This is a genomic window from Aeromonas sp. JL9, from assembly GCF_024436075.1.
Lineage (GTDB): Bacteria > Pseudomonadota > Gammaproteobacteria > Enterobacterales > Aeromonadaceae > Aeromonas > Aeromonas veronii.
This window is the reverse complement of the sequence record NZ_JANFNV010000022.1, coordinates 1-57,671: the sequence shown is the minus strand read 5'-3', so window position 1 is coordinate 57,671 and position 57,671 is coordinate 1. Positions and strand designations below refer to the sequence as shown.

The 57,671-nt window shown below is 60.1% G+C and carries 48 protein-coding genes, 2 tRNA genes and 1 pseudogene; 25 read left to right on the top strand and 26 right to left on the bottom strand.

All coding sequences use genetic code 11. The annotated features are described in order from the left end of the window. Positions 1 to 209: 209 nt before the first annotated feature. The 3 genes from NOM06_RS15275 (at position 210) to ompA (NOM06_RS15265) (ending at position 3,437) form a co-directional block, all read left to right on the top strand. Positions 210 to 806, top strand: a complete 597-nt coding sequence (locus NOM06_RS15275; protein ID WP_255912194.1) for a hypothetical protein — start codon at positions 210 to 212, stop codon at positions 804 to 806. 309 nt (positions 807 to 1,115) lie between these two features. Beyond that, positions 1,116 to 2,138, top strand: coding sequence for a porin OmpA (gene ompA / locus NOM06_RS15270; protein WP_255912193.1), 1,023 nt, complete (start codon positions 1,116 to 1,118; stop codon positions 2,136 to 2,138). 300 nt (positions 2,139 to 2,438) lie between these two features. Beyond that, complete coding sequence (gene ompA, locus NOM06_RS15265) at positions 2,439 to 3,437, top strand: porin OmpA (RefSeq protein ID WP_255912192.1); 999 nt, start codon at positions 2,439 to 2,441, stop codon at positions 3,435 to 3,437. Between the two features lie 99 nt (positions 3,438 to 3,536). On the opposite strand, the pseudogene NOM06_RS15260 reads toward ompA (NOM06_RS15265), so the two are convergent. Beyond that, positions 3,537 to 4,364, bottom strand: a pseudogene (locus NOM06_RS15260) (hypothetical protein). A gap of 125 nt (positions 4,365 to 4,489) precedes the next feature. Beyond that, positions 4,490 to 6,205 carry an NAD-dependent malic enzyme gene (locus tag NOM06_RS15255; protein ID WP_255912191.1) on the bottom strand — a complete coding sequence of 572 codons (1,716 nt, stop codon included), beginning with the start codon at positions 6,203 to 6,205 and terminating at the stop codon, positions 4,490 to 4,492. 274 nt (positions 6,206 to 6,479) lie between these two features. Between NOM06_RS15255 and NOM06_RS15250 the strand changes: the two genes are divergently transcribed. Continuing rightward, the gene (locus tag NOM06_RS15250; RefSeq protein ID WP_255912190.1) at positions 6,480 to 7,244 is read left to right on the top strand and encodes an ABC transporter substrate-binding protein; all 765 of its coding nucleotides are present in this window, start codon (positions 6,480 to 6,482) and stop codon (positions 7,242 to 7,244) included. A gap of 87 nt (positions 7,245 to 7,331) precedes the next feature. Here the strand turns inward: NOM06_RS15250 and NOM06_RS15245 are convergent, their stop codons facing one another. From NOM06_RS15245 to NOM06_RS15200, 10 genes are all read right to left on the bottom strand, one after another. Beyond that, the gene (locus NOM06_RS15245; protein ID WP_235655426.1) at positions 7,332 to 7,742 is read right to left on the bottom strand and encodes a DNA breaking-rejoining protein; all 411 of its coding nucleotides are present in this window, start codon (positions 7,740 to 7,742) and stop codon (positions 7,332 to 7,334) included. A 159-nt stretch (positions 7,743 to 7,901) separates the two neighbouring features. Further along, positions 7,902 to 8,870 (bottom strand): formate dehydrogenase subunit gamma, encoded by a 969-nt coding sequence (locus tag NOM06_RS15240; protein WP_255912188.1) that lies wholly within the window; start codon positions 8,868 to 8,870, stop codon positions 7,902 to 7,904. Next, a complete protein-coding gene (gene fdh3B / locus NOM06_RS15235; protein WP_005353752.1) occupies positions 8,867 to 9,526 on the bottom strand; it encodes a formate dehydrogenase FDH3 subunit beta in 660 nt (219 codons plus the stop codon). Before fdh3B ends, NOM06_RS15240 begins: the two co-directional genes overlap by 4 nt. Before the next feature lie 4 nt (positions 9,527 to 9,530). Continuing rightward, positions 9,531 to 12,407, bottom strand: coding sequence for a formate dehydrogenase subunit alpha (locus NOM06_RS15230; protein WP_255912186.1), 2,877 nt, complete (start codon positions 12,405 to 12,407; stop codon positions 9,531 to 9,533). A 23-nt stretch (positions 12,408 to 12,430) separates the two neighbouring features. Continuing rightward, the gene (locus NOM06_RS15225; RefSeq protein ID WP_021229865.1) at positions 12,431 to 12,634 is read right to left on the bottom strand and encodes a transcriptional initiation protein Tat; all 204 of its coding nucleotides are present in this window, start codon (positions 12,632 to 12,634) and stop codon (positions 12,431 to 12,433) included. A gap of 101 nt (positions 12,635 to 12,735) precedes the next feature. Continuing rightward, a complete protein-coding gene (locus NOM06_RS15220) occupies positions 12,736 to 13,353 on the bottom strand; it encodes a molecular chaperone (RefSeq protein WP_255912184.1) in 618 nt (205 codons plus the stop codon). A 10-nt stretch (positions 13,354 to 13,363) separates the two neighbouring features. Next, a complete protein-coding gene (locus NOM06_RS15215) occupies positions 13,364 to 15,109 on the bottom strand; it encodes a 4Fe-4S dicluster domain-containing protein (protein ID WP_255912183.1) in 1,746 nt (581 codons plus the stop codon). Positions 15,110 to 15,212: 103 nt separating this feature from the next. Continuing rightward, the gene (locus NOM06_RS15210; RefSeq protein ID WP_255912182.1) at positions 15,213 to 15,812 is read right to left on the bottom strand and encodes a DUF3306 domain-containing protein; all 600 of its coding nucleotides are present in this window, start codon (positions 15,810 to 15,812) and stop codon (positions 15,213 to 15,215) included. Then, entirely contained in the window at positions 15,805 to 16,371 is a 567-nt protein-coding gene (locus tag NOM06_RS15205; protein WP_255912181.1) for a DUF3305 domain-containing protein, read from the bottom strand. The genes NOM06_RS15210 and NOM06_RS15205 overlap by 8 nt, the downstream gene beginning before the upstream one ends. Positions 16,372 to 16,739: 368 nt before the next feature. Beyond that, positions 16,740 to 17,993 (bottom strand): DUF3644 domain-containing protein, encoded by a 1,254-nt coding sequence (locus tag NOM06_RS15200; RefSeq protein ID WP_241871979.1) that lies wholly within the window; start codon positions 17,991 to 17,993, stop codon positions 16,740 to 16,742. Positions 17,994 to 18,253: 260 nt separating this feature from the next. On the opposite strand from NOM06_RS15200, the gene NOM06_RS15195 reads away from it, so the two are divergent. Together NOM06_RS15195 and NOM06_RS15190 are read left to right on the top strand one after the other, a co-directional pair. Then, complete coding sequence (locus NOM06_RS15195) at positions 18,254 to 19,111, top strand: formate dehydrogenase accessory sulfurtransferase FdhD (protein WP_255912180.1); 858 nt, start codon at positions 18,254 to 18,256, stop codon at positions 19,109 to 19,111. Between the two features lie 15 nt (positions 19,112 to 19,126). After that, positions 19,127 to 19,993, top strand: coding sequence for a helix-turn-helix transcriptional regulator (locus tag NOM06_RS15190; protein ID WP_005312265.1), 867 nt, complete (start codon positions 19,127 to 19,129; stop codon positions 19,991 to 19,993). An 80-nt stretch (positions 19,994 to 20,073) separates the two neighbouring features. Here the strand turns inward: NOM06_RS15190 and NOM06_RS15185 are convergent, their stop codons facing one another. Beyond that, positions 20,074 to 22,176: a HAMP domain-containing sensor histidine kinase gene (locus NOM06_RS15185; protein WP_162516085.1), complete on the bottom strand. Its 2,103-nt coding sequence runs from the start codon at positions 22,174 to 22,176 to the stop codon at positions 20,074 to 20,076. A gap of 25 nt (positions 22,177 to 22,201) precedes the next feature. After that, the gene (locus NOM06_RS15180) at positions 22,202 to 23,557 is read right to left on the bottom strand and encodes a sigma-54 dependent transcriptional regulator (protein WP_255912179.1); all 1,356 of its coding nucleotides are present in this window, start codon (positions 23,555 to 23,557) and stop codon (positions 22,202 to 22,204) included. Between the two features lie 255 nt (positions 23,558 to 23,812). Between NOM06_RS15180 and NOM06_RS15175 the strand changes: the two genes are divergently transcribed. The 6 genes from NOM06_RS15175 to NOM06_RS15150 all read left to right on the top strand — a co-directional run bounded on the left by NOM06_RS15175 (position 23,813) and on the right by NOM06_RS15150 (position 29,648). Continuing rightward, positions 23,813 to 24,655 carry a substrate-binding domain-containing protein gene (locus tag NOM06_RS15175; protein WP_255912178.1) on the top strand — a complete coding sequence of 281 codons (843 nt, stop codon included), beginning with the start codon at positions 23,813 to 23,815 and terminating at the stop codon, positions 24,653 to 24,655. Between the two features lie 64 nt (positions 24,656 to 24,719). Further along, positions 24,720 to 25,421 (top strand): ABC transporter permease, encoded by a 702-nt coding sequence (locus NOM06_RS15170; RefSeq protein WP_150999110.1) that lies wholly within the window; start codon positions 24,720 to 24,722, stop codon positions 25,419 to 25,421. Positions 25,422 to 25,455: 34 nt separating this feature from the next. Beyond that, positions 25,456 to 26,151 carry an energy-coupling factor ABC transporter ATP-binding protein gene (locus tag NOM06_RS15165; RefSeq protein ID WP_255912177.1) on the top strand — a complete coding sequence of 232 codons (696 nt, stop codon included), beginning with the start codon at positions 25,456 to 25,458 and terminating at the stop codon, positions 26,149 to 26,151. Continuing rightward, positions 26,123 to 26,767, top strand: a complete 645-nt coding sequence (gene mobA, locus NOM06_RS15160; RefSeq protein WP_255912176.1) for a molybdenum cofactor guanylyltransferase MobA — start codon at positions 26,123 to 26,125, stop codon at positions 26,765 to 26,767. The genes NOM06_RS15165 and mobA overlap by 29 nt, the downstream gene beginning before the upstream one ends. Continuing rightward, entirely contained in the window at positions 26,764 to 28,527 is a 1,764-nt protein-coding gene (locus tag NOM06_RS15155; protein WP_255912174.1) for a bifunctional molybdopterin-guanine dinucleotide biosynthesis adaptor protein MobB/molybdopterin molybdotransferase MoeA, read from the top strand. The genes mobA and NOM06_RS15155 overlap by 4 nt, the downstream gene beginning before the upstream one ends. A 62-nt stretch (positions 28,528 to 28,589) precedes the next feature. Then, positions 28,590 to 29,648 (top strand): FUSC family protein, encoded by a 1,059-nt coding sequence (locus tag NOM06_RS15150; protein WP_255912172.1) that lies wholly within the window; start codon positions 28,590 to 28,592, stop codon positions 29,646 to 29,648. Between the two features lie 58 nt (positions 29,649 to 29,706). On the opposite strand, the gene NOM06_RS15145 is transcribed toward NOM06_RS15150, so the two are convergent. From NOM06_RS15145 to NOM06_RS15105, 8 genes are all read right to left on the bottom strand, one after another. Continuing rightward, positions 29,707 to 30,261 (bottom strand): DUF3332 domain-containing protein, encoded by a 555-nt coding sequence (locus NOM06_RS15145; protein ID WP_255912171.1) that lies wholly within the window; start codon positions 30,259 to 30,261, stop codon positions 29,707 to 29,709. 180 nt (positions 30,262 to 30,441) lie between these two features. Further along, positions 30,442 to 31,743 (bottom strand): PAS domain-containing methyl-accepting chemotaxis protein, encoded by a 1,302-nt coding sequence (locus tag NOM06_RS20895; RefSeq protein WP_305120802.1) that lies wholly within the window; start codon positions 31,741 to 31,743, stop codon positions 30,442 to 30,444. An 89-nt stretch (positions 31,744 to 31,832) separates the two neighbouring features. Continuing rightward, positions 31,833 to 32,312, bottom strand: a complete 480-nt coding sequence (locus NOM06_RS15130) for a GNAT family N-acetyltransferase (RefSeq protein WP_255912170.1) — start codon at positions 32,310 to 32,312, stop codon at positions 31,833 to 31,835. Positions 32,313 to 32,409: 97 nt separating this feature from the next. Continuing rightward, a complete protein-coding gene (locus NOM06_RS15125; protein ID WP_255912169.1) occupies positions 32,410 to 32,853 on the bottom strand; it encodes a DoxX family protein in 444 nt (147 codons plus the stop codon). Next, a complete protein-coding gene (locus tag NOM06_RS15120) occupies positions 32,850 to 33,602 on the bottom strand; it encodes a DNA-binding domain-containing protein (protein ID WP_255912168.1) in 753 nt (250 codons plus the stop codon). The genes NOM06_RS15125 and NOM06_RS15120 overlap by 4 nt, the downstream gene beginning before the upstream one ends. Further along, complete coding sequence (locus NOM06_RS15115) at positions 33,595 to 34,443, bottom strand: DUF692 domain-containing protein (protein ID WP_255912167.1); 849 nt, start codon at positions 34,441 to 34,443, stop codon at positions 33,595 to 33,597. Before NOM06_RS15115 ends, NOM06_RS15120 begins: the two co-directional genes overlap by 8 nt. Positions 34,444 to 34,515: 72 nt before the next feature. Continuing rightward, positions 34,516 to 34,779 carry a DUF2282 domain-containing protein gene (locus NOM06_RS15110; RefSeq protein WP_206901369.1) on the bottom strand — a complete coding sequence of 88 codons (264 nt, stop codon included), beginning with the start codon at positions 34,777 to 34,779 and terminating at the stop codon, positions 34,516 to 34,518. A 437-nt stretch (positions 34,780 to 35,216) separates the two neighbouring features. Further along, entirely contained in the window at positions 35,217 to 35,417 is a 201-nt protein-coding gene (locus tag NOM06_RS15105) for a YbfA family protein (RefSeq protein WP_005334863.1), read from the bottom strand. 212 nt (positions 35,418 to 35,629) lie between these two features. On the opposite strand from NOM06_RS15105, the gene NOM06_RS15100 reads away from it, so the two are divergent. Continuing rightward, positions 35,630 to 35,923 carry a hypothetical protein gene (locus NOM06_RS15100; RefSeq protein ID WP_005347702.1) on the top strand — a complete coding sequence of 98 codons (294 nt, stop codon included), beginning with the start codon at positions 35,630 to 35,632 and terminating at the stop codon, positions 35,921 to 35,923. A gap of 48 nt (positions 35,924 to 35,971) precedes the next feature. On the opposite strand, the gene NOM06_RS15095 is transcribed toward NOM06_RS15100, so the two are convergent. Together NOM06_RS15095 and NOM06_RS15090 are read right to left on the bottom strand one after the other, a co-directional pair. Beyond that, positions 35,972 to 36,045 (bottom strand) — tRNA-Cys (locus tag NOM06_RS15095). Between the two features lie 57 nt (positions 36,046 to 36,102). Beyond that, positions 36,103 to 36,178: transfer RNA gene (locus NOM06_RS15090), tRNA-Gly, on the bottom strand. A 249-nt stretch (positions 36,179 to 36,427) separates the two neighbouring features. On the opposite strand from NOM06_RS15090, the gene NOM06_RS15085 reads away from it, so the two are divergent. From NOM06_RS15085 to NOM06_RS15035, 11 genes are all read left to right on the top strand, one after another. Continuing rightward, positions 36,428 to 39,865: an ATP-binding protein gene (locus tag NOM06_RS15085; protein WP_255912166.1), complete on the top strand. Its 3,438-nt coding sequence runs from the start codon at positions 36,428 to 36,430 to the stop codon at positions 39,863 to 39,865. A 415-nt stretch (positions 39,866 to 40,280) separates the two neighbouring features. Further along, positions 40,281 to 41,966 (top strand): ABC transporter substrate-binding protein, encoded by a 1,686-nt coding sequence (locus tag NOM06_RS15080; RefSeq protein ID WP_255912165.1) that lies wholly within the window; start codon positions 40,281 to 40,283, stop codon positions 41,964 to 41,966. 118 nt (positions 41,967 to 42,084) lie between these two features. Next, positions 42,085 to 43,068, top strand: coding sequence for an ABC transporter permease (locus NOM06_RS15075; protein WP_005353818.1), 984 nt, complete (start codon positions 42,085 to 42,087; stop codon positions 43,066 to 43,068). Between the two features lies 1 nt (position 43,069). Continuing rightward, positions 43,070 to 43,990, top strand: a complete 921-nt coding sequence (locus NOM06_RS15070; RefSeq protein ID WP_005353820.1) for an ABC transporter permease — start codon at positions 43,070 to 43,072, stop codon at positions 43,988 to 43,990. Continuing rightward, positions 43,987 to 45,006 (top strand): ABC transporter ATP-binding protein, encoded by a 1,020-nt coding sequence (locus NOM06_RS15065; protein ID WP_019446723.1) that lies wholly within the window; start codon positions 43,987 to 43,989, stop codon positions 45,004 to 45,006. The genes NOM06_RS15070 and NOM06_RS15065 overlap by 4 nt, the downstream gene beginning before the upstream one ends. An 11-nt stretch (positions 45,007 to 45,017) precedes the next feature. Then, complete coding sequence (locus NOM06_RS15060) at positions 45,018 to 46,010, top strand: ABC transporter ATP-binding protein (RefSeq protein ID WP_005353824.1); 993 nt, start codon at positions 45,018 to 45,020, stop codon at positions 46,008 to 46,010. Positions 46,011 to 46,124: 114 nt separating this feature from the next. Continuing rightward, positions 46,125 to 47,846: a glycoside hydrolase family 9 protein gene (locus NOM06_RS15055; RefSeq protein ID WP_255912164.1), complete on the top strand. Its 1,722-nt coding sequence runs from the start codon at positions 46,125 to 46,127 to the stop codon at positions 47,844 to 47,846. Then, positions 47,839 to 48,711, top strand: a complete 873-nt coding sequence (locus tag NOM06_RS15050) for a BadF/BadG/BcrA/BcrD ATPase family protein (protein WP_255912163.1) — start codon at positions 47,839 to 47,841, stop codon at positions 48,709 to 48,711. Before NOM06_RS15055 ends, NOM06_RS15050 begins: the two co-directional genes overlap by 8 nt. Continuing rightward, a complete protein-coding gene (locus NOM06_RS15045) occupies positions 48,696 to 50,561 on the top strand; it encodes a beta-N-acetylhexosaminidase (protein ID WP_255912161.1) in 1,866 nt (621 codons plus the stop codon). The genes NOM06_RS15050 and NOM06_RS15045 overlap by 16 nt, the downstream gene beginning before the upstream one ends. Positions 50,562 to 50,773: 212 nt before the next feature. Next, the gene (locus NOM06_RS15040) at positions 50,774 to 52,327 is read left to right on the top strand and encodes a PAS domain-containing methyl-accepting chemotaxis protein (RefSeq protein WP_255912159.1); all 1,554 of its coding nucleotides are present in this window, start codon (positions 50,774 to 50,776) and stop codon (positions 52,325 to 52,327) included. A 66-nt stretch (positions 52,328 to 52,393) separates the two neighbouring features. Then, positions 52,394 to 52,750 carry an MGMT family protein gene (locus NOM06_RS15035; RefSeq protein WP_255912157.1) on the top strand — a complete coding sequence of 119 codons (357 nt, stop codon included), beginning with the start codon at positions 52,394 to 52,396 and terminating at the stop codon, positions 52,748 to 52,750. 16 nt (positions 52,751 to 52,766) lie between these two features. Here the strand turns inward: NOM06_RS15035 and NOM06_RS15030 are convergent, their stop codons facing one another. Both NOM06_RS15030 and topA read right to left on the bottom strand, forming a co-directional pair. Further along, the gene (locus NOM06_RS15030) at positions 52,767 to 52,931 is read right to left on the bottom strand and encodes a hypothetical protein (protein ID WP_005334891.1); all 165 of its coding nucleotides are present in this window, start codon (positions 52,929 to 52,931) and stop codon (positions 52,767 to 52,769) included. 108 nt (positions 52,932 to 53,039) lie between these two features. Then, positions 53,040 to 55,661, bottom strand: a complete 2,622-nt coding sequence (topA, locus tag NOM06_RS15025; protein WP_255912155.1) for a type I DNA topoisomerase — start codon at positions 55,659 to 55,661, stop codon at positions 53,040 to 53,042. Between the two features lie 355 nt (positions 55,662 to 56,016). Here topA and astB point away from each other — a divergent pair, with 355 nt between their 5' ends. Then, the gene (astB, locus tag NOM06_RS15020) at positions 56,017 to 57,354 is read left to right on the top strand and encodes an N-succinylarginine dihydrolase (RefSeq protein ID WP_255912154.1); all 1,338 of its coding nucleotides are present in this window, start codon (positions 56,017 to 56,019) and stop codon (positions 57,352 to 57,354) included. The last annotated feature ends 317 nt before the right edge of the window (positions 57,355 to 57,671 follow it).

Genomic DNA, 57,671 nt, shown 5'->3' with positions numbered 1-57,671 from the left:
GACGACTCGTAGTCAAGTGTATCAGTTTTGTTCGGACTCGTTATGGTCGAGCCTCTATCTTATGAGCGCCTTTCGGCGACAACCCTTGCCTTCAAGGGGGGATGGTAATCGCTCAGCCGCCTCAGGTAAACAGTCTCGAAAAGAAACCTTTATTGTGGCCCCCCCAATAACTCGTATAATCCGCCTGATACCCATTAAGAGGAATAAGTATGGCGTTTCCCGGCATTATCTCTCGCCTGCACCCCGTATCCAGCACAGAAGAACTGGCACAACAGCGCCTGCAAGGTGAACAATATCGTGCCGAAGCATTCTGGCTTCCGGCCTTGATGTCCAGCCACGCCAGCGAGCTGCTGGCCGCCCTGCAGGAGAGCTGCAGCCTGTTTCTTGAACAGGCATGCCCGGACCTGGCCCTGCGCAGCCACGATGGCACCCTGCATAACAATGAGCAGCTCGTCACGGTAAATGGTCAGGCGATTGCTCTGGCAACCACTCAAGGTGATGGTGGTCTGGTGCCCGAATCGGGCATGTGCGAGATGGCCGACTGGCTGGAGGCGGGACACCGTCATTTCATCTGTTCAGCTGCGGTTCAGCCTGTGGCGCGCGCCATCCTCAACATCTGGCCCCTTGACCCCTATCTGGCCCGACATTTCTTGATGACATTTACCCCCCTGCTGCAGAGCGCAACCCAGGCTGATTACCTCTCGGTCTTTGCCGCCAGAGCGAATCCTGCCAGCCCGCATAGCGACTGGGTTCAGGCTTATATGAAGCTGGAGAAGAAACTGCACAGGGCCTATCTGGATCACTAACTTAATCAAAATAAACAGCCAGTTAAGAGCACGACACAATTTGCCACAAGGCTCATTTGTGAGCTTGATCATGTTTTAAAATCGGCATAGAGTGCGCCTCGTCATCGGAATGACATCAGTTGCCTGGCAGTGGTTTCTCACGCATTGCGTGCCATGCCAGCGCACTCGACACACCAGGAGAGTGTGCAACCCGGTTATACCGGGTCATCTGCCAGACTCGACGCCAGCCGTACGGCGGAGCCTGCAGCTTACATAAATTACAAAGTGTGAAGCACGTGAATAACGTGCGATCTCAACGAGGATTTTTTTATGATGAAAATGGCTCCTTCCATGATCGCCATCGCCATGGCTGCTCTGGGTGCTACCGCTGCTCACGCTGCTGACGACATCTACTTCGGTGCCGGTGTCGGTGCTACTCACTTCAACGGCCTGAACAAGGTCGAAGGCGTTAAAGATGGTGAAGAAAATGCAACTGCCACAAATGCTTTCGTTGGTTATAACTTCACAGAAACCTTGGGCACCGAACTGGGCTACCAGTATGCAGGTCGTGGCAACACCGATGGTAACCGTTACGAAAATCAAGGCGTGACTCTCTCCGGTATCGCTCGTTTTCCTCTGAACAACCAAGTTTCACTGTTCACTGAAGGCGGCGCTTACTGGGCTCACACCGACGGGCTGGGTGTAAGCGACACTAAAGTTTCCCCACTGGCAGGTGCCGGTGTAACTTACAAGGTGAACGACGCGCTGGATCTGCAAGCTCGCTACCGCTATATGTGGTATGTTTCTAACCTGCATACCGATAACAATGTTCAATATCGTTCCAACCAGAGCGTTGCTACCCTGGAAGCGGTGTACCACCCGTTCCGTACTTCCTACGTAGCTCCGGTAGCTGCTCCGGTTGTTGAAGAAGCACCGGCTCCTGCTCCGCAAGTGGTAGAGAAGAACTTCGCTCTGAACTCAGACGTGCTGTTTGCCTTCGGCAAAGACACCCTGAAGCCGGAAGGCGTTGCAGCCCTGAACGCTCTGTATCAGCAAATCGTTGAGTTCCAGCCGAAAGATGGCAACGCTGTTGTTGTTGGTTACACCGACCGTATCGGTTCCGACGCTTACAACCAGAAGCTGTCTGAAGCCCGTGCCCGTACCGTTGCCAACTTCCTGGTGAGCAAAGGTATGGCTGCCAGCAAAGTTGCCATCGAAGGTCGTGGCGAAGCCAACCCGGTTACCGGCACCAAGTGCAACGGCGTGAAAGCTAAAGCTCAACTGATCTCCTGCCTGGCTCCGGATCGTCGCGTAGAAGTTCGCGTATCTGGCGTACAAGAAGTTCAGCAATAATCTGACCTCGTTCAGATAGTGCGAAAAAAAGGGATGCTGCGGCATCCCTTTTTGTTTGTCTAGTTCTCGCTTGCATCCCTCACTCCCTGCCCTTGCCTGCCCCGTCTCGAAAGCATAAAGTAGTTGCGCCTGTAAGGTATTGGATAAGCACTAAAAAGCGCTTCTTGTCCGGTCTGTTGTCCATGACGCCACTGCATCATGAGAGTCCAAAGCCTTCGCTATCCACTTTGCTGGCAATTTTTCGCAGCAATAAAAACAAGTGCATTGCCCGACATGGGCTAACACAACGAGGATAAACCGATGAAACTCAAAATGGCTCCTACCCTGATTGCACTGGCGCTCGCCGCCGCAGGCACCACAGCTCAGGCTGCCGATGACTGGTACACCGGTGTTGGTGCAGGTTGGGCTTATGCCCACGGTCTGGATGATTTTGGCAAAGACACTGACAAAGAGGCCACTGCGCTGAGCCTGTTCGGCGGTTACAACTTCAACGACTACTACGCAGCTGAACTGGGCTACCTCTACGCCGGTAAAGCGGGCGTTGACGGTGCCGATTTCAAAACCCAGGGTGCCACCCTCTCCGGTATCGCCCGCCTGCCGCTCGGCGATATCTTCTCGGTGTTTGCTGAAGGTGGTGCCTACTTCAATCACGTCAACGGCAATGGCAACAGCGACAACGGCACTGCGCCGCTGGCGGGCCTGGGTCTGACTGCCAAGCTCTCCGACCTTATCGATGTGCAAGCACGCTACCGCTATCTGTGGAATCTGGGTGACGAGCAGAAAACCTGGGAGAGCGACATGAGCGTCGCGACCCTGGAGTTGGTGATGCACCCGAACCGTACCTCTTATGTTGCCCCGGTTGCCGCCCCTGCGCCTGAGCCGGTTCCCGAGCCGGTACTGGTCGACAAGAACTTCGCCCTGAGCTCTGACGTGCTGTTTGCCTTTGGCAAATCCACCCTCAAGCCAGAAGGTGTCGCAGCGCTGAATACGCTGTATCAGCAGATCGTTGATGTTCAGCCGAAAGATGGCAGCGCCGTGGTCGTCGGTTACACCGACCGTATCGGTACTGATGCCTACAACCTGAAACTCTCCGAAGCGCGTGCCCGTACCGTAGCCGACTTCCTGGTTGGCAAAGGTCTGCCGGCTGGCAAAGTTGCCATCGAAGGTCGCGGTGAAGCCAATCCGGTCACCGGTACCCAGTGCAACAGCGTCAAGGGCAAGGCTCAGCTGATCTCCTGCCTGGCACCGGATCGCCGCGTAGAAGTACGCGTCACCGGCGTTCAGCAAGTCAAACAGTAATCCTGTCGTTGTCGAGTCCTGATTTCGGCTAGCATTTCTCTACTCAGAATCCCCGATGTATCGCATCGGGGTTCTATATTTCAACGCATGATACGGTCGCTACACGTTGTAAATATCCACCGCCTCACGCATCATCGCCCCGCTTGCGCCAGGTTCTGCTAGCTTTGCAACAGCAACTCTCCTTTGAATATCCCGTTCACCCGATCTGCCAGCGCATTCTGGTAACTGTCATGCCCATCCGTCATCGAACATCTCACCCCGTACCATTAATGCAATGACTGATACAGCTTCGAGCAATTACTGCACTCCGCAGTCTGAGTGTTGGATGAGCTACTCGCCGCCACGCCGTTGCTTCAGTGCTTCTTTAGACATAATGGACACCGACTCGGCGTGTATCCCTTTGGGCAGCACGAGGTGGCTCACTATCTTGCGTGAAATAAACACCCGTCACCAGGGTCAGGTTCTAGCTGGCAGATAAGTAATGTCGGCGATCCACACTTGCTCCAGTGCCACCGGCGTGACCTGCTCTTGCCCCGCCTTGAGCAATTTGGGATGACGGTCGAAGCGGTGAAAACTGTGGGAGGTCTTGTAATACGCCTGCTTGGGCGGCACCAAGTCGCTCTTCAACGCACCAACGACAGCCTCAAAGAACTGGGCTTCTTGGCTCATCAGCGCCAGCCGCTGCTCGAGCTTTTTAATACGTTGTTCGGGCGGGGTTAGGCATGATGATACTCCTGCAGGCGCACACAGAGAATCCGTATGGCTCCAGTCCTGCCGACCATGTTTACGCAACCATACAAGAATTGTCGGGTTGCCCTGAATACCATATCTGGCTTGTGCCTGCTGACAAGTCAGCTCACCTTTTTCAATCTGCTCGACCTGCGCCAGCGAGTAATCGCGTTGTGTCCGTTTCACACCTTGTCCCATCGGGTTCTCCATTTATGTGGGGAAAAGGTGTAAACCATATTCAAGACGGAACACTGCGGTAAAAAAGGGGGATGGCCATACCATCCCCCTTTGTTATCAATATGTTATTTAAACCAGTGAGTAACCTATACCCGACGATAGGGCAGGTAAACCGGCTCCCACATGTGGTTGAGGATATGCTGCTGCAAATCCTGACCGATCAGCGGGTGGGAGGGATCCCGGCGCACTATATCCTTGAGCACGGCGGTCGCCACATGCACCGAGATGCTGCGCAGCTCGCGAATGCGGGGATACACGGCTCCTTTCGCCAGGTCCACCTCACTCACGCACTCGGCCAGCGCAAAGGCGGCAGTAGTGAAGACATCGGGTGTGATCTCGCGGATCTGGCTGACGATGGCCGCCAGACCTACACCGGGGAAGATAAAGACGTTGTTGCCCTGCCCGACCCGGAACGCCTGCCCCTCGTAGCTCACATCCTTAAACGGACTGCCGGTAGCAACGATGGCTTTGCCCTTGCTCCAGCGGTAGATATCTTCCGGCAGCGCTTCACAGTTGGCGGTGGGGTTGGAGAGCGGGAATACCATGGGGCGCTCGCAATGCTGCAGCATCAGCTGGATGTGCTCTTCCTGGAAGGCCCCGCCCGAGCCGCTGGTACCCAGCAACACGGTAATGGGCACATGACGCAGCACATCGGCCAGATTGGCCTTGCCGGGCACCTCGGTGTCCCAACCGGCCAGCAGCAGCCCCGGCTTGGCGTAGCGACGCTTGTACTCATCGAGCCCGTCCCGGTTGTCGCACACCAGCCCCTGGGTATCCAGAATGTAGATGCGATCGCGGGCCGCCTGCGGATCCATCCCCTCGCGGATCATCCCCGCGCAGATCTGATCCGCGACGCCAACCCCGCCGGCGCCTGCGCCATAGACCAGATAGTTCTGCTGGCCCAGGGTCTCCCCCTTGACCTTGACCGCGCCTATGATACCGGCCAGCACCACGGCACCGGTGCCCTGAATGTCATCGTTGAATGACGGCAGTGCCTGCTGGTAGCGGGCCAGATTGTTGAAGGCGTTGGATTTGCTGAAGTCTTCCCACTGCAGCACCGCATTGGGGAAGTGGCGCTTGACCCCCTGCACGAACTTGTCGATGAACTCTTCATACTCCTTGCCGCGAATACGCTTGTGGGGACGGCCCAGATACATAGGATCATCGAGCAGTTTCTGGTTGTCGGTGCCCACATCCAGCGCGATGGGCATGCAGCAGGCAGGGTGAATACCGGCCCCCAGGGTATAGAGCGCCAGCTTGCCGATAGGGATCCCCATGCCGCCAACGCCCTGGTCGCCGATCCCCAGAATGCCCTGGCTGTCGGTGACGACTATGATGCGGATCGATTTGGCATCGAAGTGACGGGCCTGACTGCCCATGTCATCCACGTTGTCCGGGGTGATGTAGAGGCCGCGCGGCTTCTGGAAGCGGTGGCTGAACTCCTGACACGCCTTGCCCACGGTCGGGGTATAGATGTAGGGGGTCATCTCCTCTACATGGCGTGACAACAGGGCATAGAAGAGAGTCTCGTTGCGATCCTGCAGAGCACGCAGGTTCTGGTACTTCTCGATATCGCTGCAAGCGCTCTTGAACCCCTCATACACTCGCTCGAGCTGGGCTTCAAAAGTTTGCACCTGAGGCGGCAGCAAACCATCGAGATCAAAATCGGCCCGCTCCTGTTCGGTGAAGGCTGTGCCCTTGTTGAGGTATCGATTGTTAAGCAGATCAGTGCCGGTCAGTGCAACGGGGCGAAAATCCTGTCCCTGTGCATCTTTCCACAGCAGATATTGTCCGGTAGCCATAGTCATTCTCTTTGATTTACGTGAAATTGCCGTTCGGCAGGAGAGCAAGACTCATAATGAAATCAATCATATGACGTTTACTCGATCGGTTTTGTGAGCTTGGGCATACCCTGCGGCCAAAATAGGCGCCCGGCGACCCCGGCGAGACAAATTTCCACGGCAAGGAATGAGACTCATGTTAGCATTGCGGGCAACCCAGCCCCTTTCACCGCATCACAGCCGGGAGTGACCTGATGCCCTCGCTTCTGCCAGCCTGCGTCCCCTTCTTTCTGCCATGCGCCTGATCCCGCTGCTTGCTCTGTGGCTGTTTCTGACCTGCCAGTCGGCTCTCGCCGCACCGGGCCGGGTACTCAACATCATCGTGGGTGAATGGCCCCCTTTCGTCTCCGAGCAGTCAAAACAGCACGGGCCAGTGGCCCACCTCATCAGCGATCTGTTCAAGGAGGCGGGCTATGAGGTGAAGTTCCACTTCGCCCCCTGGGGTCGGGTCTATTCGCTGGCGGCCAACAGCCAGCTCTACGACGCCACCGCCGTCTGGATGCACAAACCGGAGCGGGAGCAGGATTTTCTGTTCAGCGAAGCGGTGCTGCAGGAGCAGTTTGTCTTCTTCTCCCTCAAATCACGGCAGCTGCAGGCCGAGCGCCTTGAGCAGATCATCGGCATGCGGTTGGGGGGCGATATCGCCTATAGCTACGGGCCCGAGCTGGACAAGATGGTGGCCGATGGCAAGGTAACCCAACAGAAAGTCACCGATGTGAAGCAGAATTTCGGCAAGCTGCTGCGCGGACGGATCGACCTCTATCCACAAGAGCTGCGAGTCGGTCTGGCCGAGTTGCAGAGCCAGCTCGACCCCGCCAGCGCGGCACTCATCACCCACAGTCAGACCCCTTTTCTGCGCAACGACAGCTTCGTGATGTTCCCGCGCAAGATGCCGGATTCAGCCAAACTGCGGGATCAGTTCAATCAGCAGCTGCAGCAGGCCATCGCCAGCGGACGTTATCAGCGCTACTTCGAACGGCTGGCCCGGGGCGAATATTGACCTTGGCGAGGCAAAAACAGAGGGGATAAAACAACGGTGGCGGCCCTTTGTGGCCGCCACCTCTGTGATGCTTGTCAGCGGCTGGCATTAGCCGCTGATGCCCACCTCCAGCTTGAACGACGTCTTGGCCTTGCTGCTCTCGGCAGCCCCCATCTGGTAGACCCGAATGGTATAAGTGCCCTTGGCGGGCAGGGTCGCCTCAAAGTTGTTCCCTTCCGTAGAGCCGATAAACATCGCCTCCCCCTTGCTGCCCGGCGGCAGAATATTGAAGTAGGGCTTGCCGGTCAGGATCACCACCATGCTCTGGCCCTTGTTGGCCGTCAGCTTGTAATCGAGGGTCTGGCTACCCTGAATGGTGCCGTTGATAGTCGCCCCTGACTCCCCCTTCTTGAACTGCACCTGCTGAGTCTTGATCCCGTCAGCCGCCTGCGCCACGCCCGCAATACCACCGAAGAGCGCAGATGCACATACCGCTGCCAGCCATGCTTTTCTCATCATTTGTCATCCCTTGTGTGAATGGAACCCCTGTTACTGTTGCTCAAGGTGGCCCAAAAAACCATCGCCGTTTGCGGCATCGCTCAATCAATTTGCCATCACGATCGACCCGCCATCAAAAGGGGCGCCGCAGCGCCCCTTCCCTTTACTCTTTGTCGACCATCATGATTTACCCGCCTTGGGCTCATCGAGGGTGTGCTTCACCTCTTCATACCAGAGGTCGTGGTGCTCCCTGGCCCAGGTCTCGTCCACCTCGCCGGTCACCATCCCCTCCAGCGCCCCTTCCAACTGGAACAGGCCCATGTAGATATGGAAGATAAAACCGCAGATAAGGATCAAGGCGCCTACGATATGGATAAAGCTGGCCCACTCCATCTGGCGGCGCAGCTGGCCGAAGATGGGGAAATCAAGGAACAGCCCGGTGGCCACGACGATGCCGCCAAACCAGATCAGCAGCCAGAAAATGGCCTTCTCGCCGCCGTTGGAGAAGCCAGCCGAGGGGTGACTTCCCTTGTGCTTGCCGAGCATGCCGCCAAACTTCATGAACCACTGCACATCCACCATGTTGACGATGTTGTGGCGGAACCACTTGATGAGCACCCCCATCAGGCAGAGGAAGAAGAGCGGCCCCACGTAGTTGTGGAACACCTTGGCGAACCAGATCCAGTTCTCCCACACCCCGAGGCTCACTACCGGCTTGATGAAGTACTTGCCGTAGATGATGGCCAGCCCCGACCCGGAGAGGGTCAGGAACATGACCGCCGTGGTCCAGTGCAGCGCCCGATCCAGCCTGCTCCAGCGCTTGAGCTTGCGCCCGGTGCGCGGTTTGGAGAGCTTGGTCTGCCCCACCACCAGGTACATCAGGCCGCACATGGCGAGCGACCCGAAAATGGCGATGGCGCCGAGCGGCGACACCCACTTGGTCTTCACCTCGAACCAGAGCTGGCCCGGCACCGAGATCAGCACCCCGTGCTCCGGCGAGCGGGAGGTGGTCACCCCCTCCTGCCCATCCTTTACCGCCCGCCAGTAATCGGCGCCGGCAAAGCCGACTGCCTCTTTCTGCGCATCAGCGAAGCCGGGCGCGCTGAACAGCAGCAAGGCCGTCAGCAGCGCGGTCAGCCAGTGTCTCATTGGCCATCCTCCTGCTTGCCAAGCTTGAGCCCCTTGCCTCTGCCATCGTGAGGTTTGCTGGCGTCGCGATAGAGCGCCTGTTCATCAGCCCCCCAAGCTGCATGAGGGGCGCCGCGATAGGCAACCCGCTCACGGAAGATGTCGGAGATCACCTGCGCATCCCCGGCCAGCAGTGCCTTGGTGGAGCAGAGCTCGGCACACATGGGCAGCTTGCCCTCGGCGATACGGTTGGCACCGTATTTCTGGCGCTCCGCCTCGCTGTGATCCTCTTCCGGGCCGCCAGCACAGAAGGTGCACTTGTCCATCTTGCCCCGATCGCCAAAGGCGGCGGTCTTCGGGAACTGGGGCGCCCCGAACGGGCAGGCAAACAGGCAGTAGCCGCAACCGATGCAGAGATCCTTGTTGTGCAGCACGATGCCGTCGTCGGTGTGATAGAAGCAGTCGGCCGGACAAACCGCCATGCAGGGGGCATCGGTGCAGTGCATGCAGGCGACCGAGATGGAGGTCTCCCCCGGCAGGCCGTCGTTAAGGGTCACCACCCGACGGCGCTGGATGCCCCACTCGAGGGCATCGTCGTTCTCGTTCTTGCACGCCGTCACACAGCCGTTGCACTCGATGCAGCGCTTGGTGTCACACATGAATTTCATTCTGGCCATGGGATCAGGCTCCTACTTTGCGAAAACGGCACAGGGTGACCTTGGTCTCCTGCATCTGGGTGACCGGGTCATAGCCATAGGTGGTGACTATGTTGACCGACTCCCCCAGCACATAGGGGTCAGACCCTTCCGGATATTTGGATCGCAGATCCTTGCCCTCGAAGTGGCCGCCGAAGTGGAACGGCATAAAGGCGAGCCCCGGCTTGACCCGCGGGGTCACCAGCGCCTTCACCTTGACCCTGCCCCCTTCCGGCCCCTCGACCCACACATCCTGACCGTCGCGCACGCCGACGTCGTTGGCATCTGCCGGGTTCATCTCGACGAACATCTCCTGCTGCAATTCAGCCAGCCAAGGGTTGGAGCGGGTCTCGTCGCCGCCCCCCTCGTATTCGACCAGACGGCCGGAGGTAAGGATGATCGGGAACTCCTTGCTGACATCCTTCTCCTGCACCGAGGCGTACTGGGTCGGCAGGCGCCACAGGCTCTTGGCATCGGGCCAGGTGGCGTAGTCTGCCAAGAGATCCCGGCGCGGGGTGTAGAGCGGCTCGCGGTGCTTGGGCACCTGATCCGGGAAGGTCCACACTACGCAGCGCGCCTTGGCGTTACCATAGGGAACGAAGCCGTGCTTGATGGCGACACGCTGGATACCACCGGAGAGGTCGGTTTTCCAGTTCTTGCCCTCGGCCTCTTTCTTCTCGGCCTCGGTCAGCTCATCCCACCAACCGAGCTGCTTCATCAGGTCGGCAGTGATCTCGGGATAGCCATCCTCCACTTCACTCCCTTTCGGCCAGGAGTCTTCGGCGAGCAGCGAGACGCCCTGATACTCGATACCGAAACGGGCGCGGAAACCGCCGCCCCCTTCCGACACCGGAATGCTGGTGTCGTAGAGGATGTGGCTGCCGGGATGTTTCATCTCCGGGGTGCCCCAGCAGGGCCAGGGCAGACCGTACACTTCGCCACTGACCGGGCCCCCTTCGGCCTTGAGGTTGGTCTTGTGGAAGGTGTGCCAGTTCTGCTGGTGCGCCTTGAGCCGCTCCGGGCTCTGGCCGGTGTAGCCCACACTCCACATGCCACGGTTGTATTCGCGGGTGATGTCTTCCAGCAGTGGTTGGTTGTTCTCCACCTTGATGTGCTTGAACAACTGGTCGGCAAAGCCGAGCTTCTTGCTCAGCAGATACATGATCTCGTGGTCGACCTTGGATTCGAACAGGGGTTCTATCACCTTGTCACGCCACTGCATGGAGCGGTTGGTGGCAGTGACGGAACCATAGGTCTCGAACTGGGTGGTGGCCGGCAGCAGGTAGACGCCGTCGGTGCGATCGTTCATCACCGAGGCGACGGTGGGATACGGGTCGACAATCACCATCATGTCGAGCTTTTGCATCGCCTTCTTCATCTCGGGGCCACGAGTCTGGGAGTTGACCGCATGGCCCCAGTAGAACATGGCGCGGATGTTGGAGCCCTGCTCGATCAGATCGGCGTTCTCCAGCACCCCGTCCACCCAGCGGGAGACCGGAATGCCATTGTTGTTCATCGGCAGCTTGCCGTTGTAGGCCTTGTTGTCAAAGCGCGCCTTGATCCACTCGTAATCCACATCCCACACCCGGGCCCAGTGCTTCCAGGAGCCCTCTTCCAGCCCGTAGTAACCGGGCAATGAGTCGGAGGTGACGCCAAAGTCGGTGGCCCCCTGCACGTTGTCGTGACCTCGGAAAATGTTGGTGCCCGCTCCGCTCTTGCCCACGTTGCCAAGAGCCAGTTCGAGGATGCAGTAGGCGCGGGTATTGTTGTTGCCTGTGGTGTGCTGGGTACCGCCCATACACCAAACCACGCAGCCGGGACGATTGTCGGCCAGCAGTTTGGCGGCGCCATAGACCTGCTGTTCGTTGAGGCCGGTTACCCGTTCCACTTCTGCCGGGGTCCAGCGCGCCACCTCTTTTTGCACCTCGTCCATGCCGTAGACGCGGGTGCGGATGAACTCTTTATCTTCCCAGCCGTTCTTGAAGATGTGCCAGAGCATGCCCCAGATAAAGGCAACGTCGGTGCCCGGACGCAGGGAGAGGTACATGTCCGCCTTGGCGGCGGTGCGGGTGCGGCGCGGGTCGACCACCAGGATCTTGCAGCCGTTGCGCTCTTTCGCCAGCAGGATGTGCTGCATGGCGACCGGATGGGCCTCCGCCGGGTTGGAGCCGATAAACATGATCGACTTGCTGTTGTGCATGTCGTTCAGGCTGTTGGTCATGGCGCCGTAGCCCCAGGTGTTGGCGACGCCAGCCACCGTGGTGGAGTGGCAGATGCGCGCCTGATGATCCACGTTGTTGGTGCCCCACAGGGATGCCATCTTGCGAAATAGGTAGGCCTGCTCGTTGGAGTGCTTGGCGGAGCCGAGCCAGTAGACGCTGTCGGGGCCGGACTCCTTGCGCAGGCGCAGCACCTCGTTGCCCACCTCTTCGATGGCCAGCTCCCAACTGATGCGCTGCCACTTGCCGCCCACCAGCTTCATCGGGTACTTGAGGCGACGCTCGCCGTGACCATGCTCGCGCAGGGCCGCCCCCTTGGCGCAGTGACCGCCAAGGTTGAAGGGGTGATCAAAGGCCGGCTCCTGACCGGTCCAGACGCCGTTTTGCACCTCGGCATAGACGCCGCAGCCCACTGAGCAGTGGGAACAGATGGTGCGCTTCACCTCGACCGGCACCTCGGCCGCCACGGTTTTGGCCTCAGCCCGCTGCATCATGGCAGGGGCCAGCCAACCGGCCGCCACGGCGCCACCGGCCACCAGACTTGAATTGACCATAAAGGCGCGGCGGGTCAACCCCTGACCGCGAATGGCCTCATTGCCCTGCTCGCCCGCCTGGGGCTGCTCGGCACGTTTTGTCAGTTTCATGAATTCTCCTTCACTGATCCGGCTCAGTCAGTGCCGCGCAGGGTGCGATAAAAGTCGTGAACATGGGGGGTCTCCCGATAGCCCTTGTCAGGCTCGGTGTCGTGGGTCAGCACCTCTTTGCCCACCACCCGACCGGTGGCACCGGCCAATACGCCTATGGTGGCGACCACGCCAACTCCCTTGATCAGATTGCGGCGGGACGGGTCTTTCAGCTTTTCATCGCTCATTCTTGTGACCTCTGTTGTTGTTCTTGCCAGCGCCTGCGGGCCAGCTTCGCGTCCAATGGGATATCTCGTCTGTTCGTTTTGTTGTGGGTGGAGAGGGGCATTCAGCCCTTCACCACGCAGGCGCCAAACGGCAGGCGCAATTCGTTTTCCAGCTTGAAGAAATCTTCGGCAAGGGCGCCGACCGCCCGGTAGAAGCTGCCCCCCTTCGCCTGCTGCTGATCGCGGCAGCAAGCGAGCACCCAGGGGGCAAGGTGGCGCTCATAGAAGCGGTTGCGCTCCGGGTGCTGCTCGCCAATCAGTACCGCCATCACCTCACAGAGGGCGGCGAGATGATCTTCCGGCTCGCACACTCCGCTCTGGCGCTCGAAACCGAGGGACTGCAGATCTGCGCGCAGTACCGCCAGCGGCAACTCCATCAATGAGCCGGTGAGATACCAGGAGGCAAACGGCACTATCTCCCCGCGCCCCAGCCCGATAAAGAGATCCTGATACTCCTCGGCAAGCTCATTCTCGTGGTGGCTGCTGGCCGCCAGTTGCACCAACCCCAGCCCTCTGGCAAAGGGGCCGGGCCTGGCCTGCAACCCTTGCAGCCAGGCGAGTTGCTCGCCACGGGGAGCGGCGCGCCAGAGGCTCGCCAGCAGGGCGTAGAGATCGGCGCTGCTCTGTTCCAGATCTGTCATGGTCAGTTCGCCAGCCTTTTCGTTATGTTGTTCAGTCATCACTGACCCCTCACACCTTGAGCTGGGAGACGGGATCCGCCGCCAGCGCTGCAAACACATCCTTGACCCGGCACTCTTCGCACATCAGCAGCCGCTGGGCGGCCTCGTTCTGGAAGTGGGAGTGACCAGCCAGTTTCTGCTGGATACGGCGGATCATCGAGGCGGGCGCGAACGGCTTGGCGCAGCGAATGCAGCAGGCAGCCTCTTCGGCTTTCAGGCTCTGCACGGCGCGGCGCGCCTCGGGCACGGGTTGCAGGCGGGGCATCAGCACGATGGCCTGCTCGGGGCACGCCTTTTCGCACATGCCGCACTGGATGCAATCCTGCTCGATAAAGTTGAGGCCGGGCGCATGCCCCACCGCATGCAGGGCGCGGCTCGGGCAGACCGCCACGCAGCCCATGCAGAGGGTGCAGTCAGCTTCTTTCAGTTCCACGCTGCCGTAAGGGGCACCGTGGGGCACCGCCAGCGGCTCGCGGCTCCCTTCGTTGGCCTGCCAGAGGGCATCGAAGGCAGCAAACAGGTTTTCCCGTTTGTCACCTTTGAGCGGTTTGCCCAGCAGGGCAAGGGCTGGCTCACCGGAGATCGGCTTATCTTGTTCGGCATCCCGGTTAAACAGGGCAATGCGATCGGCAGCGAGACCGGCGCCCGCCAACAGCACGGCGGCGCTCGCCAGCTCCCGCTCAACCAGCGCGCGGACACTTGCGGGGGCATCGTCACCGAGCGCAATGCGCACTGCGCTGGCGCCATAGGCAAGGGCTGCAAACCAGCTCTCGATGCCTAAACTCGCGCTCTCCTCCACCCAGACTGGCAGCCAGTTGGCAGGCAAACGGGTGAGTTCCGTTTCCACCCAATCGCGCTCGCTTTCGCCAGCGATCAGCAGTCGAGGCGCTTCGCCGCCCGCCTCCCGGTAGTGCTTGAGCAATCGGAACAGGTAGTCGCCGCTGGTGCTGGCATCGGGCTGGTGATAGGCAATGGCGCCGGTCGGACAGGCCGAGGCGCAACTGCTAAAGCCCTGACAGAGATGGGGATCGATCTGGATGCGACCATTGATGGGCTTGAGGGCATCGGTCGGGCAGACATCGAGGCAGCGGCTGCAACCGGGCACGCCGCGGGCGGTAAAGGCGCAGGCCTCGGGGTCGAGGCGAAAATAGCGCGGCTTGTCGAAAATACCGGTCAGCGCACAGAGCTCGGCAAGCCGTGCGGCCAGCACATCGTCATCAGCCAGATGCAGATAGCCAATCGGCGGGCGTTCCAGCGCAAAGAGCGGGGCGCGGCCCAGATCGGCAACCAGATCGAAGCGCGGCTCGCCATTTTCCGCAGCCTGCTGAGTAAAACAGAGCGCCGCCAGATTAACCCGCTCACCCTGACCATTGAGGCCGGTAAGCTGGAACTGCCCCAGATACCCTGTCAGGCTCGGCTCGCGCAGGGTCAGGGCCGCGAGGGATGCGGTAGCATCGAAGATGGCTTCGAGATCTGCCGCCTCGGCGTCATGCACCGATTCGGTCACCAGCAGGGTGGGCTTCACCCCGGCGGGCAACAGGCTGGCAGTGCGGCGAATGCGCTCCTCCGGGCCGACCAGCAGCAAACGCCCCTGACTCTGGTATGAGACAGTGGCCGGGATCAGGTTATCGGTCTTGACCGTATGCTGCAGGGCATAGGCGCGAGCGCGCGTGTTATGCGCGGCCGCCCCCGCCCCATGGGCAAGATTGGAGGCTAGATTTGGGGCCAGATTTGGCAATGTTTGTTCAGTGCTCACATACACTCCTGCGCGCGCCACCTCATGGGATGGGCGCTTGTTGGTAAGCCGAGAGAGCAAGAGCCGAGCCAACTCCCCCGGAAAAAAAGTAACTGACAGGGAGTCAGGATCCTGAGGGTTCCATTCCCCCACCTTTGGTTGGGACATTTTGTCCACCAGAGGAAACCAAAATGTCCCGATCGTCGGTGGGGGTTTGAGAATGGTTATCAGCCAGCTCGGGCGGCTCGGCGGCAGGTTCGCTGGCAAGCGCCACCGGTTCTGCGGCTCCGCTGGCCGGATTGACCGATTCGCTCTCCGGGGCGGTCACCTGATCCACCAGCCAGTTGCGCAGCCCGGCGGTCAGGGCCGCAGGCAGCAATTCGGGCTGGCTGAAATCCTGGGTGTAGTCGTCGAGCCCATCCGGCTTATGGCTGCGAAACATGGCCCGCAGCGCCTCCCTGTCGGGGAGTTTGGCCTTGCCCGGCTGAGCCGTTTTCAGCGGCGGTTCGCCACTCTCGGCCCCTTCAACGGCAAGGGGTTCACTACTCCCCTTGTCAGTGCTGACTACGGGGCTATCCAGCGCGGTATCTGGAGTTTCAGCTTCGCCACTGCTTTCGATGGGGGCGACAAAAGTCTCGGGGATGGCCTCTTCCCTCGGCTGCAATGCCTGATGCTTGCGCGCCTCACTCTTGCGAGACGACCAGCGCTTGAGGAACTCACTCATGGGCGCTGTTTCCGCTTTGGCTACCACGCTCGCGACCATCGGGGCCGGTGGCTTTAACGGCGCCACAGCTGGCTTGATCCTGGCTATCGACACCGAGCTGATCCTGCGCCCGCCCCTTGCCCTTCTTGCCCTTGCGACGGGCCTCCAGCAGCTCGCCGTGGCGACCGATAAAGGCCTCCACCCAGGCTTGCAGCGCCTCGGGCAGCGGGCAGGAAAGCACCTGCCGCTCGCCATCCATATAGGCGGCGGCCACGGTCTGGCTCAGGGTGAGGCCATCGGCCACAAAGCCACTCTCCACGCGGCTTCCGGTGACACTTCCGGTAACAAAAAGGCGAGGCGAGCCGGAGCTCAGATTGAAGCGATAATCCCCCCGCTCATCGCGAAACAGGGTAAGGGGCAAGGCGCCGGCAGCCTCGGGCTCAGCGGGATGGAGCGCCACAATCTCGAAACGGCGGCTCTGCCAGCGGCCAACCTGGCTGTCGATGGCCTTTAACTCCAGCTGCAGCCAACGCTGCGGAGAGAGGGGTTTGGTTGTCTCTTGCACTGTCACGGCTCCCATCAGAAGGTCTCTGCCGGGCCGACCTCCCCCGTGATCCACCCTGTTCGGGGCGGATCAGAGCAGAACATTCAGGGCGGCCACGGCCATCAATGGGATAAGACATAGCAAGAGTGGGGCCAAGGCCGGTCTGGTGGCCGATGGGGGCTTTGCTGCGGGTTGGGACGTCGTGTGGAGTATGGGTTGGCGCGGGCGTAGGTTGGTGCTGAGTGCAGCGAAGCCCAACATGCGGCGTAAAACCAATCAGCCATAGCTAATCAAGAGGGATGGTAATAATCGAATAACGCTGATTATCCGATTATTACCTTGCTTAAAACGTGGGGCTGTAATTTGTTCAACACCAAACTACGATTTAAAACCCTACTTACGAGTTAAATATCCTGCTGTTTTACAATTTCTAATTTCTGAGGATTACTGAGCTCTTCAATTAAAAAGTTGGCCCATTGGTTTGAATAAAGATAGCCTTCGAAACCTTCCACAAATCCAGAATACTGACCTTTAAATGCACGTTGATTATCACGAGGCCTTGCTTCATAGTATTTCCAACACTTGGTGTGTAAGGCCATATTGAAACATGGTACTTTTTTGGCCACTAGACCAACAACATTCTTTGGTCTTAATTTAAATGGATTTTCAACACCTTTAATAAAGGCAACAGCTCGCTCATAATTTGCAACCTCTGCATCACTTAATTTATTTACATTAATAAACTCTACAGCCATATCTGCTGATTTTGCATGATTACCTAATTTGGGAACCAAGAAAGCTCTTATGCGATATTTTTGACTTTGAACAATATCATCATGAAGATCCTTCTTATATGTTTCCATGTACTCTCTTACTATCTTGTAATTTTCTTTTTGAAGTTGTTTCAAGGCATCAATTTGAGATTGTTCTGAGATACGAGTTAGTTGCATAGCTATAGCAAGGCTAGCGGTTAAAGCATGTTCATCGCCGAACTCTTCTACCAACATCGTTTCAAAGTTACTTAAAGCTGATTGGCATTCACCACATACAGCTAAATCAATAGCAGGAAGACTTCTGTGCTCTATTTTATTTCTCAACCCTATCAGAAACTTGATATTTGCTTTCTCTGGAGACTCAATACCTTTCCAATACTCATCAATACACTCACTTAGCTCCCAAGCTTTCTCTTCTCCATCAATAAATAACAACTCACCGTTTTGGCTCTTATGAAAATAATCGAACCCTCGTTTTTCGAAAATTGCATGCATCAATGCAGTATATGCGATAACAATATTTACTATGAAACCATAGGTCTTAAATTCAGTGTAAGGGTTGTTATAAATCGAAACAGCTAATAGTGCGAACTCTTTAGCTTTATGTATCAATATTCCCTTAGTTGAATGATCTGCTGTTTGTTGTAATTTTTGACTATGTACAGATCTGAACTCATCCTTACTCAAGAAGCATATTCCTGAGCTAGAGTATTGCTCCCCATCTTTTTCTATATACTGATGCCACCTTTTTGATGGATATGTTCTGCATGTATCTACTTTCCAACCTGTTGCCTCGGAGAGTTGAGCTATGGTAAATGATTCCCCTTGTTTTTCTTTATCAACCAAGAAGGAGTATGCCAAATCGACTTGTTTATATTTACCCATTCTGAACTTCCCTTACAATCCAGTATTTATGCTAGCCAGAGCCATCTAAACCCAAATGAGTCATCATAGTTATGAAATATGCTCCTGTTGTCCAGATAAAATTGCTAAAGATAATTACACATTAAAATCGGCTATTTTGATTTAAATCATTTTAAGTGGAGAATAGTTTTCATACTTTTCTGCAAATATCATTAAACAATCTGGAACAAAACTTGCTGTGCACCTCCCCTTAGATCCCGGCAACCGGTCGCGAGGGGCCCATGACACCGACCTTTATCAAAAGCAATGCTGCCGCCCAGCTCACCATGGCCGTCGAGGTGATGGATGAGCAGGGCACACTGCAAACCCGCCAAATCGCCTGTGAGCGACCACTGACGGTCTACCTCAACTGGAAGGAGATAGTAACCCTGATGACGCTGGGGGCCCGCCCCGAAGCGCTGGTACTGGGTTATCTGAAAAATCAGGGCTTTATCGAGGATATTTCGGCCATCGAGTCGGTGATCGTCGACTGGGAGAGTGAGGCCGCCGCCGTGGTGAGCAGCCAGCAGGCCGACGATCTCGACAAGTCACTGGAGAAGAAGACGGTCACCTCCGGCTGCGGTCAGGGCACCATGTATGGCAGCGTGATGAAGAAGCTCGAAGGGGTCGTGCTAGCGGCGCCTGAGCTTAAACAGAGCACCCTCTACGCCCTGCTCAAGGCGCTGTCGGCCCATAACGAAACCTACAAGATGGCCGGTGCCGTCCATGGCTGCGCCATCTGTCGCGGCAGCGAAATCCTCTCCTTTGTCGAGGATGTGGGGCGCCACAATGCGGTGGATACCCTGGCGGGCGAGCTATGGATGCGCGGCGAGAGTGGCCACGACAAGATCTTCTACACCACCGGGCGACTCACCTCGGAGATGGTGATCAAGGTGGCGCAGATGGGCATTCCGGTGCTGCTGTCACGCTCCGGTGTCACCCAGATGGGGCTGGATCTGGCCCGTCAGCTCGGTATAACCATGATTGCCCGCGCCAAGGGGCGCCATTTCGAGGTATTCAGCGGCCACGACCATATCGAGCTGGACGAGAAGCCGCCGGTGCTGGCGCCCGGTTCAGCCGGTCGCGGGATGCGGGACTAAGCAATGAATGAATTTATGAACGTCAAGCAGGTGGCGGAATACCTCGATCTCAACGAGAAGAAGGTCTACCAGCTCGCCAACGAGGCGCGCATCCCCGCCACCAAGGCGACCGGCAAGTGGCTGTTTCCCCGCTCCCTGCTCGACCGCTGGCTGCTCGGCAGCTGCCACGAGGGGGTGATGAACGACCGGCTGCTGCTGGCGGGCTCGGACGACGTGCTGCTCCACTACGCCAGCAGCCGCTTGGCCCAGCAGCTCGGCACCCAGGCACTGGTGGGCTACACCCCGTGCGGCACCCGTCAGGGGCTGGCGATGCTGGCGCGCGGCCATGTGGATCTGTGCGCCATCCACTGGGGGCAGGCCGAGGAGGCGCACCTGCGCCACCCGGCGCTGGTGCAGCAGTATCAGGGCCACCGGCAATGGGTGATCGTTCATGGATTTAGGCGGGTGCAGGGGCTGGTGCTGCGGCAAGGGCTGCAACCCAAGGAGGCGAAAGAGGCGCTCGACTGGCGCTGGGCCATGCGCCAAGAAGGGGCTGGCAGCCAGCGCGCCCTGCAGGAGTGGCTGCAAACGCAAGGGGAGTCGCTGACCCGGCTGGAGCGCACCATTGAGGTCAACAGCGAGCGGGAGCTGGCCGCCGCCATCAGCCGTGGCGATGCGGATGTCGGGCCCGGCGCCCAGAGTACCGCCACCGAGTTTGGCCTCGGCTTTATGCCCTTGTCGCAGGAGTGCTTCGATCTGGTGATGCCGCAGGGGGTCTTCTTTCGCACCCTGCTGCAACAGCTGATCGGCTGGTTGCAATCCCCCGAGGGGCGCGAGCTGGCGGCTCGCCTCGGCGGTTATGACCTGACCCAAAGCGGCAAGCTGGTGTGGAGCCCGCAGTAAATAACCACTCACCTACAGACAAAACAGCCCGCCAACCATGTTGACGGGCTGTCTTTATCACGGGCCTTTTTATAACAGCATCAATCGCTTGTCTCACGCCCCTCGGCATTGAGCGCAATGCGCCACCCTTCCAGTTTCGCAGGCTCGCTGCCGCTGGGCAGCAGGGCGTGGCTGCGCAGCCGCACGGTAAAGCAGCTCCCCTGCCCCGGGGTGGAGTCCACCAACAGCTCCCCACCCCAGCGACTGATAATGCGGTGGCTCAGGGCCAGCCCCAGCCCGGTGCCGGTAGCGCGGGTGGTGAAGAAGGGGTCGAAGATCTTGTCGATAATGGCCGCCTCGATGCCGCTGCCGTTATCGATGACCCGCACCTCGGCCCCGCGCAGCTGACCCAGTTCATCGACCCAATCGCGGCTCTCGACCCGGATCTCCCCCTGCTCTCCCAGCGCGTGGCTGGCGTTGACCAAGAGGTTGATCAACACCTGCAACAGCTGCTGGCGATCCGCCTCGATGGGCTGCTGGGCCCTGAGATCGGCCACCAGCTCCACCTGCTGCTGGCGCAGAGCGGAGCGCACCAGCGTCAGGCTCTCCTCGATGATGGGGTTGAGGTGCTGCCACACCGGCGCCGTCTCGTAATCGCCGGGGCGCGAATATTGCAGCAAGCTGCGGGTGATGGCACGAATGCGCTCGATCTGGGCCAGCACCAGCGCCAGCTCCTCGCTGACCGGCTCGGCCGCCTCCCCCAGCTCCAGCTTCATCAGCTCCACATTGCCGAGGATCACCGCTAGCGGATTGTTGATCTCGTGGGCCACCCCGGCCGAGAGCTCGCCAAGGGCCGCCAGCTTCTCGCTGATAAGCAGTTGCTGGCGCGCCTCGGTCAGCATATGGATATGATCTTCCAGCTCGGCGGTCTTGAGCTCAAGGCTTTGGGTACGCTCGGCCACCTTCTGCTCCAGCTCATCGGCGCTGCGAGCCATCTGCTGCTGATGTGCTTCTTGCCTGTCCAGCATGGCGTCAAACTGGCGACCGAGCTGGGCCAGCTCGTGGTCGGGATCGAGGGCCAGCGGGCCGATGCGAGCGGACTCCCCGGCCTGCACCTGCCGCACCACCTTGTGCATCCGCTCGATGGGGGAGAAGAGATCCCGTGCACCGCGATAGACCAGCAGGCCGGAGAGCAGCAACAGCAGCACTACGCCGGAGCCCAGCTCCACCAGATTGGTGAGGTAGGTGCGGATAATGGGCCACTCGAGAAAGCCCACATAGAGCATGCCGAGCCGCTCGCCCCTGGCCCCCAAGAGCGGCTCGTAGCCCGAAACATACCAGGCGTCGTGGACAAAGGCGCGGTCAACCCACATCTCCCCTCGCCCCAGTACCTGTTCGCGCACCGGCGGCGAGACCCGGGTGCCCACCGCCCGGCCCACCTGACGGCTGCTGCTGACCGGCACGTTGGTGCTCACCCGCAGATCGTCGAGAAACAGGGTGACGGTGCCAACGCTGCCATCTGGCAGGGTATTTTTGGCAAACACCTGACCCTTGAGCTCATCCACCAGCCGGGTGCTGCCGTTGACAAGCTCGCCCCCCTCCAGCACAGCCCAAAGGGAGCCGTCGCGGCCCATCACCGGCGTCAGCGACAGGCTGATCAGCCCCCTGTCCTCCACCACCCTGGTGCCATCCCGCTGCCACAGCACGGCCCGTTTGGCCAGTTGCGGAGAGAGGGCGAGCATCTCCTGCTGCGACCAGACCACAAAGTGACTGACGCTGCGTCCGGCCGTGAGGGCGGCGCGCTCTTGCGCCGTCAGCTGATCCAGCTCGGGGCCGCGGCGCAAGCGCAGAAAATCGAGACCATAGTTGGCCGCCAGCGGCATCACCCAGTCATGCAGCTGATCCGGCGATTCCCGCAGCCGCAGCTGAAAGGCCCAGGCATCGCGCAAATGCTCCAGATGCTCGGTCTGACGCTGCTGCTGCACCGTGATAGCGTGGTGGGCCACCCCGAGATCGCTGCGCACCGTGGTGAGCAGGTTCTGCCAGCTGTAGGTGAGGGTCCAGTAGAGGGTGAGCGCGATCATGCCCACCAGGGTGAGCATGATGGGTACCGAGGTGAGCAGCAGCAGGCGCCAGCGCACCTTGGTGCGGACGCAACGGGGCAACAGGGCGCGCATACAGCGGGAAAGCAGGGTCAGTTTCATCGCCACCCCATCCGATCAGCCTTCCTCATTCGATGGCCCACTCCTTGAATTTGCGATCCAGCGTCTTGCGCGCCACCCCGAGCACCCGGGAGGCGGCCGACTTGTTGCCATCATGGCTGGCCACCACTTGCAGAATGTGGGCTTTTTCCACCTCCGCCAGCGGCCACGCCAGCGGATAGCCCTCCTCGCTCGCCCCCGGTTCGGCGTGCTTGCTGCTCTGCCAGTAATCCGCCGGGGGCTTGCCCAGCAGCAGGCAGCGCTCAATGAGGTTGCGCAGCTCCCGCACGTTGCCGGGCCAGGGGTAGGCCTGCATCGCTACCACATCCTCGTGGGTCCAGCTCAAGGAGCCCATGCCCATCTCGGCGGTGAGCTGGCGGGTAAAGTGGTGTACCAGCGCAGGGATATCGTCAATGCGATCCCGCAAGGGGGCAACCGGCAGCGCTACCACGTTGAGGCGATAGAAGAGATCTTCGCGAAAGCGGCCCGCCTCCACCTCGGCCTTGAGGTTGCGGTTGGTGGCGGCGACGATGCGCACATCCACCGCCAATTCGCGCTCGGCCCCCACAGGGCGGATGGCCTTCTGCTCCAGCGCCCGCAGCAACGAGGCCTGCATGGCGAGCGGCATCTCGCCGATCTCGTCGAGAAACAGGGTGCCCTGATGGGCGACCCGGAACAGGCCGTCGCGCCCCTTGCGGGCGCCGGTAAAGGCCCCCTGCACATGGCCAAACAGCTCGCTTTCCAGCAGCTCCGGCGCGATGGAGGCGCAGTTGAGGGGCACAAAGGCCCCCATCCGGCCGGAGAGTTGATGCAGGGCGCGGGCCACCAGCTCCTTGCCGGTGCCGGACTCCCCCTCCACCAGCACGGCGGCGTTGGAGGGGGCTACTCTGGCGATGAGCGTCTTAAGCTCGCGGGTCTTGGCACTGTCGCCAATCAGAGTGGGCGGGAAGAGCTTGCTCACCTCCCGGCGCAGCAGCAGGTTCTCCCGCTCCATCTGGCGGCGCTCGATGACTCTGTCCACCGCCTGCACCATCTGATCGAGGTTGAAGGGCTTGAGGATAAAGTCGCTGGCGCCGAGGCGCAGCGCCTTGAGGGCGGTCTCCATATCGCCAAAACCGGTCATGAAGATGATGTCGCTGCGGCGGGTGGCCGGGTCTATGGCTTCGTGCCACTCGATGCCGGAGCGCCCCGGCAGCCGGATGTCGGCGATGATAAGGTCAAAGTGAAGGCGGCAGCGCAGGGCTTCCGCCTCCTCCACGCTGGCGGCAGTCTCAATCTGGGCAAAACGCTTGGCCAGCGCCTTGGCCAGAAAGCTGCGCATGCCGGGCTCATCATCAACGATAAGCAGGGAGAGGGCAGACCAGCGGCTGGGAGGAAGTGTCATGGAAAAAAGTACCTCGGATGCACGTACGGTCGGTGAATGTCCCGATAACCGGAACCTTAGTGGGACATTTTGTCCTTACCGTATCAAAAGCACCAACACCAATTATTAAAAGCGATAACAAGCTCACCTAATTGATTCTAATAAGCTTCTGTTTTTAAACGGCAAACCGTGAATGCAGCGGCAAAGGAACAGTTTGGCACCCTGCTTGCTTACTCTTGCCCTCTCCTCATCCACCCTGAAAAAAATTGCATCACGATGACGATAAAAACCAACCTCAAACGTTTTGCCCTCTCCCTCGCCGCCAGCCTGCTGATCGCCGGGGCGGCCCACGCCGAAGCGGATACTAATGCCACAAAAGCGCCGATCCGCCTCGCCACCACCACCAGCACCGAGCAGTCCGGTCTGCTGGGCTGGCTGCTGCCCCAATTCACCAAGGAGACCGGTTATCCGGTGCAGGTGATGGCGGCCGGTACCGGCCAGAGCCTGAAGATGGGCGAGAATGGCGACGCGGATCTGGTGATGACCCACGCCCCCTCTGCCGAGAAGAAGTTCGTCGATGCGGGCTTTGGCATCGAGCCGGTGCACCTGATGTACAACGACTTCGTCATCGTCGGCCCGGCCAAAGACCCGGCGGGTCTGGCCAAGCTGCATGACGCGGCCAAGGGGCTGCAAGCCATCAAGGATAAGGGCCAGACCTTTATCTCCCGCGGTGACGAGTCCGGCACCCACATCAAGGAGAAGACCCTGTGGCAAGCCGCTGACGTCAAACCCGAGTTTGCCGGTTACAAATCCATCGGCCAGGGGATGGGCCCGACCCTGACCATGGCCTCGGAGCTGGGTGCCTACACCCTGACCGACCGCGGCACCTGGCTCGCCTACCAGAGCAAGCTGGATCTCGCCGTACTGCTGGAGGGTGACAAGCGCCTGTTCAACCCCTATCAGGTGATCCTGGTCAACCCCAAGCGCTACCCGGATCTCAACACGGAAGGGGCGCGCACCCTGAAGAACTGGCTGGTCTCCGAACATGGCCAGAAGCTGATCGGCGACTTCAAGGTGGCCGGTCAGGCGCTGTTCGTGGCCGACGCCAACACCAAGTAATGCCCGCACCGACCGATATGGCGGCGCAGCTGGCCCTCCCCCTGCATGCTGACGGGGGAGGTGCCTGATGACGCTGCTCGACACGACCCTGGCTGCCCTCGCACTGCTGTTCAGTGGTGACACCGAACTGTGGCAGGTGGTGGGGGTCTCCTTCTCCGTCTCCTGCATCGCCCTGCTGCTGGTGCTGCTGCCCGCCTTGCTGCTGGGCTTTGCCCTGGCCTATCTGCCGCTGCCCGGCCGCTGGCTCTGGCTCTCCTGCATCAATACCCTGCAATCGGTGCCGACCGTGGTGATTGGCCTCTTGCTCTATATGCTGCTGTCGCGGGCCGGCCCCTTTGGCGACTGGAAGCTGCTCTTTACCCAGCAGGCGATGGTGGTGGGGCAGATGCTGATCGCCTTTCCGGTGATCGCCACCATGGCTCACGCGGCGTTTGTTCAGAGCGATCGGCGCGCCTGGGAGACTGCCCTGACCCTCGGGGTCTCCTGGCCCAAGGCGCTGATCGGCCTGATGCACGAGTGCCGCTTTGGCCTGCTGGCGGCCATCATCGGCGCCTTCAGCCGCATCGTCACCGAGGTGGGCTGCTCCATGATGGTGGGGGGCAATATCCTGCACTTTACCCGCAATATCCCCACCGCCATCGCGCTGGAGACCCAGAAAGGGGCCTTCACCCAAGGGGTGGCGCTCGGCATAGTGCTGCTCACCCTCGCCCTCTTGCTCAACCTGCTGCTGACCGCCTGTCGCGGCCACAGCTATCTGAAGAACTGACCATGCCCCCACTGTGTATCAACAGGAGTACCCCATGGCCCTGATCGCCCACCAGCTGACGATGCGCTTTGGCGAGCGCCAACTGTTCGAGATTGACCGGCTCGCCATCGCACCGGGGGATGCCATCTGGCTGCATGGAGCCAACGGGGTGGGCAAGACCACCTTGCTCAAGATCCTGGCCGGGCTGCTGGCCCCGACCCGTGGCCACACCAATCTGCCGGGGCGCTGGCAACAGCGGCTCAACCGGCTGCTCAAGCGGGAGCTGGGGCCGGGCAGGGTTACCTATCTGCACCAGACCCCCTATCTGTTCGATCGCACGGTGCACGACAACGTCGCCTGGGCGCTGGATAAACAACTCGGCAGCGAGATCCGGGTGTTCGAGGCGCTGCGCCGGGTCGAGCTGGAGGGGCTGGCACGGGAGCACATCAGCATTCTCTCGGGTGGCGAACGGCAACGGCTGGCGATGGCACGCGCCTGGGCGCTGCAACCTGCCTTTCTGCTGATGGATGAGCCCACCGCCAATCTCGACACACATTCGGTTGCCCTGATGGCCGCATTGGCGCAAGATCTGCGGGAACATGGCAGCGGCCTGGTCGTCATCAGCCACCAGAGCAACGCCCTGACCGACCTGTGCGAGCGGCAATGGACCCTCGCCCGTGGCCAGCTGCAAGAGACGACCCCTTTAAAAATCATCGAGCGACATGACTTCAAAAAGCGACAGCCACTCTGATCCCGTTGCCGTATCAGCAGTGATCCTGGCAGGAGGCCGCGCCACCCGCATGGGGGGTGAAGACAAGGGATGGGTAGCACTGGCGGGACGCCCTCTTATCGACCATGTTTTGGCGCGCCTGCGCCCCCAGGTGGATGAGGTGCTGATCAACGCCAACCGCAGTCAGGCCCGCTATCAGGCGCTGGCCCCGGTCATCAGCGATGACAACAACGACTATCTCGGCCCGCTGGCGGGCATGCAGGCAGGTCTTGCCGCCGCCCGTCATGACTGGGTGCTGTTTGTCCCCTGCGACGGCCCCGCCCTGCCGCTGGATCTGATGAGCCGCTTTCGCGCCGCCCTGACCCCACAGACCGAGCTGGTAGTGGCCCACGATGGCGACTGGCTGCAACCCGTGGTGGCCCTGCTGCACAAATCCCTGCTCCCCTCCCTCACCGCTGCGCTGGCAGAGGGAGAGCGCAAAATCGATATCTGGTTTGCCCGCCACAATATGGCGGTGGTGAGCTTTGCCGATCAGCCGGATGCCTTTATCAATCTCAACAGCCCTGCCGAGCTGGCCGCCTACGAGGCCCGTCTGCTCGCCACGGCTATCGACCCCCAACAAGGAGTCACCTCATGACCCCGGCCCCCACTCTTCCCCTGCTCGGCTTCGCCGCCTGGAGCGGCACCGGCAAGACCACCTTGCTGGAGCAGTTGATCCCCCTGCTGGTGGATCGCGGCCTGCGCATCGGGGTGCTCAAGCACGCCCACCACGACTTTGATATCGACCAGCCGGGCAAGGACAGCTATCGCCTGCGCAAGGCGGGTGCCCAGCAGATGATGGTGGCTTCCCGCTGTCGCCATGCCCGCATAATTGAAACGGAACTGGCCGAAGCCGATTTTCGCCAGCTGCTGGCAAGCTTCGATCAAACCAGCCTCGATCTGCTGTTGGTCGAGGGGTTCAAGCACGAACACTTCCCGAAAATCGAGCTGCACCGCGCCGAAATTGGCAAGCCGCTGCTCTTCCCCGAAGACGGCGACATCATTGCGCTGGCCAGCGATCAGCCCCAACAGAGTGGCGAACAACAGCAGACAAGCCTGCCCCGCCTCGATATCAACGATCTGGCGGCTATCGCCGACTTCGTCTGCCGCTGGCTTGACGGCTGCCAGAGCAAGGAGCCGGAGGCGGGCAAGGGCTTTCTCTCGGTAGAGGCGGCCCGCAACGCCATTCTGGCGGCCTTAACCCCGAACAACGCCTGCATCGATAAACCGCTGGCCCAGTGCCACGGCGCCGTGCTGGCCGCCGATCTGATAAGCCCCATCAATGTGCCGCCCCACGCCAACTCGGCGATGGATGGCATTGGCCTTCGCAGCGACGATCTCGCCGCCGGCCGCTGGCAACTGGTGGGAGAAGTGCTGGCGGGCCAGCAGCGCCACGAGCCGGTGCTGGCCGGTCAGGCGGTGCAGATCATGACCGGCGCCCCACTGCCCCCCGGGGTAGATACTGTGGTGATGCGGGAAGAGACGCTGATTGAAGGGGAGTGGGTCACGGTTACCGCCCCGATCCGCGCAGGGCAGAATGTGCGCCTGGCCGGGGAAGATCTCGCCAAGGGTGCGGTCGCCATCCCGGCCGGGACCTGGCTTGGTGCCCCCCAGCTGGGGCTGGCGGCATCACTCGGTCAGGCCTGTCTCACGGTGCGCACCCCGCTGAAAGTGGCGCTGTTCAGTACCGGTGACGAGGTGCAGGCCCCGGGCGAGCAGCTCGCCCCCGGCCATATCTTCGACAGCAATCGCTTCACCCTGATGGCCCTTATCCGCGCCGCCGGTTGCGAGGTGATGGACCTTGGCATCATTCCCGATGACAAAACCATTCTGCGCCAGCAGCTGGAGCAGGCCGCCGCCAGCGCCGATCTGGTGCTGAGCTCGGGTGGGGTCTCGGTGGGCAACGCCGACTTTATCAAGCTGGTGCTGGCAGAGCTCGGCCAGATCGATTTCTGGCGCATCCAGATGCGCCCGGGCCGCCCGCTCGCCTTTGGCAAGCTGGGGCAGACCCCCTTCTTCGGCCTGCCGGGCAATCCGGTAGCGGCGATGATCTGCGTGCTGCAGTTTGTCGAGCCCGCCATCGCCCGCTTGCAGGGCAAGCGGTGGCAGCCGCTGCGCCTCTCGGCACTGGCAGACGAGAAGATGAAAAGCCGCCCGGGGCGCACCGAGTTTCTGCGCGGCATCTTCCATCAGGACCGCAACGGCCAGCTGCGGGTGCGCACCACAGGGCCACAGGGCTCGGGTATTCTGAGCTCCATGGCCGATGCCAACTGTCTGATCGAAATCGTACCGGACCAACCCGGGATCGCCATTGGCGAGCGAGTCTGGATCCATCCCCTGCAGGGACGACTGGCCTAAATCCCGACGGGGCGTCGGCCGGATGCACGGCGCCCCGTCACCCACCTGACAGGAGGCAGACCGTGCGTCTTGATGCCCCCCTCTCCCGACTCGATCTGCTGGTCTATGGCCGCTACCGGATCGTCCATGGCCTGCGCATTGCGCTCGCCTTTATGCTCACCTTTCTGCTGACCCGAGAGCTGAAACTGCCGGAGAGCACCTGGCCGCTGATAACCTTGGTGGTGGTGATGGGCCCCATCTCGTTCTGGGGCAATGTGCTCTCCCGCGCCCTGCAGCGGGTGGTGGGCACCATCTTCGGTGCCAGTTGCGGGGTGGTGGCGCTCTATCTCGAGATCTACTCCCTGCCACTCACCCTGATCTGGTGCGGCTGCATCATGTTCCTCTGCGGCTATCTGGCGCTCGGCAAGCGCCCCTATGTGGGACTGCTGATCGGCATCACCCTGGGGGTCACCATGGGGGCCATGCCGGGGGACATAGAGACGGCGCTGTGGCGCAGTGCCGACGTGATACTGGGCTCCCTGCTGGCGCTGCTCTTTTGCAGCATCTATCCCCAGCGGGCCTACAGCCACTGGCGGCTGCAACTGCACCAGATCCTGCAGCAGTCGAGGCGGCTCTATCACACTCACCTCTCCCCCAATGTGCTGGAGCGCCCGCGCCTCAAGCACAATCTCTCCCAGCTGTTGGCACAGACCGGCAAACTGCGGGCCCTGCTGGCCCCGGCGGCCAAGGAGACGCGCCACAGCGTCGCCCTGTTTGATGCGGTGCAGGTCACCATGCGCAACACCCTCTGCACTCTTGAGATGCTGGCCAACACCTACTGGAACGATCGGGAGAGCCACTTCCTGATGCAGAGCACGGCTGCGCTGCAAGCCTGCCATCTGGCCACCGAGGAGGCAATCAACCAGCTTGCCCTGATGATGCAAACCGGTGACGGTCGCGGCGCAGATGACGCTATCGCCCGCCTGCACGAGGTGGCGACCCGGGTGTCGCTGCCGCCCAACGCAGAGGCAGCCATCAATGGTTACCTCTGGCTCAACGTCCAGCTGACCGAACAGCTCACCCACCTGCGCCGCCTGCTGGGGCTGATCCTCACCCCGCCCCATCGCAAGCAGCCCGACTAGGCCCAATGCAAAACGCCCCGCAGTTGCGGGGCGTTCTTGTCGGCATAGGCACTGATGATCAGGCCGCCGTGCGGGCGTTCTCGCTCATCTGCTCCAGCTCTGCGCGGCTCAGGGTAGAGACAAAGCGGCCATCGAAGTAGATATCCATCAGCTCCCCACGCTTCTCGCCACGCATCATGCTGCGGCGACCATCCAGATAGTGCACCTCCATCTGGGCGGTATGTTCGTCCGGGTAGCTGATCTCTACCTCGCGCACCCCTTGTGGTAGCATGGCCAGCGGCACCTTCTTGAGGGCCGGATCCAGATGCTGGTTCACCTTGATCACCGGATCGGCTTTCATGTCCACCACAGCCGGAGATTTGCCGGTGATGGGGTTCTTGCCAGACCAGAACTCGATGGTATTGAACACAAACAAGTCAGCGGTCGCGGCCAGACCGTAGACAGGGGAGAGCAGCATAAAGACCCCGGCACGAGCGTAGCGATTATCCACCACGCTCAGGTTGCCCTTGGTGACCATGCCGGAAAGCCCCATCTGCCCCATACAGCCGCCCAGACCCATGCTCGCGACCATAACCAGCAGGGCCATTGCCCGCCCCTTCTGTTGTAATGCCATCGTGTTCTGTTCCTGCTCTGAAATAAATGAGGCGGTAAGCCTAATCAAGGGGCCAGAAGAGGACAATTCACAATGGCGGGGTGATACAGGAAGAGTTCAGATTGGCGTACCAAGTGAGCAATAAATAAGCGCCGATGGGATTATCATCCGATCGGTGCCTCGTTCAACAACCAATAACCGTCAGGAGCCGATGGCCAGATTGGAGACTGTCTCGGTCACATTGATGGCGCCCTGCTCGATCTGCGCCATCACGCCACTCACCTCGCAGATCTGCTCCTTGCCACGCTGGGCGCTGGTCGCCACCTCATTGATGTTGCCGGTGATCTGGGCCGTCAGGTCGCGGTTTTTCTGAACCACGCTGGCGATCTCGCCGGTCGAGAGGGAGGTGCGCGCAGCCAGCTGACGTACTTCGTCGGCCACCACCGCAAAACCGCGCCCCTGATCGCCGGCCCGGGCTGCCTCAATGGCGGCGTTAAGGGCCAGCAGATTGGTCTGCTCGGCAATACTGCTGATGGTCGATACGATGGCTTCAATGCTTTTCGACTGCTCATTGAGCTGGCCAATCAGACCGGAAGTGCGGCTCACCTGTTCGGAAATGGCGCTGGAGATGGCAACCGATGCCGCCAGCAGTTCAGACCCGGTTTCGGCAAAGCGGGTGGTCTCCTGCGAAATGGTCTGGGCTATGTTGGCCGCCTCGCTCACTGCCTGGGCGCGCTTGATCCGCTCTGTCACCTCACTGGCAAACTTGATCACCTTGACCACCTTGCCGCTCTCATCCTTGATGGGGTTGTAGGTAGCCTCCAGCCAGATCTCGTTTCCGTGGCTGTCACGACGACTGAACAGCCCCGACTTGAGCTGGCCGTGGGCCAGATCGTCCCAGAAGTGGGGTTGCTCGCGATAGAAGCTCTCATCGCAAAACAGCCTGTGATGCTGCCCCTTGAGCTGCGAAAGGGAGTAACCGACGCAGGAGAGGAAATTCTGATTGGCAGTCACAATCTCCCCCTTGGGGGTGAACTCGATAATGGCGAGTGCCCGATCGAGTGCCGAGATGATCGCTTTCTGACGACTCAACTGCTGATAACTCTCGGTAATATCGGAAGCAATCTTGACCACTCTGACCACCTTGCCCTCAACCTTGACCGGGAAGTAGGTCGCCTCCAGCCACAACTCCCTGCCATGTTTGTCAATGCGCTGGTAGATGCCACTGTGGGAATGCCCCTGACGCAACTGCTCCCAAAACTGGGCATAGGAGGATGACTGGGCGTAGTGGGCATCACAAAAGATCCGGTGGTGTTTACCAATCACCTCCTGCTCGCTATAGCCCACCACACTCAGAAACAGCGGGTTCGCCTCGAGGATCTCGCCGCTTGGAGTGAAACTGATGGTAGCGACACCGACTTTTACTGCATCAATAAATGCTTGGGCCTGGGCCAACTGCATTTGACACGCTTGTAATTCCGCTTTGAGTTTGAAGTTGAACATCTGCCCTGCCCCTCTATTACCTGGTTACAACTACGTCACATCTGCATGAACTTTAGACGAGAAACCATAGAGATAACGGGGCCCATCGATTAAGGTGCCAGGTCCCACTCCAGATAGGCCGGATTGGCGACAAAGCCGATCCGCTCATAGAGAGGGCGCCCCTGATCGCTGGCATGGAGCCACACCTTGCCCAGCTGACGCGCTCTGGCGAAGGCTGTAATGGCATCGAGCAGCGCCGTGGCGATCCCCTGCTGGCGCCATTGTGGCCGCGTATACATATTGAGCAGATACCCCTCCATCCCCGCCAGATTGCCGGGATAGGGTGGCCGAACAAACAATGCCAGCGTCCCTGCTGCCACGATCTGTTTGCCGCCCTCCTGCGTATCGGCCTCAGCCAGCCAGGATAAAGCACTCTCTTCACTCATCGCCCGGATGAAATAGTCAAGGGTGGCCTGCCACAAGGCCGGGTCTGCCTGCGGCGTCACTAGCTCACCGACCTCACAAAACAGCTCCATGCGCAGCGCCACCAGTGCGGGAATATCTGCGGCCCTTGCCTGACGAATGATCATGGGTTGCTCCTTTTCTCTCATGGGAAATTTCGCCAGCCGTCATTATGACAAAGAGCGCCTTGTGGCGCTCTTTGTCATAGGGGAAATCACTGATAAATCAATGGCTGCGACGTGTCAGCCAGTGATCCAGGCTCAGCACACCGCCGCCCCAGATGATCAGGATCAGCAGCATCCAGCCCCACAGCTGGTGATCGTAAAAGCCACCCGCCCAGAGGGTCGGGTAGGAGATCACCGCCATGATATTGAAGCCAAACAACAGCAAGGCGGCCGGGCGAGTAAAAAGCCCCGCCAGCAGGAAAAGCGGCAACAGCAGCTCGGTCGCCGTCCCCAGATAAGCAGCCCACAACCAGGGCAGCAGGGGCACCTGATACTCGGATTCAAACAAATAGAGGGTGGAATCCCACGCCGTCAGCTTGAGCCAGCCTGAAGTGATAAAAACCGAGGCGACCCACAGCCGCGCCAGCAACAGCACACCAGCGCTGCTCCAGCGCGGCAAATCACCACTCGAGCTGGCCAGTACCAGCCATTTGTTTGTCATCATGGCATTACCTCCATATCCACCAGCAGACCAAGGGTTATCAGGCGAGTGAGATGTTCACTGGCCGCAGGGTCGGCCGCCAGCAGATCGACCAGCGCCGTACCAGCGAGACATCCCTGTAGCAGCGCCCACTCACCCACCGTCAGGGGCAAGGGGGCAACCCGGCAATCCGGCTGTTTCTTCAATGCCAGCCAGACGGGGGCATCAAGCACCTCCACCGCTTCACCACCGTGCAGCGCCATCTGCCACAGGGCCAGCACCGGATAATCACTGGCAACCAGCAGCAGATCCGTGGCCGGCAAGAGTCGCAGCCGATCCCATTGTTGCGGCGATAATGCGGCCAGACGCTCGGCTGGCCAGCAGCGTGATTCCAGCGGCAGCAGACTGGCACGCTCAAGCTGCCATTCGAACTGAGCCAACTCCTCCAGCCAGGGCAGTCCGGTTGTAGTCGGCAAGCGGGCCAACCATTGGCCAAATCCGGCGCCATAGTGCATGACGCTCCCTTCCCTGAGCGGCTCGGCCAATACGAAGCCACGGGCCGCCGCTGCAAAAAAGTCATCCCCGACCATGGCCTTGACGGCGGGATAACTGCTCGCCAGCACCTCGCCAAGGCTCAGGATGAAGTGGTTGCGATAGACCTGCAGCACAGATTCGGCAGAAAAGAGCCGGGAGCTGATGTGAGGGGCAATGGCGTCAGGCGCCCCCAGCAGACCCTGGGCAAAATGCTGTTGCAGCTGTGCCAGCTCAGCCATGGGCTACCTCCCGTGGTGCACTCATGGCGCACGCCTCATCCAGAATGGCGCTGGCCTGCGCTGCCTCTGCCAGCAAGACCGGCAGCGGCGGGATCTCGAGATCCCACTCAATCAGGGTGGGAATGGCCTGCTTGCGGCAGATCTGACGATAGAGTTCCCAGACCGGCTCCACCACAGGGGCGCTGTGGGTGTCGATATAGAGGGAGCCTTTCGGCAGCTGCTTCTCGGTATAACCGGCCAGATGGATCTCCCCGACAGTGGCGAGATCGATCGCCGCCAGATACTCATCGCAAGAGAAACCGTGATTGAAGGCACTGACATAGAGATTGTTGAGGTCGAGCAGGATGCCGCACTCGCTGCGCTGCTGCAGCTCGGCCAGAAATTCCCACTCGCTCATCTCCCCGGGCAGTTGCAGATAGGAGGAGGGATTTTCAATCAACATGCGGCAACCCAGGGTCTGTTGTACCAGCTGGATCTTGTCGCTCATGTTGCGCAGGGAGGCGCGGGTATAGGGCACCGGCAGCAGATCGTTGAAATAACGCCCGCCAATGCTGCCCCAGCTGAGATGTTCGGAGATCCGTACCGGTTTGATCGCCGCGGCCAGTGTCGACAACTGCTGCAGATGGTGCGGATCGAGCGGGTCGGCAGAACCGAGGGACATGCCAACGCCGTGAAGACTGACGGGGTAGTGTTGCGCCAGTTCGGCGAGCACCTGAAAACCCTGGCTGTGCCGTTCGAAGTAATTTTCACTGTGCACCTCCAGCCAACCGACTGCCGGCAGGGTTTGCCGGATCTCATCGTAATGGGGAGTGCGTAATCCGATACCAATCAAAGGGTTCATCGCAAGACTCGCTTTCGCCAATCAGAGAAGATGCAGGGGGCGACCCATTGGCCATCCCCTGCCCGATGTCTCTTACTTGGGTTGCAGCGAACCGCCGACCAGCTTCTCGCACAGCCCTTTGGGCATCACCACAAAGGCATCACCCTGAGCATCTTCCTTGGCTGTACCGGCGCAGGAGCTGCTCTTGGTCGCACAGTCATTTTTGCTGGCCTTGACCACGCCGTAGCACTTCTCCTTTTCATCGGCAGCCATGGCTGGCGCCGCGATAAATTGGGCGCCCAGCGCCAGCAGACCGGTCATGGCGGAGACGATAGCAGTGCTTTTTTTAACATTCATGTTCATGTTCCTTTTGATGTCGTTGGATGTTGCTGATATCCCCGATTTGTCGCAACCGGGTACCTGCAATAGAACCGGCAAACGGGATATTCCCTTTCAAAAAAACACAAAAAGAGTTAAAAAACCCAAAGACAGACACTCAATTGATTGATTTTAAACAGCTATTTCATCATTGAAAATTTCTCGACGACCACCCGTTAATGAACGAGGAAAGTGCCATATGGTGCGTTCACTCCGTTAATCTTCTTCACTGCTTCCATCAAAAGAGATATGTCAGACATAAAAAATCCCCGCCAACAGGCAGGGCTGGATGCAACTTGCAAGAAACAAGAAATCAACAAGCGGGAGGGGGGGGTGGGAGCCAGGAGTTGCGGCAAGCAGATAAAAAAAGAGACAGCTTTGGCTGTCTCTTTTTTTGCACATGGTGCGAATGGGGTTTAGTAGAAGATCCGCTCGCCACGCTCGCTCATTTTGAGCCAAACCGGTTTGGTGCTGGTTTTATTCCAGATCCGGTGCAGATAGCTGTAGAAGCGGGCACGATCGCTGCGAAACAGCATCACGGGGAAAGCCAGAATACCCACCAGCAATACATAAATGCGACGAAGAATAATCTGAGTCAGGGAAAAGGGATGAAACATGATGTAACTCCTTACTGGTAAGACCACTGAGCAAAGATTACCCCACTCCATGTAGGATTACTACATCACCAACGCATTTTTTTATAAAAAAATGGTGAAAAACGGGAAATACTGAAAACGGGTTACGTCATTAACCAACAGTTAACAAACTTGCGAAAATCGTGCGCTTTGCCACAGTTATCAGGGGAAAAACATGCAGTAGGGAGACACGCATGAAACTGCCGGAAGTGGCACTGTTGGTGCTGATGGTTGCCCTGACACGGGCACAACTGGAGGAGTGGCAACTGAATCGGGAAGATGCCATCGTGCTGGCCGAACGGGGCGTGCCCACCGTCAGCCTGTGGCAATGCGGCACACTGAAGCAACGGATTGCGGATCTCAACCAGCACAGTGCCGAGGTGCAGTTTCAATATCGGGGGCAAAACATGGCGGATGTGAGCCACTATCTCGAGCGCGAGTGGAAACAGGCTGGCTGCGAACAGTTACTGGTACAGCAAGGATACTGACCAAGGCTCAGACTCGAAGAGTGATGATTGAGATGAACAGAGAGAAGATGGAGGCACGTTCCGGAGTCGAACCGGACTAAACGGATTTGCAATCCGCTGCATAACCGCTTTGCTAACGCGCCATGCTGACAAGACTGATTGTCTTGAAAGTGAGTTCCACCGTTGGTGTGATGGAAAATTGGAGCGGGAAACGAGACTCGAACTCGCGACCCCGACCTTGGCAAGGTCGTGCTCTACCAACTGAGCTATTCCCGCGTTACTGCTTTGGTGCCAGTTGCCTGACAACGAGGCGCATTATACGTACCACGAGCGCCAGCACAACCCCTTTTTCGCAATTTAAGCCCTGATGCAGACTGTTTGCTCAGGGTTTAAACGCCTTGCTGCATTTTTCTCCAGCCAGCTGTGACCCACCAAGCGAATTTGGGATAAAGTCGTTGAAATGATTACGCTTTCGTTCGAGACTTGAGCGGCTTAATAACCGGATTCTCAATTGAAAATCACAAGATGAAATGGATCTTCACGCTTCGTGGGCTCAGGCCGCAGTTAATGCTGGCTTTTTTCATGTTGGGCATGGTGCCCTTTTTGGTCATCACCCTCTTCTTCCTATACAGCCACGGCAAGGATCTCACCACCCAGACCTCCAACCATCTGGTCTCCGTCCGTAATATCAAGAAGAGTCAACTCGAGGATTACTTCAACAACCTCAAAGAGCAGATCATCAACTTCTCCCAGCAGGATTTCGCCGGCAACAGTATCGGCCGTTTCTATGGCTTTACCGGCGCCTTCGAGAAGCTGGGCACCACACCGCAGGAGGCCCGCAGCCGTGCTCAGGCCCGCTATCTGCCCGGCTCCTGGGATCAACTGCGCAAACCGGACAGTCAGGTGGAGATCGAACCCTCCATCACGGCGCTTATCCTCGCCGACGAGATGTATGGCCGGGTACACCAGCGTTTTCATCGCGGCTATGCCGACATGGTGCGCAAGTCCAACTACAGCGACATCTTTCTGGTGGACCTCAACGGTGATGTGGTCTATTCGGTCACCAAGCACCCTAACTTTGCCACCAATCTGCTCTCCGGACCTTATCAGGGCAGTGGCTTGGGCCAGACCTTTGCCAAGATCAAACGCCGCCTTGATGGCGGCCAGAAGCCGCAGCAGATCTTCGAGTTCACCGATTTTGGCCGCAACGAGCTGACCGGGCAGGTGGTTGCCTACATGGCGGCCCCCGTGATGCAGTACGACTATGTGCGCGGTGTGGTGATTTTCGAGCTGCTGCCGGACAAGCTCAACCAGATCATGGCGGAGCGGGAGGGGCTGGGCGAGACCGGCGAGACCATACTGATCGGCCCGGACAAGCGGATGCGCGCCGATGCCTGGCTGGCACCACAGTTCAGCGTCGAGAACAGCTTCAGCCCCAATTTCCGGCCGCTGCAAACGCCCCTCATCACCAAGACGCTCTCCGGCGAGCAGGGGGTCGGGCTGTTCCACTCCTATCAGGATGACGAGGTGCTGGCCGCCTACACCCAGGTGAAGGTATTCGACACCGAGTGGGCGTTTATTGCCGAGATCTCCACCCGGGAAGCCTATGCCCCGATCCGCCAGCTGGAAACTCTGGTGATTGTGCTGGGTGCAGGCTCGGTACTGCTGCTGATCCTCTTCTCCCGCTGGCTCTCCCACTCCATCACGGCGCCGCTGCGCTCCCTGACCGAAGCGGCCGAGCAGGTGGCCGACGGCGCGCTGGATCACCCCATCGCCATCGAGCGCACCGGTGATGATATCGACCGGCTGGCCGAGGCATTTCGCCATATGCAGCGCTCGGTGAAGGACAAGATCGAACTGATCGAACAGCAGACCCAGGAGCTGCAACAGCAGGTCAAGCTGACCCACAAGCAGAACCTCAGCCTGCAGCAGGCGGACAAGCTCAAGGATGAACTGCTGGCCAACACCTCCCACGAGCTGCGCACCCCCATTCACGGTATCAAGGGGATGGCCGAGTCGATGCTCGCCAGCCAGCAGGATTTGACCGAAGGGCAGCAAAAACAGCTCGGCCTCATCATCAAGAGCGCCGACGGCCTGGCCCGTCTGGTTGACGATCTGCTGGACTACCACCAGATGCGCTACGGCCAGCTGGAGATCCACTCACAACCCGTCTCATCAAAAGGGGTGATCCGGCTGGTGCTGGATCTCTGCCAGCATCTGGTGCAGGCCAAACCCCTCACTCTGGTGGATATCAGCCCGGCCGAACTGCCGCCGGTGCTGGCCGACGAACAGCGGCTCGAACAGGTGCTCTACAACCTGGTGGGTAACGCCATCAAGTACACGCCGCAGGGCAAGGTGGTGCTCAGCGCCATGGTCGAGAACAACTTCCTGCGCATCAAGGTCACCGATACCGGCATCGGCATCGCCCCCGATCATCTGGAGCACATCTTCGAGCCGCTGGTGCAGATGAGCCCGGAGGTAAGCAAGCAGGGAGCCGGCCTTGGTCTCTCCATCACCCGCCAGCTGGTGCACCTGATGGGGGGCGAGCTGTTTGTCGAGAGTGAGCCGAGCGTCGGCTCTACCTTCGCCTTTACCCTGCCCCTTGCCACCGGCAAAGCGGCCAATCTGACTCTCGACAGCCGCCAGATCGAGCATCAGCTGGTGCGCCAGCAACCGCTGATCCTGCCTGACTGGGAGAGCGACGATCTGCCCCCTCCCCCCGAGGGTGCGCCGCTCATTCTGGTGGTGGATGACGAGCCCATCAACCTGCACATCCTGCGCCATCTGCTGCAGCCCTGCGGCTACCGCATCCTGCCCAGCAGCGATGGCCACGATGCGCTGGCCAAGCTGGCCGAGGAGCCGGTGGACCTCATCCTGCTCGATGTGATGATGCCGACCCTTTCCGGTTTTGACGTCTGCCGCCGCCTGCGCCAGCAGCACCCGAAAGATATGCTGCCGGTGCTGCTGCTCACCGCCCTTAACCAACCCAAGGATATCGAGGAGGGCTTTGGAGCCGGAGCAAACGACTATCTGGTCAAACCCTTCTGCAAGGAGGAGCTATTTGCCCGGGTCAAGGCACTGCTGGAGGCCAAGGCCGGACGCGCCTCGCTGGTAGAGAACCGGCTATTGAAGCAGGAGATCGAACATCGCCTCACCCTGCAGGATCGACTGCATCAGGATCAGCAGCGGCTGCTGGCCCTGCTCGGCGAAGGGGCCGACCCCATGATCTTTATCGACGAGCAGGGCACAGTGCTGTTTGCCTCCAGGGTGTTGGCACGCCTGCTGGGGCAGGAGCCGGAAGCCATGGAGGGGCAGCCCCTCAATGAGTGGCTCGCCACCCCGCTGCAACAGCAGTGGCCCGACCTTGCCAGCGAGCGGGAACACAATCTGGAATTTCTGGTGGCCGGGCAAAAAGATGTACTCAACGCCCGCGCTCTGCCCATCGCGCTCGGAGGACAGGCCGCTTTCGCCCTCACTCTGAGTACCGAGCTGCGTCAGGATGAGAACCGGATAATGGCGCTGGAGAACGCCCTCAAGAACCTCTCGCGGCAAGCCATCATCGAAGATGAACAGCTGCTGGGCGAGCTGAGCCGCCTGGGTGGCGAGTTCCGTTCGCTGGCCGACGACCTCATTCGCCAGCAGGATGACGAGCCGCTGCGCCGTGCGCTGGTAGAGACCATGCAGCTCACCCTGGATGCCTGGCAGCAGGGGACCGGCAAGGGCAAAATCGTGCTGGCAGAGAAGAGCAAGCTGTGGCGGGTCTATATGGACAGATCCAGCCCGCAGACCCGCACCCTCGACAAATACCTGAGTCTGGACACCCTGCCCAAGTCACCACGCTGGAAGACGGTGGTGGCCACCACCGAGTATGTGCTGGGCCACTGCCCGCTCAATGACCACCAGCGCCAGCAGTTGCAGCACAGCGCACAGACCCTGCGTCAACTCGCCAACCGCAAACCGTGACACGGCGCCCTAAACGGGCGCCGGATCACAATTGGCAATCTGGTTTCTTTTTATGCAAAACAAAGCCCCGCACAACCCCGAAACCGAGAGCAGATCCAATTCACAAATTTGTCATATACGCCATTTTCACAGCCACTTTTTACGCGAAAGCAAATAACGCAAATTAATGATTTTAAAAAGATAAAAATCGATTTTGACGAGATTGACGTAACACCGTCAATTTTTACGAAAACAACGAAATCAATAGTTGTTGTTTTCCTGTTAATTCTGGTTTGCTTAGGGCGTTGGAAAACAGAACGACAAAGGTTAGACACCTGACCAACACAGAGGGCCGATTTCATCAGCATGCGAAACCGGTGCTCACACAAAACAAGGCGAACCCTCGGGAATGCCAAAAAATAAGAAAGGAAAACATATGCTTGCCAAAGTATCCAAAATCTCTACCGCTGTAATGCTGGGAACCATGATGCTTGCCGGTGCCGCCGGTAACGCCATGGCCGCAGAAAACAAAACCGTGCTGACCATGGTCGCACAGCAGGAAACCGCCTGGGTCAAGAACTTCAACCCCTTCCTGCAAGCGGGCTTGCTGCACACCACCCGTCACTTCATCTATGAACCGCTGGTGATCTTCAACGATATGCAAGGGGGCAAACCCGTCTATCGTCTGGCCACCAACTATGCGTTCAGCGATGACCTGAAATCCGTCACCTTCGATCTGCGTGACGGCGTGAAGTGGTCTGACGGCGAAGCCTTTGATGCCGATGACATCATCTTCTCCTTCAATCTGGTCAAGGCCAACAAGGCGCTGGATGAGCGCTCAATCTGGACCCAGATCAAGAGCGTCGAGAAGCTGGCCCCCAACAAGGTCAAATTCAACCTGACCGAGGTCAACACCAACGTGGTGAACGATCTGGTGCTGGTACCAATCGTGCCGGAGCATCAGTGGAAATCGGTGAAAGATCCGGTTGCCTTCACCAACGACAAGCCGGTTGGTACTGGCCCCTTCACCGAAGTGGACAACTTCTCCGCCCAGCTCTATACCCAGTGCCGCAACCCGCACTACTGGGATAACGCCAACCTCGCCATCGACTGTCTGCGTATGCCGCAGATGGCCACCAACGACCAGGTGCTGGCTGCTGTCATGAAGGGTGACATCGACTGGTTCGGCTCCTTCGTACCGGATATCGAGCGCCTCTACGTCGGCAACGATCCGAAGAACAACAAATACTGGTTCCCGGCCTCCGGTACCGTGGCGTTCAACGTCAACTTCCAGACCAAGAACCCGGGCAATAACGAAGCCTTCAACGACATCAACTTCCGCCGCGCCTTCTCCATGGCGATGGACCGCCAGTCCATGGTGGATATCGCGGGCTACGGCTACCCCACCGTCAACGAGTACCCGTCAGGTCTGGGCAAAGCCTTTGACTCCTGGAACAACCCGGAAGTGGACAAGAAGTACGGCAAGTACAACAAGTTCGATCTGGAAGGGGCCAAGGCCCTGCTGAAAGAGGCAGGCTACAAGGATTGTGACGGCGACAAGTTCCTCGACACCCCGAGCTGCAAAAAGATCGAGTTCAAGGTACTGGTGCCGAATGGCTGGACCGACTGGGTCAACACAGTACAGATCGGTGTAGAAGGGCTGCAGGCACTGGGCCTGAACGCCAAAACCGCCACCCCGGAAGCAACCGTCTGGACCGAGAACCTGATCACCGGTGACTTCGACGTCGCCCTGCAGGGTTACTTTGCCGGTGCCAACCCGCACAAGTACTTCGAGACTGCGTTCCACTCCCGCAACATGGGCGACCGTGGCAACCGCTTCGCCGCGCCCCGTTACAAGGATCCCGAGCTCGACAAGCTGATCGATGACTTCACCCAGACCGCCGATGCGGCCAAGCAGAAGGAGATCATGTTCGCTATCCAGGATCGTGTTGGTGCCAACCAGACCATCATTCCGGTCTTCAACAACCCGACCTGGTATGAGTACAGCACCAAGCGCTTCAACGGCTGGTTCAGTGCTGATAACCCGGTAGCCAAACCTCAGCTCCACCCGGACACCCCTGAGCGTCTGCTGCACGTGTTGTCCCTCAAGCCAAACAGCTAAACAATCCCGGCCCCCTGCGGGGGGCCATCTTCCCCGTTAATCCCCTTCTTGCCCGGTTTTGCCGGGATTGGGGTAGCTATACCCGACGCGGGGCAGACTTGCAGTAAAAGGTACCATCATGGGATTCATACTGAGACGCTTTTCCTTCTACCTGGTTGCCTTTCTGGTAGCCGCCACCATCAACTTCCTGTTACCCCGTGCCATGCCAGGGGATCCTGTCTCCGTGATGTTTGCCCGCGCTGGCGCCATGATGGAACCCGCCGCCCTGGAAGCCCTCAAAGCCACCTTTGGCTTTGTCGACGGCCCCATCGGTACCCAGTTTCTTACCTATGTGAAGAGTGTCTTCACCTGGGATCTCGGCACCTCGGTGCGCTTCTACCCGCAGCAGGTCTCTGACGTGCTGGGCCGTGCCATCGGCTGGACCCTGTTTCTGGTCGGCACCTCCACCATCCTGAGCTTCTCCATCGGTTCCATCGTCGGCATCTTCGCCGCCTGGTATCGCGGCGGCCGGATGGACAGCATTCTCTCCCCGCTCACCCTGGTGATGCAGGCCATTCCACCAGTGGTGGTCTCCCTGCTCGCCCTGTTCCTGTTCGGGGTCAGCCTCGAGTGGCTGCCCATCGGCTACGCCTACAGCCCGGAGATCAAGGCTGACTGGGGCTGGGAGCACATCAAGAGCATCATGACCCACGCCATCATGCCGGTGCTGACCCTGGCCGTGGTACAGGTGGGGGGCTTTCTTATCACCATGCGCAACAACATGATCAACCTGCTGGGCGAGGATTACATCACCATGGCCAAGGCCAAGGGGCTCTCCAGCAACCGGGTGATCTTCAACTACGGCGCCCGCAACGCCATTCTGCCCAGCGTCACCGCCCTATCGATGGCGCTCGGCTTCGTCATCGGTGGCTCTCTCATCACCGAAGTTATCTTCAACTATCCCGGCCTGGGCCTGACCCTCTATCAGGGCATTCTGGCCCGCGACTACCCGCTCATTCAGGGGCAGCTGCTCATCATGACCATCACCATGCTCAGCTTCAACTTCCTGGCCGACGTGCTCTACGTCTTCCTGGATCCCCGTCTGCGTACAGGAGGCAAATAAGATGCGTATGCCGACCATTCTCAAAATCCTGCTGGGCAACAAGAAGGCTGCCTGTGGCCTCGCCATCGTGGTTGCCTTCGTGCTGATGGCCCTCTTTGCCCCCATTCTGGCCAGCAACGAGCCGACCAAACGGGTGGCTCGCCCGCACCAGCCGCCCAGTGCCGAGTTCGTGATGGGTTCAACCCGCATGGGCCACGATATCTGGGCCCAGTTCACCAACGGTGCCCGTATCTCGCTGCTGGTAGGCTTCAGCGCAGGCCTGCTGGTCTGCACCCTTGCCGTCGCCATCGGCATCACCGCCGGTTACTTCGGCGGTCTGGTGGATGAGTGCCTCACCTTCCTGATGAACGTGGTGCTGGTGATCCCCAACCTCCCCTTGCTACTGGTGCTGGCGAGCTTTATCGGGGAGGCGTCACCGGCGGTGATTGCCGTGATAATAGGGTTGACCTCGTGGGCCTATGGCGCGCGGGTCATCCGGGCCCAGACCTTGGCGCTGCGCGAGAAGGAGTTCGTCATCGCCGCCGAAGTGCTGGGCGAGCCGGCCTGGCGCATCATTCTGGTGGAGATCCTGCCCAACCTCATCTCCATCATCGGGGTGAGCTTTATCGGCTCCATCATCTACGCCATCGTCACCGAAGCGACCCTGGAGTTCCTGGGTCTCGGCGACCCGACCGTGGTGAGCTGGGGCATCATGCTCTACAACGCCCAGACCTCCAGCGCCATTCTGGTCGGCGCCTGGTGGGAGATCCTGGCGCCCTGCTTTGCCATCGCCACCCTGGGTGCCGGTCTGGCCCTGCTCAACTTCGCCATCGACGAGATTGCCAACCCGCAGCTGCGTTCCCATAAAGGGCTGAGCCGCTGGAAGAAACTTGCAACACCGGTCGCAACACCACTCTCTGCCGCACAGGAGAAGACAGCATGAACAAGCATCCCCTGCTGTCAGTACGCAATCTTTGCGTCGACTACATCACCGAAAATGGCGACGTGCGCGCCGTCAACTCGGTGAGCTTCGATATCAGACAGGGCGAGATCTTCGGTCTCGCCGGTGAGTCGGGCTGCGGCAAATCCACCGTCGCCTTCTCGGTGGCCCGGCTGCACAAGCCGCCCGCCTATATCAGCGGTGGCGAGATCCTGTTCAAGGGGGAGAATATCCTCCACTACAACGACGAACGGTTGCGCTCCTACCGCTGGCAACAGGTGTCGGTGGTGTTCCAGTCCGCCATGAACGCCCTGAACCCAGTGCTGCGGATGGAGGAGCAGTTCTGCGACGTGCTGCTGGCCCACAACCCCGGCATGACCCGTTACGAGGCGATCAAGCGCGCCCAGGAGCTGCTCACCATCGTCGATATCCACCCGAGCCGGCTCAAGGATTACCCGCACCAGTTCTCCGGCGGCATGCGCCAGCGGCTGGTGATTGCCATCGCCATGGCGCTCAACCCTGAGCTGCTCATCATGGATGAGCCGACCACGGCGCTCGATGTGGTGGTACAGCGGGAGATCCTGCAGAAGGTCTATGCCCTGAAAGAGAAGTTCAACTTCTCCATTCTGTTCATCACCCACGACCTCTCCCTGATGGTGGAGTTCTGCGATCGCATCGGCATCATGTATGCCGGTGAGCTGGTGGAGGTGGCTCCTTCCAAGGCGATCCTGACCGCGCCGCTACACCCCTATACCAGAGGGCTCGGCAACTCCTTCCCGCCCCTGCACGGACCGAAGAAGGTGCTGGAAGGGATCCCGGGCACACCGCTCAACCTGCTGGAGGTGCCGGTCGGCTGCCGCTTTCAGGCCCGCTGCGGCAAGGTGCACGATCGCTGCCGTCAGGAGTACACCAAATTGGCCGAGATCCGCCCCGGGCAACAGACCGCCTGCCACCTCTATGAGGAGCAGGGACTGCAACAAGATTCCGTGATCTATCTGGACAAGGCCGCTGGCTGTTAAGGATGTCTGTCATGCAAATCGCCAAAACCGATGCACCCATCATCGAAGTCCAGCACCTCTACAAGGACTTCCCCATCAACTCCAATGCCATCAAGAGTGGCAAGATGCGGGCACTCTCCGACATCACCTTCAACCTGCACCGGGGCCGCGCCCTGGCGGTGGTCGGGGAGTCCGGCTCCGGCAAGAGCACCATCGCCAAGATCATCGCCAAGATGTACAAGCTCAGTGCCGGGCGCATCCTCTATCGCGGCCACGATCTGGAGGAGTTCAACAAGGGCACCGCCCTGCTCGACTATCGCCAGAGCGTGCAGATGGTGTGGCAAGACCCGTTCGGTTCGCTCAACCCGACCCACACCATCTATCACCACATCGCCCGCCCCCTGCTGCTGCACAGCAAGGTGATCGACAAGAAAGAGCTGCCCGACATGGTCTACGCCCTGCTGGAGAAGGTCGGCCTGACCCCTGCCAAAGCAACGGCGGCCAAGTATCCGCACCAGCTCTCCGGCGGCCAGCGCCAGCGAGTCAACATCGCCCGCAATCTGGCGGTGGAGGCGGAAGTGGTGCTGGCGGACGAGCCGACTTCCATGCTCGACGTCTCCATTCGCATCGGCATCCTCAACCTGATGGAGCAGATGAAGAACGAGCTCGGCGTCTCCATGCTCTACATCACCCACGACATCGCCACCGCCCGCTATGTGGCGGAAGATCTGGCGGTGATGTATGTAGGGCACATGGTGGAGTGGGGCGAGGTGGACGAGATCCTGCACCACCCGCAGCACCCCTACACCCAGCTGCTCATCTCGGCTGTGCCCGATCCGGAGAAAAGCATCCACGCCGAGCTGGAAGGAGGCCGCAAGGGGGAGATCCCGCTCTGGACGCCGGAATCCTGCGGTTGCCCCTTTGCCGGGCGTTGCAATCAGGCGATGCCCCGCTGCAAGGAGGCGCTGCCCCCCATCACCAAGCTTGCCGACAACCACTTCGTGCGCTGCTACCTCTACGAGTGAGGGTAAGCCTTGAACCGGCCGGACAACCCTGTCCGGCCATGCCTCGATATGGGGCGGCCACAGCCCCGTGATGTGCCTCACCGCCCGGCGGTGAACCACAGGAGTAATACCTTGATGGAACTCTTGATCAATCAGGTGGGCTACGAGTGCGACGGACACAAGGTCGCCCTGTTGCAAACCTCCCCCGCCCCTGATCTCGGCGGCTATGTCAGGCTGCAACGCCTTGATGATGGCCAGATCCTGTTTGAAACCCCGCTGCAACCGGCTGGCAGCGTCCCAGGCTGGCAAGGCCGCGCTTACTGGCGTGCCGACTTCTCCGCCTTCAAGGAGCCCGGCCACTATCGGCTGGAGGCGATCACTGCCCAAGGCATTGTCCGCTCGACCCGCTTTGCCATCGGCCAGGATCTGCTGGCCAGCCGCTGCCTCTCGGACGTTATTCACTACTTCAAGGGGCAGCGCGCCAGCGGCACCTTCGATCGGGCCGACCGCAGCGCCCGCCTGTTTGGCACCGACCAGCACAAAGATGTCCACGGCGGCTGGTTCGATGCCAGCGGCGACATGAGCAAGTACCTGAGCCACCTCTCCTACGCCAACTACCTCAACCCCCAGCAGACCCCCATGGTGGTGTGGGCTCTGCTCAAGTGCAGGGAACTGCTGGCCCCGCGCCGCGATATCGACGGGGTGAACCTCTGCAAGCGGCTCAATGACGAGGCGCTGCACGGCGCCGATTTCCTCTGCCGGATGCAGGATGAGTCGGGCTTCTTCTACATGACCCTGTTCGACAAGTGGAGCAAGGACCCGGAGCAGCGCGAGCTATGCGCCTATGCCACCCAGCAGGGGCTCAAGTCCGCCAACTGGCAGGCGGGTTTTCGCCAAGGGGGCGGCATGGCCATCGCCGCGCTGGCCCGCGCCGCCCGCGAGAGCGTCAGTGGCGACTTCGATGCCAGCCGCTACGCCGAGGCCGCCAAACGCGGCTACCTGCATCTGCGTGAACACAACCTTGCCTACCTCGATGACGGGGTCGAGAACATCATCGACGATTACTGCGCCCTGCTCGCGGCGGTGGAGCTGACCCGCACCTTCGGCGCCGAGTGGCTGAATGAGGCGAGAGCCCGCGCCAGCAAGCTCTGTGCCCGCCAGCGCCCTCATCCTGAGCTGGGTCACTACTGGTCGGCCAACGAGGATGGCTCGCGCCCCTACTACCACGCCGCAGAAGCTGGTCTGCCGGTGCTGGCGCTGCTGGAATATCTGGGCATAGAGCCGGATCAGGAATACAAGGCTAGGGTACAAACCGTGGTGGAGCAGGCGCTGGCCGCCGAGCTGGCGCTCTGCGCCCGCGCGGGCAACCCCTTCGCCCTCGCCCGCCAATATGTCAAAGGGGTGGATGAAGCACCGCGCGTCAGCTTCTTTATGCCCCACAACAACGAATCCGGTTACTGGTGGCAGGGGGAGAATGCCCGCCTCGCATCGTTGGCGGCCATGGCCTTTGCTGGCGCCCGCCACTTCCCCCGCCAGAGCCAGCCGCTCATCACTTACGGTCAGCGCCAACTCGACTGGATCCTCGGGCAAAACCCCTTCAACGCCTGCATGCTGGCGGGCCACGGCATCAACAACCCCGCCTATACCGCCGGGTATCCCAATGCGCTCGGGGGGATCTGCAACGGCATCACCGCCGGATTCGATGACGAAAATGAGGTGGCCTTTATTCCGGAGGAGTACAAGGATCGGCTGGATCAGAACTGGCGCTGGGGCGAGCAGTGGATCCCTCACGCCGCCTGGTTCGCCCTGGCCATCAGCTGGCAGAGTGCGCAGGGAAATGGAGGTCGCCATGATTGAGTTCTGGGTCGGCGTCGATGGCGGGGGCACCCACACCCGCGCCCGCATTCGGGATCGGGCGGGCAAACTGCTCGGAGAGGGGCGCGCGGCCGGCTCCAATCTGGAGCTGGGCATCCCCCATGCCCACGCCAATGTGCTGGCCGCCATCGCCAGCGCCCGCCTTGCCGCCGGGCTCGGCATCGAGAGCGAACAGCAGATGGGGGTCGGGCTGGCGCTCGCCTCCGCCGAGCTGGCCGACTGCTATCACGCCCTGCTCGAGATGCCCTTCCCCTTCGCCAGCGTCAGGCTCACCTCCGATGCCTTCGGTGCCTGCCTCGGCGCCTTTGGCGGCCGTGAGGGAGCCATTCTGATCGCCGGTACCGGCTCGGTGGGGCTGGTCTATCAAGAGGGGCAGATCCGCACCTGCTCCGGCCGCGGCTTCCCCATTTCAGACATAGGCAGCGGCGCCTGGCTGGGGCTGCGCGCCATCCAGCAATCCCTGCTCTGCCACGATGGCATTCTGCCCCCCAGCACCCTCGCCATCCGCCTGATGGATCGCTTCAAGCGGGATCAGGCCGAGGTGGTTCGCTGGGCCGCCCGCGCCATTCCGGCGGACTATGGCCACTTTGCCCCCTGGGTATTCGATGCCGCCAGCGATGGCGACGAGCTCGCCAATCAGCTGCTGGACGAAACCTGCGAACAGCTGCGGATCATGCTGGAGGGAATGACCCAGCTGGGTGCCAGACAGATCGCCCTGCTGGGGGGGATTGGTACCCGCCTCGCTCCCCGTCTCGGCCAGCTCAACCTGATCCCCCCCCAGGCAGATGCGCTCGATGGCGCCATCCTGTTTGCCCAATCAGAGGATTTTCCATGTCTACACCCCTGATCCACACCCAGGTCGCCCGACGTGACGGCGAGGATGTCTGGTTCACCTTCACCCTATCCCGCATGCCGGATACCCGGTGGAAGCTGCACTTCTGTCTGGCTCGCCATATCGACCCCGACTCCTTGCAAGGGGGCGAGCTGGAGCGCCAGAGCGGCAGCTACAAGGTGATTGTCCCGAACGCTGACAGCTGCGAGCTGCGCTTTTGCTGCCGCCAGACGCCCATCAAGAAGCTCTCCGACATGCCGCAGGGCTTTTTCCTCAGCTTGCCGGAGGCGACCACGGGTGCCCAACTGCTGCCGGTGACGCTGGCAGCTCAGGATCTCGGACTGGAGAACCCGCCGGTAACCCGCCCCGACCTGCCGGATGTCGAGTCCCTGCCCGGCATTGTGCCGCAACCGGCCCATCTGGTGCTGCTGGAGGGGAACTTCCGGCTGGCCGAGCGGGCTCATGTCAGCGCCCCCCGCGATGTGCCGAAATTGCTGGCCCACTTCAACGAGCTCACATCGCTGGCACTGGAGCAGGATCACGACGCTGAAATCCGGCTGACCGAGGCCAAGCTGGCCCCTGAAGCCTACCAACTCACCATCACGCCGCAGGAGGTGGTAATTGCCGCCGCCGACGAAACGGGCTGGCGCCATGGGCTGGTGACGCTAGCCCAGTGGTATCTGCAACATGGGGAGAGCCTGCCCTGCATCACGCTGGAGGATGCCCCGCGCTTTGGCTTTCGCGGCATTTTTCTCGACTGCGCCCGCCACTTCCACACTCCGGCCACCATCAAGCGCCTGCTCAAGCTGATGAGCCTCTACAAGTTCAACCGCTTCCACTGGCATCTGACCGATGACGAGGGGTGGCGACTCGAGATAAAGACCTTCCCGGAGCTGACCGACGTGGGTGCCTGGCGCGGCCACGCTCTGGCGATCGGCCCCCAGCTCAGCGGCGGCGCCGAGCCCTATGGCGGCTACTACACCCAGAGCGAGGTGAAGGAGCTGGTGAACTATGCCAGTGAGCTCGGCATCACCGTCATTCCCGAGATCGACATCCCGGGCCACTGCCACGCCGCCATCAAGGCGCTGCCCGAGTTGCTGATCGAAACGGCGGATCACTCCCGCTACCGCTCGGTTCAGCATTTTGATGACAACGTGCTCAACCCCGCCCTGCCCGGCACCTACCGCTTCCTGGAGGCCGTGCTGGACGAGGTGTGCGAGCTCTTCCCCGGCCCGCAGATCCACATGGGGGGTGACGAGGTGCCGACCGGGGTCTGGACCGACAGCCCCGCCTGCCAACTGCTGATGACCGAACAGGGCTACGCCGACTGCAGAGAGCTGCAGGGCCATCTGCTGCGCCACTGCCAACGCTATCTGGCCGCCAGAGGCAAACAGATGATCGGCTGGGAGGAGATCCTGCATGGCGACAAGGTGAGCCGCAAAGCGGCCATCTGTGCCTGGACCAGCTTTCAGGCGGGGTTGGATGCTGCCGCGGCCGGTTATCCGGTGGTGATGGCGCCCGCCCAGTTCCTCTATCTCGATCTCGCCTGGAGCGCCGATATTCATGAACCCGGCCTCTACTGGGCGGGTACCCTCAATCTGGAGCAGATCTACTCGTGTGACCCTGCCCCAGCCGATTTCCATGCCAACGATAACATCCTCGGGGTGCTGAGCCCCTTGTGGTCAGAATTGATCACCAGCCGTGATCGTCTCGACTACATGTTGTTCCCGCGTATGCTGGCCACGGCCGAGGTGGCCTGGAGCGATCCCGCCCACAAGGGCTGGGAGCACTTCGCCGCCCGCCTGCCGGGCCAGCTGCAGATCCTCGATCAGTTGCAGGTGCGCTACCGGATGCCACAGAGGTAATGTTGTCTCTACTTTGGCGGCCAATCGGCCGCCTTTTTTACGATTAGCCAACAAAACATCAACTTCCCCCTACCATTCATCCGCCATTATTGGCAAAATCCAGCCCCCAATGAAGCTGGTCTGCCTCCTGCTGGCGCGAGCCTGCGGCCACCTCCAGATCTGCCACAATAACAACGACAACATTATCAACAAGAACATCGGAGCGTATTCCTATGGCCCGCAGAGATGTCCATACCCTGGATAGCGAAGTGGAGTTTCCTGCCGACGTACAACTGGTATCCACTACTGACCTGCGCGGGGTGATCACCTACGCCAACCCGGCCTTCTGCGACATCGCAGGCTACTCGGTCGATGAACTGGTGGGACACAACCACAATCTGGTACGTCACCCCGACATGCCCAAGGCCGCCTTCGCCGATCTCTGGGCCCGCCTCAAGGAGGGCAAACCCTGGCGCGGTATGGTAAAAAACCGCTGCAAGGATGGCCGTTATTACTGGGTAGATGCCTATGTGACCCCCATCTATGAAGGCAACAGGATCAGCGGCTACCAGTCGGTACGCTGCAAGCCCGAGCCCCAATTCAAGCGCATCGCCGCTCAGACCTACCAAGCCCTGCTCAAGGCCGAGCGCGGCAACAGCAGCAACCTTCCCTCTCTTGCCAGAGTACGCACCCCGGCCATTACCCTGCTGCTGCTCGGCATGATGGGCTGGGCCTTCGCCAGCCAAGGGGCCATGACCGTCCTGCTGATGCTGCTGCCCCTGTTGCTTCTTGGCGGAGCCTACTGGCGCGAGCTCTTTGCCCTGCCCCACTATCTGCAGCAACTGGGCCGTGAATACGACAGTCTGACCCGACTGGTCTACTCCGGTGATAACCCCGGCGCCATTGCCGATTTTCATATCAAGATGCTGCAGGCCCGCATCCGAACCGTGTTGGGGCGGATCAACGATGCCACGGCACCTCTGCAAACCCTGGCCATCAATTTGAAGCAGGCCTCTCATCAGGCCTGTCTCGATATTAACGAGCAAGATGCCCAGACCCAGCAGATGGCTACGGCTATGACTCAGATGGCCAACACAGCTCACGAGATCGCCCGCAACATTCAGGACTCCAACGGTCAGGTCAACGAAGCTCGCAATCGTTGTGAACAAACCAACCAGCAGTTGAACCAGACCGAGCAACAGATCGAACAGCTCGCCAAACAGGCTGAGCTGGCGTTCAACTCGGCGGTAGAACTCGCCAGCGAATCCGAACGGATTGGCAGTGTCATGGGCGAGATCCAGGGCATCGCCGAGCAGACGAACCTGCTGGCCCTCAACGCGGCCATCGAAGCCGCTCGCGCCGGGGAGCAGGGCCGTGGTTTTGCAGTGGTCGCCGACGAGGTGCGTACCCTGTCGACCCGCACCCACAAGGCGACCGAGCAGATCCAGGGCAGCATCAAGCAGATCCAGCACACGCTGGGACGCTGGAAGGGGATGATGCAGGAGAACCTGCAACAGACCCGCGCATGTGCCGAGATGACCCGCCAGGGCGCCAGCAGCCTCCATACCGTGCTGGCAGAGATAGAGCTGGTCACCGAACACTCCACCCAGATCGCCACCGCTGCAGAGCAGCAACAAGCGGTCGTGGAGGAGATCAGCCGCAGCATCCACCAGATCTCCGAGTACTCCCACGCCAACAGTCAGAAGATGCTGGATGTCGATCACTCCAGCCAGGCCCTGCTGGAACGGGCCAAGCAACTGAAGGGGCTTAGCCAGACCTTCGGCTGAATCATTGCCAGCCTCATGACAGAAGCGCCACAATGGCGCTTCTGTTGTTTTTGACGAATCGGGTCTATGAGCATTGAATCAAGTCCATCCCCATTGAACAAAGCTGCCCGTATCGAAGCGATCATCGCCCTGATCCCGGCAGGCCGGGTGGTCAGTTACGGTCAGGTGGCCGATCTGGCCGGGCTGCCCGGACGGGCAAGACTGGTGGGCAAGGTGCTGCGGGAAACCGACAAGGTACTGCCGTGGCATCGGGTACTGGGCGCGGCGGGCAGCATCTCGTTACCGAAAGGGTCGCCAGGCTTTGCCGAACAGACGGGACGCCTGCAGCAAGAAGGAGTCGTGGTGATCGGTGGGCGGGTCAGAATGAAGGAGTGGCAATGGCAGCCCGATCTGGCCGAGCTGCTTTTTCTACTGCCGTTTTGAGGGGGTCACAGCCGGATCACTCCAGCGGCGCCAGGATCTCGTCGCTGCGCACCTGCACCGGTATGGTCTCATCCGCTCGCTGCAGCAGCACCAGCAGGCTCTGCCGGTCAACCTCCAGCACATAGGCCGCACCTTCACGGGTCATGCAGCTCATGCCTGGCCGGATCTCGTTAATCTCCATCTCAACCTCCTTGTCTACTTCGCGATTGACGACAGCTGCACTCCTTGCAGCTGTCTCAGTATACCGCTATCCATAAGCAAAGAGGCCCCTTGTCGGGGCCTCTTTTCATCAGGCTTTTTTAGCCTTTGGCAAACTCTCTTGCCAGGTACCGTTGTCGTAGTGAGCAGTCCAACCGGTCGCCTTGCCGTTAACCTCGCTCATCACGTACTGCTCCTTGGTCTTGCGACTGAAGCGCACGATGGCGGGGTTGCCGTCCGGATCAGTGAGCGGGGCACCAGCCAGATACTTGTGCTTGGCCGAGATGCGCTCCTTGAAGCGCTTGAGCTCTTCCACCAGCGGCGCGCGGGTCTCGCGAGATTTGGGGAAGTTGCTGGCCGCCAGGAACAGACCGGCAGCCCCGTCACGCAGCACGAAGTGGGCATCGGACTGGGTGCACTTGAGCTCCGGCAGCGGCACCGGATCCTCCTTCGGCGGCGCGATGTCGCCGTTTTTCAGGATCTTGCGGGTGTTCTTGCAGGTCTCGTTGGTGCAGCCCATGTACTTGCCGAAACGGCCGTTCTTGAGCTGCATCTCGGCTCCGCAACGGTCGCACTCGATGCTCGGCCCTTCGTAGCCCTTGAGCTTGAACTGGCCCTTCTCGATCTCGTAGCCATCGCAGTCCGGGTTGCGACCACAGACGTGCAGCTTGCGGCTGTCATCGATGATGTAGGCATCCATCGCTGTACCACAGACACCGCAGCGGTGCTTGGCGCGCAGCGCTTCGGTTTCCGCCTCTTCGCCGTCAGTGGCGGAGACAAACTCGTCGGCAGAGACCAGGTTTATGGTCTTCTTGCAGCGCTCTTTGGGCGGCAAGGCATAGCCGGAGCAGCCGAGGAACACGCCGGTGGTGGCGGTACGAATCCCCATCTTGCGGCCGCAATCCGGGCAGTCGATATCGGTCATCACCATCTGGTTGGCACGCATGCCGCCCTCTTCGGGCGCCTTGTCGGCCTTCTCCAGCTCCTGGGTAAACTCGGCGTAGAAGGCGTCCAGCACCTTCTTCCACTCCAGGCTCCCTTCGGCGATGCCATCGAGCTTGTCTTCCATCTTGGCGGTGAACTCGTAGTTCATCAGCTCGACGAAGTTCTCCACCAGACGATCGGTGACGATCTCGCCCATCTTCTCGGCGAAGAAACGGCGGCTTTCGACCCGCACATAACCACGATCGACGATGGTGGAGATGATGGAGGCGTAGGTTGACGGACGGCCGATGCCGCGTTTTTCCAGCTCGCGCACCAGCGCAGCTTCAGTGAAACGGGCAGGCGGTTTGGTGAAGTGCTGGCGCGGATCCAGCTTGATCAGCTTCAGCACCTCGCCCACGGTCACCGCCGGCAGCTGACTATCTTCGCCCTTGCGACCCATCGGCGGCAGGGCCTTGGTCCAACCGGCGAAGCGCAGGGTACGACCACGGGCCTTGAGCTCGAACTCGCCCGCCTTGACGGTCAGGGTGGAGGAGTCGTACTGAGCCGGGGTCATCTGGCAGGCCACGAACTGACGCCAGATGAGGTCGTACAGACGCATGGCATCCGGCTCCATCCCTTCCAGCATCTCGGCAGTCACCTGTACGTTGGAGGGACGGATCGCCTCGTGCGCTTCCTGAGCATTGGCCTTGGCGCCATACAGATTCGGCTCGGCTGGCAGATAGGCCGCGCCATACTGCTCGCCGATATATTCACGCACCGCCTCAACCGCCTCTTTGCTGAGGTTGGTGGAGTCGGTACGCATATAGGTGATGTAACCCGCTTCATAGAGACGCTGGGCCATCATCATGGTTTTCTTGACCCCGAAGCTCAGACGGGTAGAGGCCGCCTGCTGCAGGGTGGAGGTGATAAACGGCGCGGACGGTTTGGAGCCGGTCGGCTTGTCTTCCCGGTTCACCACCTTGTAGTCGACCCCTTCCAGGGCTGCGACAGCGGCAAAGGTCTCGGCCTGGGTCACCGGCTTGAAGTCGGCCCCGTTGCGGCTGACCACTTCCATCCGCAGATCACTCTTGTCGGCGGTCAGCAGGTCGGCATTGAGATCCCAGAACTCGACCGGAACGAACGCCTTGATTTCGCGCTCTTTATCGACGATGAGACGCACCGCAACGGACTGCACCCGACCGGCGGAGAGACCGCGGGCCAGCTTTTTCCACAGCAGCGGGGAGACCATGTAACCCACCACGCGGTCGAGGAAACGACGAGCCTGCTGGGCATTAACGCGGTCAATATTGAGTTCGGACGGCTGGGCGAACGCCTCCTTGATGGCGCTCTTGGTGATCTCGTTGAACACCACGCGCTTGTAGCGGCTGTCGTCGCCACCGATGATCTCGCGCAGGTGCCAGGCGATCGCCTCTCCTTCTCTATCCAAGTCGGTTGCGAGATAGATGGTGTCGGCTTTCTCGGCCAGACTTTGCAACTCGCTGACCACCTTCTCCTTGCCGGGCAAAATCTGGTAGTTAGCCTGCCAGCCAGCGGTCGGATTGATACCCATCCGGGCAAACAGGGCCTTGCGATCCTTGGCAGCCTTCTCGGTTTCGCTCAACTTGATGCCGCGAATGACAGGTTTCTTGGGCTCGGTGCTGGCGCTGCCGCTGGTGGGCAGATCGCGAACATGACCCACGCTGGATTTCACCACGTAGTCCTTGCCCAGATATTTGTTGATCGTCTTGGCCTTGGCCGGAGACTCCACTATGACCAGTGATTTGCCCATGCTGTAACTATTATCCTCATTGCACCCGACGGGGTTGGTGTGCGGTTTTGTGGGGCTGTATAAGAGATTTGGCGCGAAAAAGCAATCTTGTGAGCAAATTTGCCTGACCAGCCCGAACCACACGGCTTCTTTTATTGCTTCTTTATTTATTAATGCGAAGGCAACAGGCCGGACGCAACCGCTTTTTCAATTTTCTGCCATACCGCCCATCTTTTTATATCTGAAACGACATAAAAACGTCTGCTGGTTACCGGCTTGTTACAAAAACATAAAATCTCTTTATAATGGCCCAACCCCGACGCATTGCGCGCGGAAGGAACCGCTACCCATCATAAAAATCGAAAGGATGTACTCAATGAAGCACTTCGAGGTCAATTTCGACGGTCTGGTCGGCCCGACTCATAACTATGCTGGCCTCTCCTACGGCAACGTTGCCTCCCAGAGCAATGCCCAGGAGGCTTCCAATCCGAAAGAGGCCGCCAAACAGGGGCTGCGCAAGATGAAGGCGCTGACCGAGCTTGGCATGACCCAGGGGGTGCTGGCGCCACAAGAGCGTCCCGATCTCGCCACCCTGCGCCGCCTAGGCTTCACCGGCAACGATGCCCGGGTGCTGGAGCAGGCCGCCAAGCAGGCTCCTGCCGTACTGGCTGCCTGCTATTCGGCCTCCAGCATGTGGACCGCCAACGCCGCCACCGTCTCTCCCAGTGCCGATACCCAGGATGGCCGCATTCACTTCACCCCCGCCAACCTGACCAACAAGTTTCACCGCTCCCTGGAGCCTGACGTCACTGGTCGCATCCTACGCGCCGTGTTCAACAACGATCGCCACTTCAGCCACCACCTCCATCTGCCGGAAAATGACCACTTCGGCGACGAGGGGGCTGCCAACCACACCCGCCTCTGTCGCGCCTATGGCGAGGCGGGGGTCGAGCTGTTCGTCTATGGCCGCAGTGCCTTTGACTACTCCCGCCCGGCGCCGAAGCGCTATCCGGCCCGCCAGACTCTGGAGGCAAGCCAAGCCATCGCCCGCCTGCATGGCCTTGGCGAGGAGAGCGTGGTGTTTATTCAGCAAAACCCGGAGGTGATCGATCAGGGGGTATTCCACAACGACGTGATCGCGGTGGGCAACCAGAACGTGCTCTTCTTCCACCAACAAGCGTTCCTCAACACCGAAGCGGTGCTGACCGAAATCCGCGGCAAGTTTGGCGAGGGGGATTTGCACTTTATCGAAGTGCCGACTGCCGAGGTATCCGTGCTGGATGCGGTGAAATCCTACCTGTTCAACACCCAGATCCTCACCCTGCCGAGCGGCGAGATGGCCATTATCGCCCCCACCGAGTGCCGCGATAATCCGGCGGTGTCGGCCTATCTTGGCAAGCTGCTGACGCAGGAGACCCCGATCAAGGCGGTCCACTATATGGATGTGAAACAGAGCATGCGCAATGGTGGCGGCCCGGCCTGCCTGCGACTGCGGGTTGCCATGAACGATCAGGAACTCGCTGCGGTCAATCCGGCCTGCCTCATCAATGACAGCCAGTTTGCCCGCCTCGATGGCTGGGTCGATCGCCACTACCGTGACCGGCTGACCCTCGATGACCTGCGGGATCCGGCACTGGTGCAGGAGTCCCGCAGCGCACTGGACGAGCTGACCCAGATCCTGAAACTGGGTTCGGTCTACCCGTTCCAGCGCTAGATGTGATGCCCGGCAAGACCGCCGACACAGGCGGTCTTCTGCTATCTGCCTGTCTTCAGCGCGATCGCCAACTTGCACGGATGCTGTTTTGTGCAGAAAAGCAGCGCACAACTTGCTGATAAGCTTGAATTTTGAGCTGGATGTATCAAAAAATCGACGAACAGTCATTTTTTACTGCCAGATGCCTCATCAAGGGGTTCACAAAGCCTCTGGATCTGATAGTATGCGCCTCGCACTTGGGGAGGGGTTCCCGAGCGGCCAAAGGGATCAGACTGTAAATCTGACGGCTCTGCCTTCGAAGGTTCGAATCCTTCTCC

Bases quoted from the DNA above. Each gene is read 5' to 3' on its own strand.
- NOM06_RS15120 (WP_255912168.1), bottom strand. From the start codon at position 33,602: ATGGCTGAGCTGGCACAGCTGCAACAGCATTTTGCCCAGGGTCTGCTG.
- NOM06_RS15035 (WP_255912157.1), top strand. From the start codon at position 52,394: ATGAGCATTGAATCAAGTCCATCCCCATTGAACAAAGCTGCCCGTATC.
- NOM06_RS15050 (WP_255912163.1), top strand. From the start codon at position 47,839: ATGATTGAGTTCTGGGTCGGCGTCGATGGCGGGGGCACCCACACCCGC.
- NOM06_RS15220 (WP_255912184.1), bottom strand. From the start codon at position 13,353: ATGACTGAACAACATAACGAAAAGGCTGGCGAACTGACCATGACAGAT.
- NOM06_RS15230 (WP_255912186.1), bottom strand. From the start codon at position 12,407: ATGAAACTGACAAAACGTGCCGAGCAGCCCCAGGCGGGCGAGCAGGGC.
- ompA (WP_255912193.1), top strand. From the start codon at position 1,116: ATGATGAAAATGGCTCCTTCCATGATCGCCATCGCCATGGCTGCTCTG.
- NOM06_RS15195 (WP_255912180.1), top strand. From the start codon at position 18,254: ATGACACCGACCTTTATCAAAAGCAATGCTGCCGCCCAGCTCACCATG.
- NOM06_RS15145 (WP_255912171.1), bottom strand. From the start codon at position 30,261: ATGGCATTACAACAGAAGGGGCGGGCAATGGCCCTGCTGGTTATGGTC.
- topA (WP_255912155.1), bottom strand. From the start codon at position 55,661: ATGGGCAAATCACTGGTCATAGTGGAGTCTCCGGCCAAGGCCAAGACG.
- NOM06_RS15110 (WP_206901369.1), bottom strand. From the start codon at position 34,779: ATGAATGTTAAAAAAAGCACTGCTATCGTCTCCGCCATGACCGGTCTG.
- astB (WP_255912154.1), top strand. From the start codon at position 56,017: ATGAAGCACTTCGAGGTCAATTTCGACGGTCTGGTCGGCCCGACTCAT.
- NOM06_RS15210 (WP_255912182.1), bottom strand. From the start codon at position 15,812: ATGAGTGAGTTCCTCAAGCGCTGGTCGTCTCGCAAGAGTGAGGCGCGC.
- NOM06_RS15130 (WP_255912170.1), bottom strand. From the start codon at position 32,312: ATGATCATTCGTCAGGCAAGGGCCGCAGATATTCCCGCACTGGTGGCG.
- NOM06_RS15065 (WP_019446723.1), top strand. From the start codon at position 43,987: ATGAACAAGCATCCCCTGCTGTCAGTACGCAATCTTTGCGTCGACTAC.
- NOM06_RS15175 (WP_255912178.1), top strand. From the start codon at position 23,813: ATGACGATAAAAACCAACCTCAAACGTTTTGCCCTCTCCCTCGCCGCC.
- NOM06_RS15040 (WP_255912159.1), top strand. From the start codon at position 50,774: ATGGCCCGCAGAGATGTCCATACCCTGGATAGCGAAGTGGAGTTTCCT.
- NOM06_RS15105 (WP_005334863.1), bottom strand. From the start codon at position 35,417: ATGTTTCATCCCTTTTCCCTGACTCAGATTATTCTTCGTCGCATTTAT.
- NOM06_RS15125 (WP_255912169.1), bottom strand. From the start codon at position 32,853: ATGATGACAAACAAATGGCTGGTACTGGCCAGCTCGAGTGGTGATTTG.
- NOM06_RS15185 (WP_162516085.1), bottom strand. From the start codon at position 22,176: ATGAAACTGACCCTGCTTTCCCGCTGTATGCGCGCCCTGTTGCCCCGT.
- NOM06_RS15245 (WP_235655426.1), bottom strand. From the start codon at position 7,742: ATGATGAGAAAAGCATGGCTGGCAGCGGTATGTGCATCTGCGCTCTTC.
- NOM06_RS15225 (WP_021229865.1), bottom strand. From the start codon at position 12,634: ATGAGCGATGAAAAGCTGAAAGACCCGTCCCGCCGCAATCTGATCAAG.
- NOM06_RS15275 (WP_255912194.1), top strand. From the start codon at position 210: ATGGCGTTTCCCGGCATTATCTCTCGCCTGCACCCCGTATCCAGCACA.
- NOM06_RS15200 (WP_241871979.1), bottom strand. From the start codon at position 17,993: ATGGGTAAATATAAACAAGTCGATTTGGCATACTCCTTCTTGGTTGAT.
- NOM06_RS15055 (WP_255912164.1), top strand. From the start codon at position 46,125: ATGGAACTCTTGATCAATCAGGTGGGCTACGAGTGCGACGGACACAAG.
- NOM06_RS15085 (WP_255912166.1), top strand. From the start codon at position 36,428: ATGAAATGGATCTTCACGCTTCGTGGGCTCAGGCCGCAGTTAATGCTG.
- NOM06_RS15255 (WP_255912191.1), bottom strand. From the start codon at position 6,205: ATGGCTACCGGACAATATCTGCTGTGGAAAGATGCACAGGGACAGGAT.
- NOM06_RS15240 (WP_255912188.1), bottom strand. From the start codon at position 8,870: ATGAGACACTGGCTGACCGCGCTGCTGACGGCCTTGCTGCTGTTCAGC.
- NOM06_RS15205 (WP_255912181.1), bottom strand. From the start codon at position 16,371: ATGGGAGCCGTGACAGTGCAAGAGACAACCAAACCCCTCTCTCCGCAG.
- NOM06_RS15165 (WP_255912177.1), top strand. From the start codon at position 25,456: ATGGCCCTGATCGCCCACCAGCTGACGATGCGCTTTGGCGAGCGCCAA.
- mobA (WP_255912176.1), top strand. From the start codon at position 26,123: ATGACTTCAAAAAGCGACAGCCACTCTGATCCCGTTGCCGTATCAGCA.
- NOM06_RS15180 (WP_255912179.1), bottom strand. From the start codon at position 23,557: ATGACACTTCCTCCCAGCCGCTGGTCTGCCCTCTCCCTGCTTATCGTT.
- NOM06_RS15070 (WP_005353820.1), top strand. From the start codon at position 43,070: ATGCGTATGCCGACCATTCTCAAAATCCTGCTGGGCAACAAGAAGGCT.
- NOM06_RS15155 (WP_255912174.1), top strand. From the start codon at position 26,764: ATGACCCCGGCCCCCACTCTTCCCCTGCTCGGCTTCGCCGCCTGGAGC.
- NOM06_RS15045 (WP_255912161.1), top strand. From the start codon at position 48,696: ATGTCTACACCCCTGATCCACACCCAGGTCGCCCGACGTGACGGCGAG.
- NOM06_RS15080 (WP_255912165.1), top strand. From the start codon at position 40,281: ATGCTTGCCAAAGTATCCAAAATCTCTACCGCTGTAATGCTGGGAACC.
- ompA (WP_255912192.1), top strand. From the start codon at position 2,439: ATGAAACTCAAAATGGCTCCTACCCTGATTGCACTGGCGCTCGCCGCC.
- NOM06_RS15100 (WP_005347702.1), top strand. From the start codon at position 35,630: ATGAAACTGCCGGAAGTGGCACTGTTGGTGCTGATGGTTGCCCTGACA.
- fdh3B (WP_005353752.1), bottom strand. From the start codon at position 9,526: ATGGCCAGAATGAAATTCATGTGTGACACCAAGCGCTGCATCGAGTGC.
- NOM06_RS15190 (WP_005312265.1), top strand. From the start codon at position 19,127: ATGAACGTCAAGCAGGTGGCGGAATACCTCGATCTCAACGAGAAGAAG.
- NOM06_RS15115 (WP_255912167.1), bottom strand. From the start codon at position 34,443: ATGAACCCTTTGATTGGTATCGGATTACGCACTCCCCATTACGATGAG.
- NOM06_RS15030 (WP_005334891.1), bottom strand. From the start codon at position 52,931: ATGGAGATTAACGAGATCCGGCCAGGCATGAGCTGCATGACCCGTGAA.
- NOM06_RS15250 (WP_255912190.1), top strand. From the start codon at position 6,480: ATGCGCCTGATCCCGCTGCTTGCTCTGTGGCTGTTTCTGACCTGCCAG.
- NOM06_RS15075 (WP_005353818.1), top strand. From the start codon at position 42,085: ATGGGATTCATACTGAGACGCTTTTCCTTCTACCTGGTTGCCTTTCTG.
- NOM06_RS20895 (WP_305120802.1), bottom strand. From the start codon at position 31,743: ATGTTCAACTTCAAACTCAAAGCGGAATTACAAGCGTGTCAAATGCAG.
- NOM06_RS15060 (WP_005353824.1), top strand. From the start codon at position 45,018: ATGCAAATCGCCAAAACCGATGCACCCATCATCGAAGTCCAGCACCTC.